Genomic DNA, 56,006 nt, shown 5'->3' with positions numbered 1-56,006 from the left:
CCATAGCAGCCTCCTTCGGGCACTTTCATGTACTTAGGTTGGAGAGTAGCGCGCGCCCGAACGGACGCGCGCGGATCGATCAAAGATCGTGATGCAAGTACTTCGGTTGTTTCGGCAAGCGCAGGCTGAACAGGAAAGCGATGGCCATCATGACCGTCACGTACCAGTAGAAGTTGTTCTCCATGCCCATATTTTTCAGGCTCAGTGCAACGTATTCAGCCGAGCCGCCGAAAACCGCGTTGGCCACCGCATACGCCAGGCCAACGCCCAGTGCGCGGATGTGTGGCGGGAACATTTCGGCTTTCACCAGACCACTGATCGAGGTGTAGAAGCTGACGATCGCCAGTGCAAGGGTGATCAGTATGAACGCCACGAACGGGTTGCTGGTGGTCTTCAGGGTCATCAGGATCGGTACGGTGCAAATCGTGCCCAGTGCGCCGAACCACATCATGGAACTACGACGGCCGATCTTGTCGGCGATCATGCCGAACAATGGCTGCATGCACATATAAACGAACAGCGCGCCGGTCATGATGTAACTGGCGGTCTTGGCATCCATCCCGCTGGTGTTCACCAGGTACTTCTGCATGTACGTGGTAAAGGTGTAGAAAATCAGCGAACCGCCGGCGGTGTAACCCAGTACGGTGATGAACGCTGCTTTGTTGTCACGGAACAATGCCGCCATGCTGCCAGCGTCTTTGTTTTTGCGCATTTCGGCGCTGGTGGTTTCTTTCAGCGAACGACGCAGGAACAGCGAAATCACCGCCGCGATGGCGCCCACCACAAACGGAATCCGCCAGCCGTAGGCTTTCAGTTCGTCAGTGCTCAGGAATTGCTGCAGGATGACCACTGTCAGCACAGCCAGCAATTGGCCGCCGATCAGGGTCACGTACTGGAATGAACCGAAGAAACCACGCTGGCCCTTGAGTGCAATTTCACTCATGTAGGTCGCGGTGGTGCCGTACTCGCCGCCCACAGACAGGCCCTGGAACAGACGTGCGACCAGCAGCAACGCTGGCGCCCAGGCGCCAATTGAGTGATAGGTCGGTAGACAGGCGATGAGCAATGAGCCACCGCACATCATCAATACCGAGATCATCATCGAGTTTTTACGGCCATGTTTGTCGGCCACACGACCGAATAACCAGCCACCGATAGGACGCATCAAGAAGCCGGCAGCAAATACACCTGCGGTGTTGAGCAGTTGTACGGTCGGATCATCTGACGGAAAGAAAGCAGGCGCGAAATAGATCGCACAGAAGGCATAGACGTAAAAGTCGAACCATTCGACGAGGTTACCGGACGAGGCACCTACGATCGCTAAAATCCGCTTGCTGCGTTCTTCCCCGGTGTAATGCGCCGACTCGGGTATGGCAGTGTTTGTTGTTGTCATTAGTTGCTCACTCTGAGGGGGGAACTACCCCCCATTCTAGTCATATTCTGTTACTGACCTACGCGACTAAAGCACAATCATCCAGAAGAAAGTTCACCTGTCGTGGAGGCAAACCTTGTCCCGGATGTGTGCAAGCTCTTTAGTTAAACGCGTTCGATCGCCAGCGCCAGTCCTTGGCCAACGCCTACACACATGGTTGCCAGACCTTTACGGCCACCGGTTTTTTCCAGTTGATGCAACGCCGTCAACACCAGACGCGTGCCGCTCATGCCCAGCGGGTGACCCAAGGCAATCGCGCCACCGTTCGGATTGACCTGCGGCGCGTCATCGGCGATACCCAGGCCGCGCAACACGGCAAGGCCCTGGCTGGCGAAGGCCTCGTTCAATTCGATCACGTCGAAATCAGTAACCGCCAGCCCCAGACGCTCGACCAGTTTGCGCACAGCCGGTACTGGACCGATGCCCATGACCCGTGGCGCAACGGCCGCACTGGCCATGCCCAGCACCCGGGCACGCGCAGTCAAACCGTGTTTTTTCACGGCTTCGGCCGACGCCAGAATCATCGCCGCCGCACCGTCATTGACCCCGGAGGCATTGCCGGCAGTCACGGTTTTGTTTACTCCGTTGACCGGTTTGAGTTTGCTCAATGTTTCCAGGCTGGTGTCGGCCCGTGGGTGCTCATCCTGTGAAACGATGGTCTCGCCTTTTTTATGAACCACACGTACCGGCACGATTTCTTCAGCGAAGAAGCCCGCTGCCTGAGCCGCCGCCGCACGCTGCTGGCTACGCAGGGCGAACGCGTCCTGATCGGCGCGGGAGACCTGGTAGTCGTCAGCCACGTTATCGCCGGTTTCCGGCATCGCATCGACGCCGTACTGGGCTTTCATCAGCGGGTTGATGAAGCGCCAGCCGATGGTGGTGTCTTCCAGTTTCATGTTGCGCGAGAACGCGGCGTCGGCCTTGCCCATGACGAAGGGCGCGCGGGACATCGATTCAACGCCACCCGCAATAGCTAACTCAATTTCGCCGCTGGCGATGGCGCGGAACGCAGTGCCCACCGCATCCATGCCCGAAGCGCAGAGACGGTTGAGGGTCACGCCCGGAATGCTTTCCGGCAAGCCGGCCAACAATGCAGCCATGCGTGCCACGTTACGGTTGTCTTCGCCGGCCTGGTTGGCGCAGCCGAAGAACACTTCTTCGACGTCGTTCCAGTTCACCGACGGATTGCGTTCGATCAGCGCCTTGATCGGCAAGGCCGCCAGGTCATCGGCGCGCACGGTGGACAAGCCACCGCCGAAGCGGCCAATCGGGGTACGAATCGCGTCACAGATAAAGACGTCACGCATCATGCTTCTCCTGGCGCCTGGCCGTGAGCAGCCGCGGTACGCGCTTCCAGATCACGCAGGGCGGTCAATTCAATTTCAGTCGGTTCTGCAGAGTGCACGAGGTTTTCGGCAAAGCGCACGTCCCAACCGGTGGCAGCGATCACTTGCTCGCGGGTGACACCCGGATGCAGGGTGGTGACCACGAATTCGTGGGTGTCGGCTTCCGGCTCCATGATGCACAGGTCCGTAATAATGCCCACTGGACCGGCGCCTGGCAGGCCCAGACGCTTGCGCGAGTCGCCGCCTTCGCCATGACCGACCGAGGTAATGAAGTCGAGCTTATTGACGAACGATCGCGCCGATTGCTTGAGGATGATCAGCACTTGCTTCGCCGAACCGGCGATTTCCGGTGCGCCACCCGCGCCCGGCAAACGGACTTTCGGGTTGTGGTAATCGCCGACCACAGTGGTGTTGATGTTGCCGAAACGGTCGACCTGAGCCGCGCCGAGGAAACCCACGTCGACCCGGCCACCTTGCAGCCAGTAACGGAAGATTTCGCTGGTCGCGACCACGGTGTCGGCGGTTTCCGCCAGCTCACCGTCACCAATCGACAGCGGCAGAACACTCGGCTTGGCGCCAATCGGGCCTGATTCGTAGATCAGCACCACGTCTGGCGAGGAGGTCAGGCGCGCCAGGTTGGCCGCCTTGGACGGCAGGCCGATACCGACGAAGCAAACCGAACCGTTCTTCAAACGACGGGCCGCAGCAACCGTCATCATTTCATTGGTGGTGTAAGTCATTACTTAGCCTCCGACGTGCTGGCCAACCGGGCTTTGAATTCGTTGAAGTCCGCAGTGCCGTGGATGTATTCGGCAATCCATGCGGTGAAGCTTTCGCGGTCACGGGCAATCGCGTCCCAGGCCTGATAGAAACGGTTGTCGCGCTCGTAGTAACCATGGGCGTAGGACGGATGCGCACCGCCCGGTACCAGGCACACGGCGCTCAAGGCCCAGGTCGGCAGCACGCAGGCGTTCATCGGCGCGTTGAGGTCGTCGACGATCTCTTCAACCGTGACAATGCAACGCTTGGCGGCCAGCGCGGCTTCTTTTTGCACGCCGAGGATGCCCCACAACAGCACGTTACCTTTACGGTCGGCCTTCTGGGCGTGGATCACCGTGACGTCCGGACGCACGGCCGGAACAGCTGCCAACACTTCGCCAGTGAAGGGGCAAGTCACGGTTTTGATCAGCGGGTTGACCTTCGGCAGATCGGAACCGGCGTAGGCACGCAGCACCGCGAATGGCAGGCCGGAGGCACCGGCGACGTAGGCGTTGGCCAGGTCGGCATGACTGTGTTCTTCGATTTCAAGCGGCTGTGGCCACTTTTTCTCGACCGCATCCCGCAGACGATGCAGGGAGCCGACGCCAGGATTGCCGCCCCAGGAGAAAATCAGTTTCTTCGCACAACCGGCACCGATCAGTTGGTCGTAGATCAGGTCGGGCGTCATACGGACCAGTGTCAGGTCTTTCTTGCCCTGACGAATGATTTCGTGACCAGCGGCGGTGGGAATCAGATGAGTGAAGCCTTCCAGCGCAACGGTGTCGCCATCGTTGACGAATTGCTTCACGGCATCATGGAGAGAAATAATTTCAGCCATGGAGGTGCTCCCAATCTCGACATCACAATCGATTAATAGCGCCACGTTCGGCGCTGGACTGCGAATCAAGATATGCCTGAGAGACCGGCCAAACAATCCGATAATCGACTAAGTGTTCGTTAATCGCACAAATAATGGCTAAAGGGTGATTCAAGTAAACAGCTGAGTACTCAGATCCTGGCTGGCATCGAGCATGATCGGCAGAAAACGCTGCTCCAGTTCGTTACGCGAAACCCGCGCCGCGCTGGTGCTGACGTTCAGCGCAGCCAACACCTGGCCCGAAGCGTCGTACACCGGCACCGCAATTGAACGCAGCCCTTGTTCCAACTCCTGATCAACGATGCACCAGCCCTGCTGACGAACTTGCTGCAAACACTCCAGCAGCGCTTCGGCAGTGGACAGCGTACGACTGGTCTTGGGCTGCAAATCGACGTGTTCGAGGTATTCATGCAGCGATACGTCGTCCAGCGCCGCCAAAAGGATCCTACCCATGGACGTGCAATAGGCCGGCAAGCGACCGCCCACGGACAGGTCCACCGAAATCAAACGCTGAGTGGTCGCTGAACGGGCGATATAAAGGATGTCTTCTCCTTCAAGCGTGGCCATGTTGCAGGCTTCGTGCAGCTGATCGCTCATGCGGTCCAGATACGGCTGGGCCGAAATCGCCAAGGGTGTTGACGACAGATAGGCATGGCCGAGCGTCAACACTTTAGGCAGCAACGAGTAAGTGCGGCCGTCGCTGGTGGCATAGCCGAGCTTGATCAAGGTATGCAGGCAACGGCGCACCGCCGCGCGAGGTATTTCCGTACGGTGACTGATCTGGGCAATCGTCAAATGACGCTTGCGCTCCTGAAACGCATGAATTACCGCCAACCCTCGGGCTAACGAGGTCATGAAATCCGGATCACCGGTCAGGGCCTGGATACGCTTGGCCGGCGACGCCACGATCGGCGGGGCCAACGAGGTAAATGAGTTGCGCAGTTGATCGTTCATCCCTAACACCGCCTATCGTCGCCCCTTAGGACTGGATCCATAGCTAATTCGCCCTCGTTTTGACGAGTGCGATTACGCCAATTTGGGCGATTATCGAACCAATGGCCGATAATCGCAATTGACCCGTCGCTCATATCCTTATACCTTTCACCCGCCACTAAAAGTGGCTTCTTGGAATTACTGGTCAGGTACCCACGAGAAGTCCCTCGGCACGGCCTTGCCCTTGAGGCGAGGCCGTTTTCTTTCCGCGCCATTCGCGACCGCGAAAAGCTGCTCCTTCATTTATCAAGGAACGACCGCTGCGTTACTCTTCGCCTCCCCTTTCTCAACCACTTCGCTGAACGCCACGTAAACCGGGGCCTATACTGACTCAGCCTAATGCGCGGCAATTGACCTGAACAATGGCCCGTGCTTGATATGGAAGTTCCATTGATATTGCGTCGCGGAAAAAAACTTCAGAACATTCGTACAAAAACAGTATCGATAGAAGACTTGCCGTAACAAACGCGAACATAAAGTTGACGCCACTGACATCTTGGAGATAGTGTTAGTCACTCGACCGGCTATAATGCCTCGAAGAGATTGAGGCCCAACGCGCTAAGCGTGGATCCAATCTCATGAAGTCTTCACTGAATCAGCGCAAGGCTTCTACGCAAGCGGATGGAATGTCGAGCTATTGTCAGCATCGCGCTTGCAATCCGTAACTGTTGCTACGACAGCTGTTTTTTCTGGTGCCCGTAGCCGCGTGCAGCAAGCAAGTGTTTGCATACCCCCGTGCCTGAACGGTGAACGCTGTTTAATCAGCTGACCCATTGCGCATAGTCGTACGAACACTTTCAGGGCTCTGCGTTTTCACCAGAATTAATCTCGACTTATTAGGTAACATCGTGACGAAAGATGAACTGCGCGCGGAACTAGAGCGCCAGGAACAACGTTACAAGGAAGTATACGGCGGGGAAGTCACCACCTACGCCGCGCAACCAGAGCCAGAACGCAAGCCTTGGCGTAAAAGAGCCAGCCTTCTCGATCAGGCTTTCCAGCAAGAACTGCAAAAGATGGAAAAAGACCTCAAGGAAGAACAAGAACCTTGATGGCGGCTGACTGAAAAACAGTCACGGCAGACTATTGCGTTTTGTTTCGGCTGGCGCAGAAGCCCGTGCTGCCAAGGGTAGAGCATGGACGAACGAAGGCATGCCGCACGGGCAACCTGGGGCTGCAGTGGCTGTGTCTGGTCAATTTATTAAAGAATTGTTACCGATTGGCTGCAAAGGCATCGAATTTTAGGGTTTTCTGGCATAATCGCGCCCCCTTATGACCGGGTCAGAAAACCTTCATGATCGATTTATTCAGCGGACTGGATGCCTGGGTAGTAGTAAGCCTGGTGCTTGCTCTGGCGTTTGTCCTCACGTTCGAGTTCATCAATGGCTTTCATGACACAGCTAACGCAGTAGCGACTGTCATCTACACCAAAGCCATGCCGCCACAGTTGGCCGTGCTTCTTTCCGGCGTCTTCAACTTCCTCGGCGTGCTGCTGGGTGGCGTCGGCGTTGCCTATGCCATTGTTCACTTGCTGCCGGTCGAACTGCTGATCAACGTCAATACCGGACATGGCCTGGCCATGGTGTTTTCGCTGCTTGCAGCGGCGATCACCTGGAACCTGGGGACCTGGTATTTCGGGATACCTGCTTCCAGCTCGCACACCTTGATCGGTTCGATCCTGGGCGTCGGCCTGGCCAACGCGCTGATCAACAACATCCCGTTGGCCGATGGCGTCAACTGGCAGAAAGCGATCGATATCGGCTCATCCCTGGTGTTCTCGCCGGTGGTCGGCTTTGTCGTGTCCGCTTTGCTGCTGCTGGGCCTCAAGTGGTGGCGTCCGCTGTCGAAGATGCACAAGACCCCCGACCAGCGCCGCCAGCTTGATGATAAGAAACACCCGCCATTCTGGAATCGCCTGGTACTGGTGATTTCGGCCATGGCCGTCAGCTTCGTGCATGGTTCCAACGATGGCCAGAAAGGCATCGGCCTGATCATGCTGGTGTTGATCGGCATCGTTCCGGCGCAATTCGTTCTCGACCTGAGCAGCACCACATACCAGATCGAACGTACTCGCGATGCAACCTTGCACCTGAACCAGTTCTACCAGCGCAACAACGACACCCTCGGCGAGTTTCTGGCCCTGGGCAAAGCGAAGGACAACGACCTGCCAGAGCGTTTCAGTTGCAACCCTGAACAGACCGAGCCGACCATTAATGCGCTGCTGCGCACCCTCAATGGCGTAGCGGATTACCACTCGTTGTCACCTGAAAGCCGCATCGAAGTGCGTCGTTACCTGCTTTGCCTTGATGACACGGCGAAAAAGGTCAGCAAGTTGCCAGCACTGGGCGCTCGCGAGAAAGCCGACCTCGACAAGCTGCGCAAAGACCTGACCACCACCACCGAATACGCGCCGTTCTGGGTGATCTTCGCCGTGGCGCTGGCGCTGGGCCTTGGCACAATGATCGGCTGGAAGCGTGTGGTACTGACCATTGGCGAGAAAATCGGCAAGCAGGGCATGACTTACGCTCAGGGCATGTCGGCGCAGATCACCACCACGCTGGCGATCGGTCTGGCTAACGTCTGGGCTCTACCGGTGTCAACCACGCACATCCTGTCTTCCGGCGTTGCCGGGACCATGATTGCCAACAAAAGCGGTCTGCAAGGCGGGACCGTGCGCAATATTCTGCTGGCCTGGGTACTGACCCTGCCAGCGACCGTTGCCCTGTCGGCCGGGTTGTTCTGGTTGGCGTCCAAAGCATTGGCTTGATTGCAGACCCGACATGTAGGAGCCGGGCCTGCCGGCGATAGCGATTTATCTGATACACCGCTATCGCGGGCAAGCCCGGCTCCTACAAGTATCTAATCACCTACCGCTTCTTCCCACCCAACAACGACCCCAGCAACCTTGCACCAACTCCCTCTCCTATCTGGTTGGCCGCCTGACGCACCGCCGTCTTCATCGCCTGCCCCGCCAGACTTCCAAGAAATCCCCCCAAGCCCTGGCGTTACCCCTGCATCACTGAAGGTCTCCGGGAGCGACGCGCTGAGTGACCAAAGACCTGAATCCAACGACACCAGTTGTGCACCGAACATCTATTCTTGTCAGTGGTCAACGTAAAGGAGGACGAGTAAACGGAGGAACTTTTACCGTGCATATCGCTGACATGACGATGTTCTACGCCCCTGCCAGCGGTGGCGTGCGTACTTATCTGGATGCCAAACACCGACGCTTGGGACGATACCCAGGGGTTCGTCACAGTCTGCTGATTCCGGGCGCCAGCTACAGCCACAAGGACGGTATCTATAAAGTCCCGGCGCCGGCGCTGCCGTTCGGCAACGGTTATCGGTTTCCGTTGCGTCTCGCCCCTTGGCGAAACGTGCTGCAAGACTTGCAGCCCGATCTGATTGAAGTCGGCGATCCCTATCTAACTGCGTGGGCTGCACTCGATGCACGCCGTCAATTGGATGTGCCGGTGATTGGCTTCTATCACTCGGACTTGCCGTTATTAGTCAGTAATCGCATCGGCAACTGGGCGGAAACCAACGTCGAAGCCTATATCAGCAAGTTGTACAGCAACTTTGATCGCGTCCTGGCCCCGAGTACGACGATGGCAAATAAGTTGATCGGACTGGGCGTAGAGAACGTGCACGTGCAACCCTTGGGCGTGGACCTGGTGACCTTCACCCCGACGGTGCGCGATCCCGGGTTGAAGGCGGAAATGGGCCTGGCCGAAGACACCCGACTGCTGATCTTCGCCGGACGCGGCTCGCGCGAGAAGAATTTACCGGTCCTGCTCGATTGCATGCGGCAACTGGGCGACAGCTACCACTTGCTGCTGGTTGGCTCGCATATGCCTGCGATGACTCCCGACAACGTGTCAGTAATTGATCATTTTCTACCCGCCCGTGAAGTGGCCCGGCTGCTGGCCAGTAGTGACGCCTTGCTGCACGGTGGCGATCAGGAAACCTTCGGCCTGGTCATTCTGGAAGCCATGGCTTGCGGTATCCCCGTGGTGGCCGTGGCGGCCGGGGCCTTTACCGAGATCGTGCCCCAAACCTGCGGCTTGCTGTGCGAGCCAAACAATCCACAGGCGATGGCCAGCGCCGTGCGCGAACTGTTTAGCCATGACCGCGAATTGAAAGGCAGCCAGGCGCGGCGCTATGTCGAACAGCACTATGCGTGGGATACCGTCGTCGCCGGGCTGCTCGGGCATTATCAGGCCGTGCTCGGCACGCGCCTGCCGGTGCTTGCTCATGGCTGAGGGCGAGCGTAGCGTGCTACTGGTGCTGCACGACGTAGCACCGGAAACCTGGGCCGACTATCAGCCCTTTGTCGAGGCGGTAGACGCCTTGGGCAATGTCCCCATGACCTGGCTGGTGGTGCCCGACTTCCACAAGCGCAACCCGCTGGCGCGCGACCGACAATTCCAGCAGTTGCTGACGAAGCGTCTGGCCCGTGGTGACGAATTGGCGCTGCACGGCTACTACCATTGCGACGACAGCCCACCACCACGCACGCCGAAGGACTACTTCATGCGGCGAGTTTTCACGTGGGAGGGTGAGTTTTATACCCTCGACCATGCGCAAGCCTTGGCACGTCTGCACGCCGGGATAGAACTGTTTCAGCGTCTTGGCTGGCCGCTCCACGGCTTCGTCGCACCGGCGTGGTTGATGAGCCAAGGCACGCGACAAGCGCTGGGTGAATTGCCGCTACGCTATACCAGTGACGCACAGCACCTGTATCGACTGCCGGACTTCACCGCGATCCAGGCACCGGGCATCGTCTGGAGCGCACGCAGCGCCTGGCGACGCGGGATGTCGAAAATCGTCAGCGATCATCTGCAGCACAAATATCAGACAGCACCGACCTTGCGCCTGGGCGTGCATCCGGTGGATATGCGCCACGAATTTTCCCGCCGCTACTGGCTACAAACCCTGATGCGACTCATGGAAAACGGCCGCACCCCCATGACCAAAATCCACTGGCTGCAAACCACCCGCCTGGCACTGAGGTCGGCCGCATGAAACGCCTCGCTTGGCTACTGGCCGCTTTGTTCGCGGCCATCCTGATTCCATTGGCGTTGGGCGGTAGCGAGCTGTTTCAACGCCTGCGTAGCTTTCCCCTGCAGTTGTTGTTGGCCATGCTCGGCATGATCGTCCTGTGCTGGTGCCTCAATGCGCTGCGCTTACGCCTGTTGCTGGGCGACAGCCTGAACGGAATCAGCCCGCTGAAAAGCCTTGGGATTGTCATGTCCACCGAGTTTGCGATCTGCGCCACGCCTGCCGGCAGTGGCGGTCCGCTGACACTGATGGCGCTGCTGGCGCGCAACGGCGTGCGCCCAGCCAAAGGCAGCGCGGTGTTTGCCACCGACCAGCTCAGCGACCTGCTGTTCTTTCTGTTCGCGCTGCTGGGTATTTTGCTGTACGCGCTGTTCCACAACCTCAGTCAGAAACTGGAGTCGATGCTCGGCGTCAGTGCATTGCTGATGCTGGGCGGACTGTGCCTGGGGCTCGGCTGTGCTCGTTATCATCGGCAGGTGATCACGTTCAACGGCTACCTGCTCAAGCGTCTCAACACCCAGGCAATCACTCGCCGGCGGTGGGCACGCAAGCTCCTGCATTTTCGCGACGCGCTCATCGACACGCTGAAGATGCCTCGCCGAAAAATGCTGCTGGTGATGTTGCTGACCTGCAGCCACTGGGCTTTGCGATACAGCGTGATGTACCTGGCGCTACGAGGGTTAGGCGCAGACGTGCAATGGGCCTGGACGTTTCTGATTCAGATGGTGTCCCTAAGCGCGGGACAATTCAGTCTGCTGCCTGGCGGCGCAGGGGCCGCAGAGCTGACGTCGGCCGCGTTGCTGGCGCCCATGGTTGGAAAGTCCACCGCAGCGGCGACCATTCTGATCTGGCGGGTAGTGACGTATTACTTCTACTTGCTCGCCGGCGGCCCGGTGTTTTTGCTGATGCTTGGGCGACCGTTACTGAACAAATTGATGCGCGTGCGCGAGGCCTGACTATTTTTCAGGCGCGTCCTGCTTCGGCTCATTCTGCAGTTGCTGCCACAGGTCGGCAGCGCCTTCGAATTCGGTGCCGTCCTCCGGGCTGAGCGCTTCCGGGTCATAACGGCTGAGACAACCCTCGCCCAAGGTGGCGGGTGCGGTGGAGGTGGCTTTGTCGAGTGGATCGGTCATGGGGATCTCCATTTGGACATCTCATGCAGATTGAGTGGGAGCCAACTTGTTGGCTCCCACATTAAACTTGCTGCCTGAAAGACTAGTCGAACACCACGGTCTTGTTGTCGTGCACCAACACGCGATCTTCCAGGTGGGCGCGCAAACCACGCGCCAGGACCATTTTTTCCACGTCACGACCGAAGCGCACCATGTTTTCAATGCTGTCGCGGTGGCTGACACGCACCACGTCCTGCTCGATGATCGGACCGGCGTCGAGCTCTTCAGTCACGTAATGGCAGGTCGCGCCGATCAGCTTCACACCGCGCAGCGATGCCTGATGGTATGGCTTGGCGCCGACGAACGAAGGCAGGAAGCTGTGGTGGATGTTGATCACTTGATGCGCGTATTCACGGCACAGTTGCGGCGGCAGAATCTGCATGTAGCGCGCCAGTACCACCACGTCGGCCTGGTGGTGGCTGACCAGACGCGAGACCTCGGCGAACGCCGGCTGTTTGTCCTTTGGATCCACCGGCACATGGTAATAAGGAATGTTGTGCCATTCGACCATGCTGCGCAGGTCTTCATGGTTGGAAATTACACAAGCGATTTCACAGTCCAGCTCATCGGTATGCCAGCGGTGCAACAAGTCTGCGAGGCAGTGTGATTCGCGGCTGGCCATCAGCACCACACGCTTCTTCTGTGCCGAATCGGTAATGCGCCAGTCCATGCCAAACTCTTCGGCAATTGGTGTAAAGGCCTCGCGGAACGCGTCGAGTTCGAGCGGCAAGGTATCGGCCCGAATCTCGTGGCGCATAAAGAACCAGCCACTGAGGTTGTCCGAGTGATGGCTCGCTTCGGTAATCCATCCGTTATAGGAGGCCAGAAAGTTACTGACTTTAGCAACGATGCCGACCCGGTCCGGGCAAGCAATCACCAGACGAAAAGTGCGCATGGGGGGAAAACTCCAGAACTTCGCAAAGGCTGTCATTCTAGCGATGTCGCAGCAAAACTGCAGTATTCCTCTGGCCTTGATTGGAACCGTTCGGGCGCCCCATCGCTCCGTTCACCTGATCGCACCGAATTTCTTTTGCTGGGTTCACACTGTCAATCGTGCAGCGCCAAGCTTAAAGCGCCTGTTAGACACAGGTCCTTTAAGGGCTGCAGGCATTATTTAGTTTTCCCCCGCCAGTAGCCGGCTGGCGTTGTATAAATAAATGCTCTAAAACTTTTCTTTAATGTTTACTTGATCAAAGTGTCTGACTATTATTGGCTCACTGTCTCCCTGTCCACCTCACAACATTAGGTAGTCCTCATGTCCCTGATCAACGAATACCGCGCTACAGAAGAAGCCATCAAAGAACTGCAAGCCCGTTTGAAGAACCTGTCCCAAGACGACAAACTGCAAACTGAGCTGGAATTCGAAGGCAAACTGCGCACCCTGATGGGCGAATATGCCAAATCGCTGCGTGACATCATTGCACTGCTCGACCCAGAGTCGAAAGTTAAAGCACCACGTGGCGGCGCCGTGAAAACTACCGGCACCAAGCGCGCTCGCAAGGTCAAGCAATACAAAAACCCGCACAACGGCGAAGTCATTGAAACCAAAGGCGGCAACCACAAGACTCTGAAAGAGTGGAAAGCCAAGTGGGGCGGTGACGTGGTTGAAGGCTGGGCAACTCTGCTGGGCTAAGCAAGACCGCGTCGTCCACACTGACGACCCAAAAAAACGCCAGCTTGCTGGCGTTTTTTATTGCCGGATGTTTTTACCACAGTAGTTGGCTCACGTCCGGCACAGCACTCAAAGACCGAATCGCCCCCGCAGCTGCTCAGCATAGTCCTGCCACTGGCTCAACACCTTGAGCTGGGCGGGCGTAGCACTAAGGGACGATTTAACAAGGGCCTCGGTAAAACTTTGTAACGTATTAGGCGCCCCGTTCCGCGCGTCTGACAAACGCTGCTGACAGAATGCATACCAACGTTGTTGCTCCTCGGCCGTCAAGGTCTCGGCAAAGTTCCGTGCACGATATCGAAACAGTAATTCAGGCAACCGAGGGTCATCGAAAGGCCATTCGTCATGGGCCAATTGTTCTGGCTCCGACGTCCGTACTTGCTCACAAAGCCGCCGATCGCGATCCCCGAGAAACCCGTCATATAATTGCTGCTCAGGATCTTCGCTGGGGGTGAAGTCTTCACGGCCGTAAACGGCCTTCAATTTATCCCGCCAAAGTTCCTGCCCGTTGATTAGGCGCTGAGCGCAATTTTGGTAACTCGCCATGTCCAACTGCAAACGTTGCCGGTCTTCCGCACGCAGCACTTTAAGCGGTGCGACCACCGGGCAGCGGTTTATATGCAGCAATTTAAGCGGCACCGGCAGTTCGCCTACAGCCATATCCTCGCGACGGGTATATAAACGTTGACGCAACGTGTCAGCATTTTCCTCAAGCAATGGCGAAGGATCCTGGTGCAGGTCGCAGACTATCAACGCATTACGATTCTGCGGGTGCCAGGCCAGCGGCAATACCACCCCTATATAGTTGCGCGCGGCAGAAAACCGTCCAGAGATGTGCACCAGCGGTTGCAGCAACTGAATCTGCTCCTGCACCTTTTGTTTGCTACGCAACTCATATAAATAGTCGTACAGTTTTGGCTGTTTCTCACGAATCAGACGCGCCAGGGCAATAGTCGCTCGCACATCGGATAACGCATCATGCGCCTGGCCATGATCGATTCCGTTGGCCGCCGTTAACCGTTCCAACTTCAGCGTGACCCGCCCCTCTTCCTCCGGCCAGACGATGCCTTCCGGGCGCAGCGCAAAACAGGTGCGCACTACATCGATCAAATCCCAGCGACTGTTGCCGCCCTGCCACTCCCGTGCGTAAGGATCAAAGAAGTTTCGGTACAAGCTGTAACGCGTGACTTCATCGTCAAAACGCAAGGTGTTGTAACCTGCGCCGCACGTACCGGGCGCTGACAGTTCAGCATGGACGCGAGTCATGAAGTCGGCTTCGCTCAGTCCGTGATCCGTCAGCCGCTGGGGAGTAATGCCGGTAATCAGGCACGCCGCCGGGTGCGGAAGAATATCCTCGCTCGGCTGGCAATATAGATTGATCGGAGCAGCAATCTCGTTGAGCTCGGCGTCGGTACGGATACCCGCGACCTGAAGCGCACGATCGTTGCGCGGATTGATACCGGTTGTTTCGTAGTCGTACCAGAAGATGCTGGAGGTCACGGGTTATTCCTGAACAGTGGACTGGCAAAGTGTAGGGGCTGAATGCATCAATTGGCCAATCGCTGATGAGTCAGGTTGCTTCACTGGCCGGTGCTGGCTAGCATCAACCCACCATCAACAGTCTCTGGAGATGCACCCCTCAATAATGTCCCCTCTTCCAGCTACGCCAAGGATTGCAGCGCCACTGGATACCCGTGCCCGAATTGAAACCCCGGAAGGGATCGACTTGATGCTGCGCCCCGCCGGGCTGGTGCCGCGCTCGCTGGCATTCGGTTTCGACCTGCTGGTTCGCGGGGTGATCCTGGCCAGCCTGTTCTTTTTTCTCAGCCTGTTCGACAAGTTCGGCATGGGGCTGAGCGCTCTTGTATTGTTCCTCGGCACCTGGTGGTATCAGGTCCTGTTCGAGGTACTGAATCAAGGCCGTACTCCCGGCAAACAGATCATGGGCCTGAGGGTGGTACACGATGACGGCACACCGATTGGCTGGACCGCCTCCCTGACCCGCAACCTCCTGCGTTTCGTCGACATGCTGCCATTCGGCTACGGCCTGGGCGCCGTCAGCTGCCTGCAACATCCACTGTTCAAGCGCCTGGGGGACGTGGCCGCCGGCTCGCTGGTGATCTATACCGACAAACCCATAGAGCGCCCCCAGCTGCCCAACGCCAGCGCCGCTGATGCCACCGTTCGCCTTGACACTGGAGGAGCAACGCGCCGTGCTGAGCTTTGCCGAACGGCAATCCAGCTTGTCCGTCGAGCGCAAGCAGGAGCTGGCGGCGATTCTCGCGCAACCCTTGCAGGTCGCGCCTGATCAGGCCGTGGCGCAACTCAACGGTATCGCCCGCAGCCTATGGGGGTCGACATGAAACAGAGCCAGTTCGAGCGCCTTCACCAAGCCGACTGGCAACGCTTCGAGACGTTGCTGGAAGCGCTCGAACACGGCAAGCGTAAAACCCCGGCCAGCGAAACCTTTGCTGCTGACTATCGACGCATCTGCCAGCATTTGGCGCTGGCTCAGGAACGCGGCTATAGCAGCCTGCTGATCGATCCATTGCAACAATTGGCGATGCGCGGCCATCAACAGTTTTATCGCCATCGCAGCCAATTGACCGCGCAGGTGCTGGCGTTCATCCTCGCCGGTTTCCCCAGACTGGTACGGGCACAATGGCGCTTTGTGCTGGTCTCGGCCCTGCTGTTTTTTGGCAGCCTGATCGGCATGGGGCTGCTGGTGTATTTTTTTCCGGATCTGGTCTACAGCGTCGTCACTCCGGAGCAGGTCACCGAAATGGAGGGCATGTACGATCCCGCTGCTCACCGCCTGGGCCAGGCCGCCGCGCGAGGCGCCAATGAAGACTGGATGATGTTCGGCTACTACATCATGAATAACATCGGCATCGCTTTTCAGACCTTCGCCAGTGGTTTGCTGTTTGGTTTGGGCAGCCTGTTCTTTCTGTTCTTCAACGGTCTGATGATCGGTGCCGTGGCCGGGCATTTGAGTGGCGTGGGCTTTGGCCAGACCTTTTGGTCGTTTGCCATCGGCCATGGCGCGTTCGAACTGACGGCTATCGCGCTGGCGGGTGCCGCCGGGCTGAAACTCGGCTGGTCATTGCTCGCGCCCGGCCCATTGCCCCGCAGCGAAGCCTTGCGCCTGGCGGCGAAAACCAGTGTGCAACTGATTTGCGGGGTCATGCTGTTTTTGCTGATCGCAGCCTTTATCGAGGCGTATTGGTCGTCAATGAATACCCTACAAGCGCAGACCAAATACCTGGTCGGCGCCGGTTTGTGGGCATTGGTCGTCCTGTACCTGACCCTTGCCGGACGGACTCGCCATGCGCCTGACTGACGCCAGCGTCGCGATTCGCCCACGCACGCCCTGGGAAGCCATCGACCTCGGCGTGCTGTTGGCCCGGGAACATCGCACCTTGCTCATGAGCAGTTGGGCGATCGTCACGCTGCCGATCTTTGCCCTGATCACTCTGGCCTTCTGGGACTACCCGACCCTCGCCATTTTGCTGTTCTGGTGGCTGAAACCGGCGTACGAACGCTTGCCGTTACTGATCCTCTCGCAAGCATTGTTCGGCTCGACACCCAGCCTCAAGCAAGCGCTGCTGGATTGGCCGCACACGCTGAAATCGCAGTTGCTGGCCAGCCTGACCTGGCGCCGCTTCAGCCTCAGTCGCAGCTTCAAACTGCCCGTGCAGCAGCTTGAGCAACTGTCCGGCCCGGCACGCCAACAGCGAATTGCCGTGCTCAGCCAAAGCAGCCTGAGCGCCGCCCGTTGGTTGACCTCCGTCGGCAACTCGCTGGAAATGACACTGTGGCTTGGGCTGATGGTGCTGTTCTATTTAATGATTCCGCAGCAAGTGGAGTTGAACTGGAGCTGGGCTCGGCTGCTCGATATAGAAAATGACTTGAACTGGCTGGAGCACCTGAGCAATGCCTTTTATGCCCTGGTATTGATCTTCTGGGAGCCCATTTATGTGGCCTGTGGTTTCACCCTGTACCTGAATCGACGTACCGCGCTGGAAGCCTGGGATATCGAGTTGGTGCTGCGTAGCCTTCGCCAGCGGTTGATCGGCAGTGCTTATGTGCTGTTGCTCGGCCTGGGCCTGGCCTTCTCGACCTTCACCCCGTCCGCCTGGGCCGCTGAAGACAGTTATAGCTGTCCGCTGCCGGAAGCGCAGGTAAGGTCCGACCATATCCCCGCCGGCCCCGACAGCCCGCGCCTGACGCATCAAAAACTGACCAGCAAGACCGCCCGCGACGCCATCAAGGCCGAGTTGTCGCAAGCGCCGTTCAAAAACACCGAGACCGTCAGCGGCTGGCGCCTGACCCAAGACAAGATCAAGCCCGCGAAAATAGCGGACCCGGCGCACTGGCTGGTGCGCCTGCTTAACGCCTTGAGCCAGACCGCGAACATTTTTGCGCACACGCTTTCGGTGCTGTTGTGGACGGCAGCGATCCTCGCGGTCGGCACCTTGATCTGGCGTTACCGCGCCTGGCTCGCCACCTTCGTCAGCCGACGCCGAACCGAGCCGCCGACTCAACAAGAGCTGCCGCAGCACCTGTTCGGCTTGCAAGTCAGCGCCGAGAGTCTGCCCGACGACGTGGCCGGGGCCGCCGAACAATTGTGGTCGAGCCATCCCCGCGAAGCCTTGGGTTTGCTCTATCGCGCGCTGTTGAGCCGCCTGCTGCTGGACTACCAGTTGCCGCTGAAAAGCGCCGATACCGAAGGCGAAGTACTGCAACAGGTCGCGCAGCTGCAATCGCATCCCCTGATGCAGTTCAGCCAAAACCTCACCACCCACTGGCAAAATCTGGCATACGGCCACCGCTTGCCGGGACCGCAGTTGCAGCAAGAGTTGTGTCAGGGCTGGCGCCAGTTGTTCGACTCAGGGTCGACGCCATGAACCGGCGCCATCTGCCGCTAATCGGCCTGTTGTTGGCGATCGTCCTCGGCGTGGGCTACTACCTCGGCACCCACCTGGAACGCTACAGCGAAGTCGTCGATCTTGGGCCATCGCCCGAAGCGCGGAGCAATCCGTATCTGGCGGCCGAGCACTTCCTGCGTCAACATTCGACGCCGGTGCAGGTCACCGACGTGATCCAGAACCTGCCCGATCCACGCATGGACCCGCAGACCCTGTTGTTGCTCGCCAGTCGTCAAAACATGACGCCGCGGCAGGTCGAGCGTCTGCTGGATTGGACTCGCTCCGGTGGCCATTTATTGTTCGTTGCCGAGCAACTGTGGGATGCGGACAAAGGCCGCAGCGGCGATTTATTGCTGGACCGCGTACAGATTCATCAACGCCTGAGTGCCGAACTGCAGGACGAAGGCAATCCCGCCACCGCGCCCAAGCCTCGGAACGGTGCGCCACTGACGCCGCTGGCGCCCACTGATTTTCCGCAGTTGACCAAGCTTTACCTGGAAAACGAAGACGACCCGGCGTACTTCAGTTTCGACACCCGCTTTCATCTGGAAGACCCCAAAGATCTGGCGCAGGCCTGGGCCAACAGCGACCTGGCAACGCACATGATGCAACTGGCCTATGGCGACGGGCTGATCACGGTGCTGACCGACAGCGACCTGTGGAAAAACCGCGCCATCGGCCGGTACGACAATGCGTGGCTGTTGTGGTATCTGACCCAGGACAGCGCGGTCACCTTGCTGCTGCAAACCGAACACGACGACCTGTTCAGTCTGCTGCTGCGTTATTTCCCGGAAGCCCTGGCCACGCTGGCGCTGTTGATTTCCCTGCTGTTGTGGCATGTCGGCATGCGCCAGGGGCCGTTGCTGGCCCCTGCGCCGAGAGCGCGTCGGCAACTGGCTGAACACCTGCGTGCCAGCGCCGACTTTCTGTTGCGGCGCAACGGCCAACAAGCCCTGTTGCGAGCGCTGCAACAGGACATCTTGCGCCGCGCCCGCCAGCGTCATCCCGGCTTTGAACAGTTGGTCGTCGCAGACCAGTGGCAAGTGCTGTCACGGTTGACGCGCCAGCCCACCAGTGCCATCAGCCAAGCCCTGCGCACTCGGCCAAAACAGCGCCTGTCCAGCAGCGATTTCACCCGCCAGGTTGCCCACCTGCAAACCCTCAGGAATGCCCTATGAGCGAACACCCGACGGACCCGCAAAACACCACCGTAGCCAGCCCTGCGCCCAGCAATCAGGCGCAGCAACGGCAACGCGCCAGTCAGTTGGCACAGGCCCTGCGTCACGAATTGCAGTTGGTGGTCATCGGCCAGAACGCGGTCATCGACGACGTGTTGACCGCCTTGATCGCGGGCGGCCACGTGCTGCTCGAAGGCGTGCCGGGGCTGGGTAAAACCTTGTTGGTGCGGGCCCTCGCCCGCTGCTTTGGCGGTGAGTTCGCGCGCATCCAGTTCACCCCCGACCTGATGCCCAGCGACGTCACCGGCCACGCGGTGTACGACATGCACACCGAGCAATTCAAGCTACGCAAGGGACCGCTGTTCACCAACCTGCTGTTGGCGGACGAAATCAACCGGGCACCGGCGAAAACCCAGGCGGCGTTACTGGAGGCCATGCAAGAACGGCAGGTCACCCTCGAAGGCCGCCCGTTGCCGATTGCTCAGCCGTTCATGGTGCTGGCCACGCAAAACCCCATCGAGCAGGAAGGCACGTACCCTTTGCCCGAAGCCGAACTCGATCGTTTCATGCTCAAGCTGCGCATGGATTATCCCGATGCGGCCGACGAGCTGAGCATGGTGCGTCAGGTCACTCGCTCGACCAAGGCCGACATGCTCGACGTGCACCCGCCCCGCACGATCCTGCAGGCCAAGGACGTGCTGGTGTTACAACGGATCGCCAGCGAATTGCCACTGGACGAGCAGGTGCTGGATTACGCCGTGCGCCTGGCCCGCACCACCCGCAGTTGGCCGGGCCTGACGTTGGGCGCCGGGCCACGCGCATCGATTGCACTGGTTCGCGGCGCACGCGCACGGGCGTTGATTCGTGGCGGCGACTTCGTCATCCCGGACGACATCAAAAGCTGCGCCCTGGCGGTATTGCGGCATCGGGTCCGGCTTTCGCCTGAACTGGATATAGAAGGTATGTCGGTTGATCAGGTGCTCAAGCAACTGCTTGATCAGGTGCCGGCGCCGCGCCTATGAAGCAGGCGCTAAAGCCTTCTCGCCTGTTGCTCGGCTGGCTCGGTGGCTTGACTGCCGTCGCGCTGGTTGTCGGCACTCTAGGCACGTTGGGCGTCGACCTGCCGACAAAACTCTCGGCGGTGTGCTGGGGTTTGTTGCTGGCGCTGATCGTCCTCAGCCTGCTGGACGCCGTGAAGCTGATTCGCCTGCCATCGCCACAGGTGCAACGTCAGCTGCCGGGCAGCCTGGCGCTGGGACGCTGGGGCGAAGTACGCATCAGCCTTGCCCACGACCTTGACCGGCCGTTGACACTGCAGGTGTTTGATCACGTCCCCAATGGCCTGTCGTTCGAACATCTGCCGCAACAGATCACCGTAGAGCCCGGCGAACAAGGCCAGTTCGGTTATCGCCTGCGACCCTTGAGTCGTGGGCATTTTCAATTCGAACAGTGTGAAGTCGGCCTCCCCAGCACCTTGCGTCTGTGGACCTCGCGCCGCTACCTGCCGCTGCTCGATGCTACCCGCGTTTACCCGGACTTCGCTCATCTGTACGGTGGGCAATTGCTGGCGGTGGATAACTGGCTCAGCCAGATGGGCGTGCGTCAACGCCAGCGTCGGGGCATGGGCCTGGAGTTTCATCAGCTACGGGAGTTTCGCGAGGGCGACAGCCTGCGGCAGATTGACTGGAAAGCCACCGCCCGGCAACGCACCCCCATCGCCCGCGAGTATGAAGATGAACGCGATCAGCAACTGGTGTTCATGCTCGATTGTGGTCGGCGAATGCGCAGCCAGGACGGCGATCTGGCGCATTTCGACCATGCACTGAACGCCTGTCTTCTGCTTAGCTACGTTGCCTTGCGCCAGGGGGATGCGGTGGGCATCACCACCTTTGCCGGCGAGCAGGACCACTATCTGGCGCCAGTCAAAGGTCCCGGCCAGTTGAAGGTGCTGCTCAACCATGTCTACGACCTGAAAAGCACACAACGCGCTGCCGACTACAGCGTCGCGGTGCAACAGTTACTGACGCGACAGCAACGTCGGGCGCTGGTGGTGCTGGTCACCAACCTGCGGGACGAAGACGATGAACAGCTACTCGGCGCGGTGAAGCAGTTGAGCCGCCTGCATCGGGTCCTGGTGGTCAGTCTGCGCGAGGAGCTGCTCGACCAGGTTCGACAGACACCCGTGCAGACCTGGCAGGACGCACTCACTTACTGCGGCACGGTCGACTACCTCAACGCCCGCGCCACACTGCACGAACGCCTGATCGCCCACGGAATCCCGGTATTGGACGCGCGTCCCGGCGAACTCGGTGCCGAGTTGGTCAGTCGTTATCTGGGTTGGAAAAAGGCAGGCACGCTGTGAGGGCGAAAGCTTAAAGCAGGCAATCCAGTGCCTGCTTTAAACCGATTCAGTGCTCAGGCCGAGGCTTCCTGGGGATGAAAGCTGAAATACGACTTCAACACATGGACCAGATGCATGTATTCGTAGGGCGTGTTTTGCAGCATGAACCCAGAATCGAAATGCCCTGGGGTCTCATCTTCATGACACCAGAGACAGGCGGCATTGATATCGATGATTTTCTGACTGCCATTCTCGCCCGGGGTCTTCAAACGCAATTCAAAATCAGCGCCGACCAGAATCGGCAATTCGCTGATCAACATCAAACCGTGTTCTGAAACATTGCCCAGGTAACCCATCGGTCTATCCGTGTACCGATTGAAAACCTGTAAAAAGTAAGGCAACTGGTGACGCTCGATTCGTCGCTCGATAAGCATGTCTGACGGTCGCTATGCAATGAACCATTAAGCATGGTCGCGCTAGTGCCTTCTGAATTCGTACCTGCGTTGGCCATGCATCGCCGGTACCAACTCTCCTTTGATGCCACGCGCGATCGAGCACTTCCTGGCGTCCCCTGACAAGCGGAGCCTGAGGTGTTCGCTTGCGCGACTACCGGCCGGTCCCTGGCTGCCATGCGACTGTACGTCCGTACTGCTCCTTACCCCAAAGACTAGACCAAAGCTGGCTTACAGCCACTTAGCAACACAGCAAATCTATTCAAATGAGTGTAACTACAAGGGCGCAGGGCTCGGATGGGCCGATCCGCCGCCGTTCAAATGTCCCAATTGTTGCAACGTTTCCAGACGTGCACGCGCTCGAAACGCGTATTCGCTGGTCGGATACTGGGACATGATGAACTGATAGGTCTGCGCAGCGTCCACGTACAGGTCCTGACGCTCCAGGCATTGACCGCGCAACATCGATACTTCCGGCTGGACGAATCGACGCTCACGGCTTTCGCGATCAACCTGGGATAACTCCAGCATTACGCTATCGCAATTTCCCGCCGCATACGAGCGGTAAGCGCTGTTCAAGTGCTCGTCCATCGACCAACGGGTGCAGCCGACGACACTGGCCATTACGGCCAAAACGATCAAAATTCGCATGGGTATCTCCTGTGCTCTGAAGTGTATCGTCCCCGCTATGGATTTCTTCAGGTTGTTTTTTGCCCAGTGACCTCTCGTGCAGGTAGTGCAAAGGAACAATGACTACAGGACAAGAGAGTAGTAGCCTCACGCTGCGCTTCAATTAAGGAGTTTGTGCATGACCGTTCGTCGTACCAAAATCGTCGCCACACTTGGCCCTGCCAGTAATTCGCCGGAAGTTATCGAGAAGCTGATTCTCGCCGGGCTGGACGTTGCCCGCCTGAACTTCTCCCACGGCACGCCCGACGAGCACAAGGCTCGTGCAAAGCTGATCCGCGAAATCGCCGCGAAAAACGGTCGTTTCGTTGCGCTGCTGGGTGACCTGCAAGGTCCGAAAATTCGTATCGCCAAATTCGCCAACAAGAAGATCGAGCTGAAAGTCGGTGACAAGTTCACCTTCTCCACCAGCCATCCTCTGACTGAAGGCACCCAGGAAGTCGTCGGTATCGACTACCCGGATCTGGTCAAGGACTGCGGCGTAGGCGACGAGCTGTTGCTCGACGACGGCCGCGTGGTCATGCGCGTCGACACCTCTACCGACGATGCTCTGCATTGCACGGTATTGATCGGCGGTCCGCTGTCTGACCATAAAGGCATCAACCGCCGTGGCGGTGGTCTGACGGCTCCGGCCCTGACCGAGAAAGACAAGCAAGACATCAAGCTGGCTGCTGAGATGGACCTGGATTACCTGGCCGTTTCCTTCCCGCGCGATGCCGCTGATATGGAATACGCCCGTAAGCTGCGTGACGAGTCCGGCGGTACTGCCTGGCTGGTGGCGAAGATCGAACGCGCCGAAGCCGTGGCCGACGACGAAACCCTCGATGCCCTGATCCGCGCCAGTGACGCAGTGATGGTCGCTCGTGGCGACCTCGGCGTGGAAATCGGTGACGCGGAACTGGTCGGTATCCAGAAAAAAATCATCCTGCACGCACGTCGCCACAACAAAGCGGTGATCGTAGCGACGCAGATGATGGAGTCGATGATCCAGAACCCGATGCCGACTCGCGCCGAAGTGTCCGACGTGGCCAACGCCGTGCTCGACTACACCGACGCTGTGATGCTCTCGGCTGAAAGTGCTGCGGGTTCGTACCCGATCGAGGCTGTCGAAGCCATGGCGCGGATTTGCATCGGCGCTGAAAAGCACCCGACCAGCAAAACCTCCAGCCATCGCATTGGCAAAACCTTCGAACGTTGCGACGAAAGCATCGCGCTGGCCGCCATGTACACGGCCAACCACTTCCCCGGTGTGAAAGCGATCATCGCCCTCACCGAAAGTGGCTACACGCCGTTGATCATGTCGCGCATCCGTTCTTCGGTGCCGATCTACGCGTTCTCCCCGCACCGCGACACCCAGGCTCGCGCCGCGATGTTCCGTGGTGTGTACACCATCCCGTTTGACCCGGCGGCACTGCCAGTCGGCCAGGTCAGCCAGGCAGCCGTGGACGAACTGGTCAAGCGTGGCCTGGTTCAACAAGGCGACTGGGTGATCCTGACCAAGGGTGATAGCTATCACACCATTGGCGGCACCAACGGCATGAAGATCCTGCACGTCGGCGACCCAATCGTGTAACACCGCCCCGGCAGTATCAAAAAAGCCCCGCAGTGCGAACTGTGGGGCTTTTTCATTTTTCAGGTGACCGTTAATTTGTAGGAGCGGGCTTTTGCCTGCGATCCAATTGATGCGGTGGGTCGGTTATACCGCCAATCGCGGGCAAGCCCGCGCCTACAATGCTCAGCGTTTGCTAATGAACCCCGACAGCGCTGCTATCGCTTCCGGCGAGCGCAGGCGTTCGGCGAAGAGTTCGCCTTCGTGCTGGATGACTTTCAATAACGCCTCACGCTCGGGCGCTCTCATTAATTGCTTGCTGATACGCACGGCATCGACGGCGAGGTTGTCCAGGCGGGCAGCCACTTCGCGGGCCTTATCGAGTGCGGCCTGACCACTGTCCACCGAAGCAGTCGCCAGACCCCAGGCGGCGGCTTGTTCGCCGCTGAAGGACTCACCCAGCAACAGCAACTCCGACGCTTTCGCATGGCCGATCAAGCGCGGCAGGATCAGGCTGGAGCCGAACTCCGGGCACAGTCCCAGATTGACGAAGGGCATCTTCAGTCGCGCATCGCGGCTGACGTAGACGAAATCGCAGTGCAGCAATAAGGTCGTGCCAATCCCCACCGCTGGCCCGGCGACGGCGGCAATGACTGGTTTGCTGCAGTTGAACAAACCGCGCATGAAGCGAAACACAGGGTTATCGAGGCCGCTGAGCGGTTGCTCGAGGAAGTCGGCGATGTCGTTGCCGCTGGTGAAGCACTCGTTGCCACCCGTCAGCAGCACCGCACGGATGCTCGAATCCTCATCAGCGCGTTCGAACGCCACGGCCAAGCGTTCATACATGGCCAGGGTCAGGGCATTCTTTTTCTCGGGACGATCCACACGCAGCGTCAGCAGGCTGCCTTCGCGTTCGATCACTACGGATTCAGACATGAGGCTCTCGCTTGGAAATCAGCGTTCAGCTACGGCCGAGAAACACATCGGCCAGCAGTTGACTGCGCGGTAGACCAGCGAGATAGAGGCGCTTGGCAAAGTGCTCGACGCTGGCAGGGTGCCCGCAGAGTAAGGCTATGGTTTGCCGGGAAACAAGCCGCAGTTCAGCCAAAGCTGCCGCCAAGTGTGCCGCGTCGACTAATTGAATTTGTACCTGCGAATGCTGCGCAGCCAGCTCCGCCAAGGGTTGCGCCAGATAATGTTCGCTATTGTCATGGGCCACATGAATGACCCGGATCGCGCCTTGGTGATCCTGACGCAACGCCTCGCGCAGCACGCCCCACAACGGCCCCAACCCGGTCCCGGCCGCCAGCAGCCACAAGGGCCGGTTGTGCCAGTCGGGATCGTAATGCAAGGCGCCGCCGCGCAGTTCGCCGAGGCGGATCGGGTCGCCGGCCTTGAGCAAGCGTGCAGCGTCACTGAAGGCGCCAGGGTGTCGGCAGTCGAGATGGAATTCGAGAAACCGATCTTCGTCCGGCAGACTGGCCAGCGAATACGGTCGCGCAATTGCCCCCGTCCAGAGCACCAGATGTTGCCCTGCACGATAACGCAGCGCACGCTCCGGGATCAGGCGCAAACGCAGGACGGTCGGACTCAACCACTGGCAACTCTCGACCGTCGCCGGCAAGCCATCGCGCAGCGGATCGAAGATTTCCACGCTCAGATCATCGACTACCTGACACTGGCAGGACAGCCGCCAGCCCTGCTGGCGCTTGCTCGCGTCCAGCGCTTCAGGCTGTGCATCCATCGGTTCGCCACTGACACACCGCACCAGACAGGCATGGCAACTGCCCGCCCGGCAACTGTAGGGCACGGCGATTCCGGCGCTATTGAGGGCATCGAGCAGATTGCTGGAAGCAGCGACCGACCATTGCCGGTCGCCAACGCGAAGATCAGGCATCGACGTTTTCCCACGCCGCCGCACAGCGATTGCGGCCGCTGCGTTTGGCGCGGTACAGCGCCTGGTCCGCACGTTGCAGGGCTTCATCAAGATCGTCGCCCACTTCCAACAACGTCATGCCCGCCGACAGGCTCAAGTCCGCCACCGACAACCCGACCAATTGCACATGGGTGAACGCCTCGCGCAGCCGTTCGCAACAGCTGGTCAAGTGCGCGGAGGTGCATTGCGGGATCAACAGCACGAACTCTTCGCCGCCGTAGCGCGCCAGCACATCGCCTTCGCGCAGACAGGCTGTAGCAACGGCGGCAAACGCCTGCAACACCTGATCCCCGGCGGCGTGGCCATGGGCATCGTTGATGCGTTTGAAGTGATCCAGGTCGATCAGCGCCAGCCCGTGGGTGAAGGTATCGTCCATCGCCTCCAACTCGCGGGAGGCCATGCGCAGAAAGTGCCGGCGGTTGAACAAACCGGTCAATTCGTCAGTGGCCACCAGATCTTCCAGCTGCCGCATCATCCCGCGCAGGGTGTCCTGGTGCGCTTGCAAGGCAAAGCGACGCTGACGCATGCGCTGTTGCGAGTGCTGCACGTAACGCGCATACAGGCACAACCAGACCAGCACGATAAACAGCGCCAGCACCTGCAGCGCCGCGAGCCCCGGATCGGCCAGCTCTTGATGAAAGGCTTCCCACAGGTTCAGGCCCGCGAAACTCAGGAACACAAAGGACACGCAGCGCACGAACACTTTGGCCTGTAAATGAAACAGGCCGAACAGCATGATCAGCACATACATGACCAGGAAGGTTCCGCGCGCGGCGTCCAGATTGGTCAGCAAATAGGTTTGCCAACCCAGCGCAATCAACACCTGCAGCTCGGTCAGGCTCGGGTCACGAAACTTGAGGTTGTAACCGCTGAGAAAAATCACCAGCAGCAGCACTTGGCTGGCAATCACCAGACCACTGGCGATCAGCGCCGTGTTCAGGGACGCGTGGTAGTAGCCCGTCAGAATCGCCACCCACGCGAGTGCCAGCACCAGCACATAGGTGCCAGCAGCCAGGAAAAAGCGTTTCAGTAACAATTTCTGTATGGCTTTATGGGTCACTTGTTGACTCACCGTGCTCAAAGGGACTCCTTCCCGAACCAGCACTAACGGCCTGCGTGGCTCAATTCCATCAGCTCGCATCAGCCTACTGCTCTGACCTGACACTCCAGCGTGTCATTCATGTTTTTCGGATACCGCCTGTGTCGCCGCCACTCCATGCCGCGCAAAGGTCTGAACCCGCCCTGTTTGATACGTCAATCGCGATCGATGCACCATAGCGGCCAGTAGCCACTTTAGTGCTACCACTCAAAAATGACTATTCAATTCGTATTCTTGCCTCCCTGCAAAAGCCTGCCAAACCTACGCAAAAAGAATGCCGGAGCACAGGTCGACTAAGGTTTGCGACCAAGCGGATGTGTCTGCGCCGGGCGCACGGTATACTGCCGCGCCTTTTTTGCGTCGGCGTTGTCAGCCGGCGCGCTTATTAAAGATGTTTTCAACGGACCACAGCGGTACTGTTGGAAACAGCTCAATCAATGTTCCCGTCCCGATAGAGGAGCGCGCTGCATGACCGTGATCAAGCAAGACGACCTGATACAGAGCGTTGCCGACGCCCTGCAGTTCATTTCCTACTACCACCCCGTAGATTTCATTCAAGCCATGCACGAAGCCTACCTTCGTGAAGAGTCGCCGGCTGCTCGCGATTCCATGGCCCAGATCCTGATCAACTCGCGCATGTGTGCGACCGGCCATCGGCCGATCTGCCAGGATACCGGTATCGTTACTGTATTCGTTCGCGTGGGCATGGACGTACGCTGGGACGGCGCCACCATGAGTCTGGACGACATGATCAACGAAGGCGTGCGTCGCGCCTACAACCTGCCGGAAAACGTGCTGCGTGCTTCGATCCTGGCCGACCCGGCCGGTGCGCGTAAAAACACTAAAGACAACACCCCGGCGGTCATCCACTACTCCATCGTTCCCGGCAACACCGTTTCAGTGGACGTCGCGGCCAAAGGCGGCGGCTCGGAAAACAAATCGAAGATGGCGATGCTCAACCCGTCCGACTCGATCGTTGACTGGGTGCTGAAAACCGTTCCGACCATGGGCGCTGGCTGGTGCCCGCCTGGCATGCTCGGCATCGGCATCGGCGGCACGGCTGAAAAAGCGGCCGTGATGGCCAAAGAAGTGTTGATGGAATCCATCGACATTCACGAGCTGATCAAGCGCGGCCCGTCCAACCGTATTGAAGAGTTGCGCCTGGAGCTGTTCGAGAAGGTCAACCAGTTGGGCATCGGCGCTCAAGGCCTTGGCGGCCTGACCACCGTGCTCGACGTGAAGATCATGGACTACCCGACCCACGCCGCTTCGTTGCCGGTGTGCATGATCCCGAACTGTGCCGCAACTCGTCATACGCACTTCGTGCTCGATGGCAGCGGCCCGGTCGCCCAGGAAGCGCCGCCGCTGGACGCTTACCCGGACATCGTCTGGGAAGCGGGCCCGTCTGCGCGCCGTGTCAACCTCGACACCCTGACCCCGGAAGAAGTAGAGAGCTGGAAGCCGGGCGAAACCCTGCTGCTCAACGGCAAGATGCTCACCGGTCGCGACGCTGCGCACAAACGCATGGTCGAGATGCTGGACCGTGGCGAAGAACTGCCCGTGGACCTCAAGGGTCGCTTCATCTACTACGTCGGCCCGGTTGATCCGGTGCGCGACGAAGTGGTTGGCCCTGCCGGCCCGACCACGGCGACGCGGATGGACAAGTTCACCCGTCAGATCCTCGATCAGACCGGCCTGCTGGGCATGATCGGTAAATCCGAGCGTGGCCCGGTCGCCATCGAAGCGATCAAGGACCACAAAGCCGTGTACTTGATGGTCGTCGGCGGCGCTGCGTACCTGGTGGCACAAGCCATCAAGAAATCACGCGTCGTGGCCTTCCCGGAAATGGGCATGGAAGCGATCTACGAGTTCGACGTCACCGACATGCCGGCCACTGTTGCCGTGGATACCAAAGGCGAATCGGTCCATACCACCGGTCCTGCGATCTGGCAGAAGAAGATCAGTGAGAGTCTGGCGGTGGAAGTGCAGTAAGTAACGCCCCACAAAAAACCCGATCATTTGATCGGGTTTTTTTATGCCTGGCACTTTATTTCGCCGCCGCCCGCACCACACTCAACTCAGGCGCCGCCCCCCGGCGCTGACTCAAATACCGCGTGCAACTCACGCGCAGGAACGAGGCGAAATTCACTACTTCGCCATTGAAGCCCATGACTTCTTCGTACAGTTTGGTAATCAGCTGATTGGTGGTCATGCCGTCGTTGCGGGCGATTTCGGCGAGGATGTCCCAAAACTGGTTTTCCAGACGCAAAGTGGTGACCACGCCGCAGATTCGCAGCGAACGGGAGCGCGACTCGTAGAGGATGGGGTCGGCTTTAACGTAGAGTTCGCACATGGGCGTGATCTCCTGAGTCAGGGTTGTTTGTGCTGGCCTTCTCGCGAACAAGTTCGCTCCTACAGTTGTAATGCGAACCTCTGTAGGAGCGAACTTGTTCGCGAGACGCCAGCCCAGCCACCTCTTGGTTAAAGAATAATCTCGGTCCCGAGCACTTTCAGAAACGCATTCAACCAGTTCGAATGCGCCGGCCAGGCGGGCGCGGTGACCAGGTTGCGATGGGTGTGCGCGTCGGTCACCGGGATGTCCATGAACGTCCCCCCAGCCAGCCGCACTTCCGGCGCGCAGGCCGGATAAGCACTGCACTCACGGCCTTCGAGAACCCCGGCCGCCGCCAGCAATTGCGCACCATGGCACACCGAGGCAATCGGTTTATTGGCTTTGTCGAACGCGCGCACCCACTCAAGTACGGTGTCGTTCAAGCGCAGGTATTCCGGCGCACGACCACCGGGTATCACCAATGCGTCGTAGTCCTCAGCCTTGACCTTGTCAAAATCGAAGTTGAGCCCAAAGTTGTGCCCCGGCTTTTCGCTGTAGGTCTGGTCGCCTTCAAAATCGTGGATCGCGGTGCGGACCGACTGTCCGCTTTTCTTGCCCGGGCAGACCGCGTGCACGGTGTGCCCGATCATTTGCAGCGCCTGGAACGGCACCATGACTTCGTAATCTTCGACGTAATCGCCAACCAGCATCAGAATTTTCTTTGCGGCCATCGGGTTCTCTCCTTGGATTACTCGGCAGTAAGACTTTCAAATTACGACCGATGTGCAGCACTCGGGTAATAGGCTGCTACTACGGTCGAGTGGGCAGCGTAGGACTTTTCTGACATATTCTCCGCCCGAAGCCTACAACAATAGTCCCTGATCCCAGGCCCCGAGCGATCCCTGCCACGGTTTTCCGTCAAGCGGTTGCGGCCCAAGGCTTACAGGGAATTGGAGACCGTCCTACATGCGTCAACTGCCCTCGCTGAATATGCTCAGGGTGTTCGAGGAAGTGGCGCGCCACCGCAGCTTCAGCCGTGCCGCCGAATCATTGAATGTCACTCAGGGTGCTGTCAGTCGTCAGATCAAACAGCTGGAGGACTACCTCGGCGTCGCGCTGTTCGTGCGCACCCCACGCGGTCTGTCCCTCACTGAAAGTGGCAGCGCGTTGTCACCGCAACTGGGCGAAGCCTTCGACCACATTGAGCGCGCCCTGCAAGGCGTTCGCGTGACCAACCTGCGCCAGCGCTTGCGCATTCTCGCGCCGCCGACCTGGGCCACCCGCTGGCTGTCGCCGAACCTGCGGGTATTCTGCGAGCGTTACCCGGACATCAGCCTGAGCGTGAACAATCAGGTCAGCCCCGATGGCATGGGTGAGATCGACTGCCATATCCGCTTCGGCCTGGCCGCCGCGCAGCATGGCGACAGCCATTTGCTGACCATGGAACGGCACATTGCCGTGGCCAGCCCCGAGCTGTTCAGCAACGGCAAACCACCTGAACTCGGACAGTACCCGCTGCTGCACATCCTGCACGAAGGCAAACGGCTGAAGATTTGGGAGAACTGGCTGGAGGTGATGAACATCAGCGGTGTCGATGCCGAGCGCGGCCTTGAATTCAGTACGCTGGATCAGGTGATCCACACGGCATTGGCCGGGGGTGGCCTGGCGGTGATCGACCGGCAGATGATCGAGCGCGAACTGGCGAATGGCAGCCTGGTGCCGATCACTCCCGCAGAAGTGGTCGGCCCGTATGGCTATTGGCTGGACATTCCTACCGACAAGCTCGGCCTGTCCAAGGTCGAGCTGTTCAGGGGATGGTTGGATCAGCAGTTGTTGAGCCCTGGCAAAAGCACCTGACTCACGCCCGCGCAGTCACCCCGACCTCGACGGCTGGCTCTTCAGCTTCGACGGTGCACGCCTCGGTCAACGACAGGGATTTGGTTTCCGGTGCCCAGGCGTAGGACAACGCCGCGCCAATCGCCAGAATGCCCGCCAGAATCGCGATGGTCGAGTTAAGACCGATGCCCGCTACGCTCATCGGCAGCAGGAAGGTGCTAACCGCCGAACCAAGCCGACTCACCGCGGTAGCCAAGCCAATACCACTGGCGCGCACTTCGGTAGGGAAGCTTTCAGCCGGGAACACTCCCACCAGGTTGCTCACCGCCGACAACACCAGGGTGAACAAGCCGAACACCAACACCATCAAGAACGCCGAGCTGTTGGGCAGCGCTGCAAGGACGAACAAAGCCACAGCGAGGATGATGAACGAGTTGATCAAGAAACCACGGCGGGTGAACTTGATCGTGCACCAAATGCCGATCAGCGCGCCGATGATCAACAGCATGTTGAGCATGAACTCCGTACCGAAACCATCGGCCAGGCCCATCTTCTCCAGGATCGACGGGAGGAAGGTGTAGATCGCGAAATACGGCATCACGATGCAAACGAAGAACAGGCAGTTGAATGCCGTGCGCTTGCGATATTCGCGGCTAAACAACACGCTGTAGCCGCCACCTTTTTTCGCCGAAGGTTGCTCATCCAGCACCACGTTGGCGCCAAGATGTTTACGCACAATGGCCCGCGCCTCTTCAACACGGCCATGATTGAGCAGCCAACGCGGTGACTCAGGGGTGCCAATGCGCGCGATGAGGATCAGGAACGCCGGCACTGCCGACGAAGCCAGCATCCAGCGCCAGGCGTCGTCACCCAGGCTAAGCATTGCCGTGCCGACAAAGGTCGAAGCCACGTAACCGACAGTCCAGATCACACTGAATGAACCGAGCAATACGCCCCGATGTTTGCGTGGCGAGAACTCCGCCAGCATCGCGTGACCGACACTGAAGTCGCCGCCCAGGCCGATGCCGATCAGCACCCGACAGAGGAACAACTGCATGGCGGTCTGCGCATAGAACTGCATGACGGATGCAAGAGTGATCAGGATAAAGCTGACCAGGAAGATTTTCTGCCGGCCGACGATGTCGGAAATCCGGCCAAAGAACAGGCTGCCAAAGAACAGGCCAATCAACGCCGAGCTACCGATCAGGCCTTGCCAGAACGGGTCGAGGTGCATTTGCGGGCTGAGCAGCGTAAAGGCGATACCGATCAGGCCCAGGATGTAGCCGTCGGTGAAGTGCGCACCGAAGGTCAGTGCGGCAATTTTGATGTGGAAGCGACCGATGGGCAGATCGTCGATCTTGATAGGTTGTGCGGACATGATCTTCTCCATTTTTTATTCTTGATAGGAGTGACGAGCCGGGTGTCGCCTTCGCTTCCCTGAGAAGGCGACGTTTTACGTGTTGCGGGCCTGGACAGACCCGCACTGCATCAGTTGGCCGACAGTCCGCCCATCAACAGGTATTTGATTTCCAGATAATCCTCTATCCCGTACTTCGAGCCTTCACGGCCCTGACCGGATTCCTTGATCCCGCCAAACGGCGCGACTTCGGTAGAGATAATCCCTTCGTTGATCCCGACGATGCCAGCTTCCAGGCCTTCGGCCATGCGCCAGACACGGCCGATATCGCGGCTGTAGAAATAGGCCGACAAACCAAACGGTGTGTCATTGGCCTTGCGCAAGACTTCAGCTTCATCCTTGAAGCGGAAGCAGGCAGCGACCGGGCCGAAGGTTTCTTCGTGGGCGATCAGCATGTCGCTGCGCGCTTCGGTCAAAACGGTCGGCTCGAAAAAGGTGCCACCCAGCGCGTGACGCTGGCCACCGCAGAGGACTTTCGCGCCCTTCTCCAGTGCATCGCTGACGTGGGCTTCGACCTTGGTTAGGGCCGCCGCGTTGATCAACGGGCCTTGCTCGGTCTCGCCTTCCAGGGCATTGCCAACGCGCATGGCGCGCACGGCGACGGCGAGTTTTTCAGTGAAGGCTTCGAACACGCCGTCCTGAATGAAGAAGCGGTTGACGCAGACGCAGGTCTGACCGGTGTTGCGGAACTTCGAGGCCATGGCGCCTTTTACCGCGGCGTCCAGATCGGCATCATCGAAGACGATAAACGGCGCGTTGCCGCCCAGCTCCAACGAGACTTTTTTCAGGGTGTCCGAGGCCTGACGCATCAGCAATTTGCCGACCCGGGTCGAGCCGGTGAACGACAACTTACGCACGATGCTCGACGCTTGCAGCGCGCCGCCAATCGCCACGGCATCGCCGGACACCACGTTGAACACACCGGCTGGAATCCCGGCCTGCTCGGCCAATACCGCCAGGGCAAAGGACGACAACGGCGTCTCTTCGGACGGTTTGAGAATCATGGTGCAACCGGCTGCCAGCGCAGGGCCGACTTTTCGGGTGACCATCGCCAACGGGAAGTTCCACGGCGTGATGGCTGCGACGACGCCCACCGGCTCCTTGATCACGATGATCCGCGAATCCGCTTTAGGCGATGGAATCACATCGCCATAAACGCGCTTGGCTTCTTCGCCAAACCACTCCAGAAAGCTCGCTGCGTAGGCCACTTCGCCTTTGGCTTCAGCGAGCGGTTTACCTTGCTCGCGGCACAGCAAGGTCGCGAGTTCGTTCTGATGAACCATCATCAAATCGGCCCAACGACGCAGACGAATCGCACGTTCCTTGGCGATCAGTGCACGCCAGGCCGGCAACGCTTTGTTGGCTGCGGCGATGGCCAGATCAGTCTCTTCAGCGCCGCCCTTTTGTACGTCGGCGACCAACTCGCCGGTCGCCGGGTTGAGCACTGGATAGGTCGGGCCACCGCTCAGCCACTGGCCGTCGATGTAGTGACCGGTTTTCAGGAAAACACTCATGCTACTGCCCCTTTCAGGCTGAACGCTTCGCGCGCCGGACGAGCAACTCGCAGGATACGTTTGCCAGAGGTGTAATCGTTGATCACGTCGCACGGTGTGTAATTGCGTTCCAGCTCGTAGCGCTCTTCGTCATCCAATGGCGCTTCCAGTGCCGCCAGGGCGCTGTCGAATTGCTCGGTGGTGTCGGCGCCGACCAACATGCAATCCACGCCTGGGTGATGCAGAACCCAGGATTGCGCGACTTGGGCGTTGGACACACCACGGGCCTGCGCAACGCGCTGCACCGAGTGCGAGATGTCGAAGCTGGCGTCGTCGCTGTACATCTGTTGGGTGAAGAAGTCGGTCTGGTTGCGCGTCGATTGCGCCTCGCCGGTCAACAGGCCACGGGCCAGTGGACTGAACACCGAAACGCCGATGCCTTGATCGCGGCAGAACGGAATCATCTCGCGCTCTTCTTCGCGGTAGGCGCAGTTCAGCTGCAACTGCATGTTGATCGGCTTGACCCAACCATTGCGCTCGCAGGCCATGAGGATTTTTGCCAACTGACCAGTGAGCATGGTCGACACGCCGATGTAGCGCGCTTTGCCGGATCGCACAATGTCGTTCATCGCGCACATCACTTCTTCGACCGGGGTGTTTACGTCGTAGAAGTGCAGCATGTAGATGTCGACGTAATCCATGCCCAGACGCTTCAGCGACGCATCAATGCTGTCCATGATGTGCTTGCGCGAATGACCGCTGGCGTTGATGCCATCACGGGTGCCGTAACCGACCTTGGTGGCGACTACGATGTCTTCGCGACGTGCCAGACGCTTGAGGATGCGACCGACGACTTCTTCGCCAACGCCAGCGGAATAGAAGTCCGCCAGGTCGATGAAATTAACCCCGCTTTCCAGCGCGTGCTTGACGATCGGCTCACTCTTTTTCTCGTCGAAAATCCACGGTTTCCAGTCTGGCGTGCCCATGTTCATGGTGCCCAGGCAGAGGCGGGAAACTTGCAGGCCCGATTGGCCCAAACGAATGTATTTCATGGGAGCGGCCTCAGGCTTTAGGGGTGTAGAAAGGGTTGGCGATGCGGTTGACCACATCGGCCAATTGCGCACGTTCTGGCTTGCCGGTCAGGGCGGCGCGGATAGCAGTTCGGCAAGCGTTGTAGTTGTTCAGGTACACGGCGTCGAGGTCGTCGCAGGAAGGGTTGACCCAGTTTGCGGTGATGATGGCCCACTCGTCTTCGGCTTCAGCCGGCAGGGTGCCGTCGAGCAGTGCTTCGGTGACCGCCTTGGCGATACCGGCCTGCGAGGCGCCCCAGGTGGCGTTGCCGTGCATGTCGCTGCCGATCGCAGCCTTGTTCACGTACAGGGTCATCGGCTTGACCGGAATGTTCGGCGCAGCGATGACCATGAATGGGCAGTGACCCTGGCTTGGCGATGCCAGGCTGTTGGCAAACGCCTGGCCCACAGGACCATTGCGTGGGCCCATCATGATATTGATATGCGCGGCGTTCACGCCTGGGCCTTCAAAACCTTCGCCGATGTACAGATTGAGGGTCTTCATAGAGGAAATCCTTGCGGGCAGTAAAAGAGGGATTGCGGGAACGTCAGGCAAACACCGGCGACACAGCAGGGGTGCTGTGGACAGGTGTCGAATTCGAAAGAGGGAGCTGGGGCAGGCAGGTAATACACATGATCGCTATCGCTCGTTGTTTTTATAGATGAGCTTGGGTTGGCGACTTTTTATCACCGACCCTGAGAGCGACCGTAACCATTAAAAGTCATGGGGGTATGAGGTCAGGTAATACCCAATGAACGGATCATCTGTAGGAGCTGCCGAAGGCTGCGATCGACTGCGCAGCAGGCGCCGAGCTTGATAGCAATGAAGGCCGTGACGGCCTTATCGCAGCTACAGAGGCTAGGTGTCTGTTACTTGCCCCACGATCCAACCCGCCACTTTTTCTGAAGTCGCCGGCTCGTATCTTTAGAAAACGTCCTACGTTATGGCTCGTTGTGTTGTATGACTTGGATTCCAAGGTTGTAGGGTGTTTCTTATTTTTTTCGGCGATGTTTTACGCGGCTTTTTCGCTGGTAGGGTCTGGGTATTCCAACCTAGAAGCCCGAACCATGACGCAGTGTTTCAAAGACCACGAGTGCGATAACGAGAACCTCAACGAGAACACCATCCCCATTTCCGAGTGCAAAACCGAGATCGTGGAACGCGACGGAGTCATGACGAAAGTGACGATAGTCCCGGTCCTGACCTGCGAATGTATCTGGCACTATTTTCAACGCGAAGCGGAAGAGATCGTCGCCCCAGGCGGCGTGCTGATTGCCGATCCCCTTGAACGCAACCGCGCGATCAATGCTGCCTACGCGAGGTTGTGGCTGCATGACGAACGGTTCCAGTGGGCAGGATTGGCGGCTTTCGCGTCGAAGCAGGTGGGGTGCGGGTTGTTGCATGCAACAAAGACCATTAATGCGATTCAAGCCGAAGAAAAGGCACTACAAAAACTTCAAGACAAAAGGTGGGCGCTGATCACGCCCGGCAAAAAGCACGAGGCGGAACAAGCCTTGCGCGATTATCAGCAGGCCGCTGCCGCCAACCCCGTTGTGCCTTGGAATCTTCGTGCAGGCCTCGAGTCGGCGGCGATCGAGATAGTGGCTGTGCAGGATGACCTTCGCTACGTGCACGACATGATGGCCTTGGGTAATACCTCGTTGTTCCTCGACGTGTTTCCGTTGCATGCGTTTTATGCGAAGAGGGGACTTAAGGAGTTGAAGCAGTGTTTGAAGTCACGACAGACGATCTACGATCACCCAAAGTTGCCAGTGCTGTGGCCGATAGGGCAAGAAAGGGTCCGTTTCGGTAGGCCACACGAAGAAATCCTGCAAGCCTTCGAGGCCATCGAAGCAGGTGACATTGCTAAAAGCGTGGTGCATCTGGCATGGCATGAGCAACAGAACATCCTGCAGCCCTCGATGTACGAGGACAGCAAGTTGGTGAGGTTGCTACGTAGCAATCACATCTCCTATGTCATCAACTTTCCGTCTGGTTTGGCGCAAGCCATTGAGCTGACCCTCGCCAGTCAATGTCAGCGTATCGAAGATGGCCGCACCATCGGTTTTGATAGTAGTGTTTCGGCTAATCTGGCAGATCTCGATCAACGCATGCCTTTCGTAATCAAGGCGGCGACGCGCTTTCACAAGATGCTGCACGACGAAAATCGCAGTCTGCTGGAGCAATCGATCAAGGACATTGCCGACGGCCGAGGGGCGCAATGAATCCCGTCCCTCTAGTTGCTCGGCGTCGTTGGCTCTTGCGCGTAGTGGTCGCGCTTATTGCAGTGAACGCGACCTATCTCATGGTGCAAGTGCTGTGGGACGAGCCGGAAATCGCTCTGGAAATGGGCGGAACCTACGAAGATATGAGTTCGCAGTCAACAGCACGTTTCAGCCCGCTTATTCGGGGGCACATTTGGTTTGGAGTTCCGAAAACCGATGCACGATTGCGCTTTATTGATACCCAATATGGATTTGTCACCCCAGCGGCCAGATTTTTCACCGTTAATTTCGATGACAACATCATCGATGGCATCCGCATATCTCCACAGGTAGAACCGTTGTTACTGGAGGGCGCTTTAAAGGTGGTACTGGACTTGCAGGATCAGTGGCGTTCCGGGGGTTGGGCTGTTTTGTATCCGAAGGATAATCCACCCTTCGCGGACACACCCGAATGGCGCGCGAGAATACGCGACGCAAATAATGGTGAAATCACCTACTGGCAAGCTGGATACAAGTATCAGATCTTGTTGGGTATGAGTCGATTCAAGGATAGCAAGCGCCCTCAAGAAGAACGCTACTTGATCACTCTTGGCCTCGGTAAACCTTGGTTGACCAGCCATGCCGAATAAGGACTTCCTAAAAGCTATCGACCAAGGGCCGGTGGTTGAAATGAATCCCGGCCCTATCATTACGCGGCGTCGTTGGCTCATGCGTGTAATGGTCGCACTTATTGCAACGAGCGCGACTTATCTTGTAATGCAGGTGCTGCGGGATGAACCGGAAATCGCTCTGGAAATGGGCGGAACCTACGAAGACATGCTCTTGCAATCGACGGCTCACTTCAGCCCGCTTATTCCAGGGCACATCTGGTTTAGAGTTCCGAAAACCGATGCACGATTGCGCTTTATTGATACCCAATATGGATTTATCACTCCAGCGGCTCGATTCTTTACAGTGTCGTTTAACGACAACGTGATTACCAATATTCGTATGTCGCCGCAAATAGAGCCGCTCCTGCTAGATGATGTATTAAAAGTTGTTCTCGATTTGCAGGATCAATGGAGAGCGAATGGGTGGACGGTCATGTACCCGAGAGACAATCCACCCTTCGCAGATACTCCTGAGTGGCGTGCCAAATTGCGCGATGTGAACAAGGGAGGGATAACCTTTTGGCAGGCCGGCGATAAATACCAGGTTTTCTTGGATATGGGCCGATTCAGGGATAGCAAACGTCCCAACGAAGAGCGCTACTTGATAACCCTTGCGCTTGCAAAACCCTGGTTACCAACCCAAGTGGAATAACCCAGCGCTCGGATCACCCACGCCGCCCCAACACATTCACCACCAGCCGATCAATCCAGCCCCACAGCCGCTGTTGCACTCGTCGCCAGACTGGACGCGCTTGCCAGTCGGCGAGGCTGACCGAGGTGCTGAGGGCGAAGTCTTTTTCGAAGCTGGCAACGACGTCGCGGGTCAAGCCGGAATCAAGCGCTTCGAGGTTGGCTTCGAGGTTGAAGCGCAGGTTCCAGTGGTCGAAGTTGCAGGAGCCGATGCTGACCCAGTCATCGATCAGCACCATTTTCAGGTGCAGGAAACACGGCTGGTATTCGAAGATTTCCACGCCGGCCTTGAGCAGGCGCGGGTAGTAGCGATGGCCGGCATAGCGTACCGAGGGGTGGTCGGTGCGGGGGCCGGTGAGCAGCAGGCGAACGTCGACGCCGCGCGCAACCGCACGCCGTAGTGAGCGACGCACGGACCAAGTGGGTAAGAAATAAGGCGTCGCCAGCCAAATACGTTGCTGGGCGCTGTTCAGGCCGCGCACCAGCGAGCGCAAAATGTCTCGGTGTTGCTGCGCATCGGCGTAGGCCACGCGGCCATATCCCTCGCCGGCTATCGGTGCCTTGGGCAATCGTGGCAGGCCGAAGTTGTGTGCCGGGCGCCACGCAGTGGGCCGTTCGTTGGCGTGGAATTGGCGGTCGAACAGCGCCTGCCAGTCGATGACCAACGGCCCGCTGATTTCCACCATGACTTCGTGCCAGTCGCTGGTATTGTTTTGCGGATGCCAGAATTCGTCAGTCACGCCGGTGCCGCCGACCACCGCCAGTTGCTTGTCCACCAGCAGCAGTTTGCGATGATCGCGGTACAGATTGCGCACGCCGCGACGCCAGTGCACGCGGTTGTAGAAACGCAGGATCACGCCAGCGTCGGTCAGGCGCTTGCGCAGGCTCAAGGTAAACGCCTGCGCCCCGTAATCATCGAACAGGCAGCGCACGATCACCCCGCGCTGGGCCGCGTTGACCAGCGCCTGCACCACCACGTCGGCACAGGCGCCCGCCTCCACCAGATACAGCTCCAACTCAATCTGCTGCTGCGCCTGTTCGATGGCCGCGATCATCCGTGGGAAGAACGCCGGCCCATCGATCAGCAGTTTGAACTGGCTATCGGCGCGCCACGGAAAGATCGTCCCGCGCATGTCAGCTCAACAACTGCGGCGGACAACGTTTGACCCAGTGCGTGAGTTGTTCATGGGCGTAAGCCAGCTGCAGCACCGCCCAATCAGCTTGCGCCGGGCCGATGATCTGCAGGCCCATGGACAAACCGGCCGGGTTGAAGCCCACCGGAATACTCATGGCCGGCAAGCCCGCCAGTGTCGCGCCGACCACCACTTCCATCCAGCGGTGATAGGTGTCCATCGGGCGCCCGGCGATCGAGGTCGGCCAGTGTTGTTCGGCATCGAACGCAAACACCTGGGCGCTGGGCAGCAACAGGTAGTCGTAGCGCTCGAACAGCTTGCTCAGGGCGCGGTACCAGTCACTGCGATCCACAGACGCCTGGAACACCTGTTCGCCGGTCAGGTGCAAACCGCCTTCGACTTCCCATTGCGCTTCCGGCTTGAGCAGATTGCGCAACTCAGGGTTGGCGTAGGCCTTGCCGAGGTTGCCGTGGATCAGCCAGTGACGATGCACCAGCCAACTGCGCCAGAGTTTTTCCAGCGGAAAATCCGGCTGGCAGGTTTCGACCACACAACCGAGTTGGGTGAAATCCTGCAGCGCCGATTCACACAGCGCCAGCACGCCGTCTTCCATCGGCAGGTAGCCGTTGTAGTCGCCAAGCCACCCCAATCGCACGCCCTTAAAGTCCCGTTGCAACGAGCCGTTGAACAACGACGGATCACTGCGCAGCGACAACGGCGCACGCGCGTCGAAGCCGGCCTGGGTGCTCAACAAATGTGCAACGTCGGCCACGGTACGACCCATTGGCCCCTCTGTGGATAACTGCTGCACGAATAATTCCGGCGCTGGGCCGTGGGGCACGCGGCCTTGGGAGGGTCGCAAACCGAAGACGTTGTTGAACCCCGCCGGGTTGCGCAATGAACCCATCATGTCGCTGCCGTCAGCCACCGGCAGCATGCGCGTCGCCAGCGCCACCGCTGCCCCGCCGCTACTGCCACCGGCCACTCGGCTCAGGTCGTAGGCGTTGCGCGTGGTGCCGAACAGGGTGTTGTAGCTCTGCGAACCGAGGCCGAACTCCGGGACGTTGGTCTTGCCGATAATGATTGCACCGCTGGCCCGCACACAAGCGACGGAAATGGCGTCGTGCTCGGGGATTTGCTCGGCAAACAGCGGCGAGCCCAGGGTCGTGCGCAAGCCGGCGGTGGCGGCCAGGTCCTTGATCGCTTGCGGCATGCCGTGCATCCAGCCTCGGGATTGACCTTGCGCCAACTGCTCGTCGCATTGGTCAGCCTCGGCCAGTAACTGCTCGGTTGGGCGCAGGGAGACGATGGCGTTGACCTGAGGGTTGATGCGCTCGATATGGCTCAGGTAAGCCTGCATGACTTCGCGGCAACTGACGTGGCGGGTGTGGATAAGGCGAGACAATTCCAGCGCGTCAGCGTTGACGATGTCGTTGCCGGTTACTGCTAGTTTCATGGTTGCTTCACCCTGAGAAAATTTGGGCCATACACATACCTGTAGGAGCTGCCGCAGGCTGCGATCCAACGGCAGGAAGGCCGTTCCGGCCTTATCGCAGCCTGCGGCAGCTCCTACAGGTGTCTTGCGAATTCTAGGGCTCCAACTGACAGCCCTGCCGCTGACCTTTCCACGCCGCGCTGCTGGTGCGGCCCATGCCGCTGGCGGTCACGCGCCTGGCGGCTGCATCATCACTCAAGGCGCTCGGTACCCATTGTTTTACATAACCGGCACAGTACTCAGCCGGGTTGTCCATCACGTAGCGACACGAGCAATACTCCTTCGCCGTATAGGCACTGATGATGCTCGGAAACGCCTGCAATGCAACTCGATTTTGCCAACCGAGAAGGCCGATCACGACCAATACCAGCAGCAACAGACTGCTGAAAGGCCGGCGTCGAATAAACGTTCTACGTTCGCTCATTGCGCGCCCTCCCCGGCAAATGCGGCCAGCGCTCGCTGCAGCAATTGGTCATGGCTGTAGCTGCTGTCGCGATCATCGGCATAACGCACGATCACCAATTTCGCGCTGGGTATCACATACAGCGCTTGCCCCCAATGCCCGAGAGCAGCGAAGGCATCTACCGGCGCATCGGGCCAGGGTCGTGTGCTCAAATCAGACTCGTCGGCAGGCAGACGGTTCAACCACCACTGCGCACCGGGCACTTCATTGATGCGTTTACTTCGGTTGTGGGCGAAGGGCGTCAGGTTGAAATCGACCCACGCCTTGGGCAACAACTGCCGGTCTTGCCAGCGGCCGCCGCGCTGCATCAATAGGCCGATGCGCGCCAGATCGCGCGCGGTCATGTACGCGTAGGAGGACCCGACGAACGTGCCTGTCGGATCGGTTTCCCACACGGCGCTGCGAATGCCCAATGGCTCGAACAACGCGGTCCACGGATAGTCCGCATACGCTTTGTCGCCAACCATGGTTTTCAGTGAGGCCGACAACAGGTTGCTGTCGCCGCTGGAGTAACGGTAGGACGTCCCCGGCGCGCTGGCGACTCCGTGCTCACTGGTGAATTTGGCCATGTCGTCATGGCCTCGGGTGTAAAGCATGGCCACCACCGACGAGTTGAGCGGCGCGTATTCGTAATCTTCCTGCCAGTCCAGGCCCGACGCCCAATACATCAAGTCGCCAATACGAATATCAGGATGGGCCTTGAGCGGCGGATAAAACTTCGTCGCAGAATCCTTAAGCTGGAATCGTCCTTCGGCAAATGCGACGCCCAGTACGCTGGCCATAATGCTTTTGCTCACCGACCAGGTCAGGTGCGGTGTGTTGACCTTGGTCACGCCAGCATAGCGCTCGTAGACCAACTGCCCGTCGCGGATGACCAACAAGGCATCAGTGCGGATGCCCTTGCGTGTGTTGTCATCTCGAGTCGGGAAGGCGTAGTCCTCCAGCGCCTTTAGCGCGGGTTTTTTTGCTGCGGGTGCGCTGGGCCACTCAGCGCCAGGCCAGACCTCCGCCATTGCCGATTGGGCACCCAGCCCGAGAGCCGCCATCAGACACAAGCGCTGGAAAAACCGAGGATTCATAGGGCGATCTCAGAAGAAGACTGCACAACCCTAGCAGAGTCCTCCGCCCCACTGTAGGAGCTGGCTTGCCAGCGATCCGCTTGACGCGTGGTGTCTGACACTCCGCCATCGCGGGCATGCCCGCTCCTACAAAGGGTGGCTTTGCCCCGTGTCACACAAGCATCACCAAAGCTTAATGGTGGTGACATCGCGTCTACCTAGCCTGCGTTTGTAGCCAATGCGCATGAACAGACAGTAGACCGGCCGCATTCCCAGGCTGGCTCACGGAGACTCGCATGACCCAGATCGCCCGCACTTGCGACACCAGCGCCGAACGCCGTCTTCAAGCAGAACGCCTGATCGGTAGCCGCGCGCTGCTAGAAGCCCAGGCTTTGCGCTTCAGCGTATTCAGTGGCGAGTTCAACGCCAAGCTCAAAGGCGCTGAACTTGGCCTGGATATGGACGATTACGATGTGCACTGCTCGCACATTGGTGTACGCGACCTCAGCACCGGCCGTCTGGTGGCGACCACCCGCCTGCTGGACCACAAGGCTGCCAACACCCTGGGCCGCTTCTACAGCGAAGAAGAATTCAGCCTGCATGGCCTCAGCCATCTGAAAGGCCCGATCCTCGAACTGGGCCGCACCTGCGTCGACCCGGCTTACCGCAACGGCGGCACCATCGCCGTGTTGTGGAGCGAGCTGGCGGAGATTCTCAACGAAGGCAGCTACAGCTACCTGATGGGTTGCGCCAGCATTCCGATGCAAGACGGCGGTATCCAGGCCCACGCCATCATGCAACGTTTGCGCGAGCGTTATCTGTGCAACGAAAACCTGCGCGCCGAACCGAAAAATCCGCTGCCGGTGCTCGACCTGCCAAGCAACGTGATCTGCGAGATGCCGCCACTGCTCAAGGCTTACATGCGTTTGGGCGCGAAGATCTGCGGCGAGCCGTGCTGGGATGAAGACTTCCAGGTGGCCGATGTGTTCATCCTGCTCAAGCGCGACGACCTGTGCCCACGCTACGCTCGCCACTTCAAGGCAGCCGTGTGATGAGCCGGGTTCGCGGTTACGCGCGAGTCATCCGAGTGCTGTGGGTTATCGCCTTGGGCCTGACAATTGCTGGCGCATTCGGTTTGATGGAACGCTTTAAAATCGGCGACTCCATGGCCCGTCGGCAACGCTGGAGCCGCTGGTTCATGGCGCGCCTTACGGCTGCATTGCCGTTTCGCGTGACGGTCACCGGCGAGCTGCCGCGTGAACCAATGCTGTGGGTCAGCAACCATGTGTCATGGACTGACATCCCGCTGCTCGGCATGCTCTCGCCGCTGTCGTTCCTGTCCAAAGCCGAAGTGCGCACCTGGCCGGTGGCCGGTTGGCTGGCGTTGAAAGCCGGCACCTTGTTCATTCGTCGAGGCTCGGGCGACAGCCGTTTGATTCAGCGGCAGATGACCCAGCATTTACAGAAGCACGACGGCCTGATGATTTTCCCGGAAGGCACCACCTCCGACGGCCGCAGCCTGCGCACCTTCCACGGTCGCCTGCTGTCCAGCGCGATTGATGCCGGCGTGCCATTGCAACCGGTCGCCATTCGTTACCTGCGTGACGGCAAGCCCTGCCCTATCGCGCCGTTCATTGGCGATGACGATCTGCTGTCACACCTGCGCCGCTTGTTCGCCAACGAGCAGGGCGATGTGCACATCCAGTTGCTGAAACCGATCGTCAGCGAAAATCAGGAACGGGCGGCGTTGGCCTTTCAAGCGCAACAGGCGGTGCAACTGGCTTTGTTCGGCGAAGTCGCTCAGGTGCGGGAACCGCGTTCGGCCAGGGCGGCCTGAGCGAAGTCCTGCAGGATCGGATAGAACTCGGCAAAGTCTGCACTCAACGGCTGATACAGCGCCTGCAGCTCCTGCATGGCGCCGGCCAAACCTTCCGGCCGCGACAGGCGCCGGGAGATCCCGCCCAGCACTTGCTCCAGAATCTCGAACTCGCGGTACGACCCCAGCCAGTCATGGGCTGCCATGCGTGGCGCGATCATTGCCAGGCGCTCCGGTAACGCCGGTTCGGCCGCCAGCACGCGATAGACCTGCGCCGTAAACTCATCCAGCGGTTGTTGCGCGTACTGCGCCCAGTCCCGCGCCAGACAATGATCGAAAAACACATCCAGCACGATCCCGGCAAAACGCCGTCGTGGCGCGGGGAAACGTGCGATGGCGTCTTTGATCAGCGGGTGGGCGTCGGTGAAGGTGTCGATGCTGCGGTGTAGCTGGATGGCGGCTTCCAGTTCCGCAGGAAAGCGTCCCGGCAGCGGTCCTTTGACGAAATCGCCATACAGGCTGCCGAGCAATTGAGCCGGACGTTGACCGCCCAAATGGAGGTGTGCGAGGTAGTTCATGGCGCTGATCTTACGCCTATTCGCTGGCCGATCCTATATCGATATAACCCGATATACCGTTTTACGAGGTGGTTAGCTGATTTGTGTATTTGTATATCGCGAAATACAAATATATAGTTCGCTCCATCGCGATATACCGCTATATCGCTCTATTTCGCTTCCTTGCAGTCAACGATCTGAGAACGACATGCCTATCGACCTCGACGAAATAATAAAAGCCCTGGCCCATCCTGTGCGTCGCGAGATTCTCGTGTGGCTCAAGGATCCAACTGTTTGCTTCCCCGATCAGGACCACCCCATCGATTACGGCGTCTGCGCCGGGCAGATCGATCAACGGGCCGGACTGTCGCAATCGACCATTTCCGCGCATCTGGCGACGCTGCAACGCGCCGGATTGATCACCAGTAGAAAAGTCGGCCAGTGGCATTTCTTCAAGCGTAACGAAGAAGCCATTCAGGCGTTTCTGCAGGAAATGGCCAAGCAGCTTTAGTTTTACGCGCTCAGATTTCCCACCCCTCAAGGAGATGCCTCGTGCCTCTGTCGTTACTTATGCTGGCGCTCAGCGCCTTCGCCATCGGCACCACGGAATTCGTGATCATGGGCTTGCTGCCCAACGTCGCGGCGGACCTGGGGGTGTCGATTCCTGGCGCTGGCTGGCTGGTCACCGGTTACGCACTGGGCGTGGCCATCGGTGCGCCCTTCATGGCCATGGTCACCGCCAAATTGCCGCGCAAGGCCGCGCTGGTTGCGCTGATGGTGATCTTCATCATCGGTAACCTGCTGTGCGCCCTGGCCAGTGATTACAACGTACTGATGTTTGCCCGGATCGTTACCGCCCTGTGTCACGGCGCGTTCTTCGGTATCGGCTCGGTGGTTGCGGCGGGACTGGTTGCACCGAACCGCCGTGCTTCAGCGGTGGCAATGATGTTCACCGGCCTGACCCTGGCCAACGTCCTCGGCGTTCCGATGGGCACGGCACTGGGTCAATACGCCGGCTGGCGCTCGACCTTCTTCGCAGTAACCGTGATCGGCGTGATTTCGCTGATTGGCCTGCTGCGTTTCCTGCCGGTCAAACACGACGAAGAAAAGCTCGATATGCGTGCCGAACTGGCCGCCCTCAAAGGCGCCGGGATCTGGTTGTCGCTGAGCATGACCGTGATGTTCTCCGCCTCTGTATTCGCCCTGTTTACCTACGTCGCCCCATTGCTCGGTGAAGTCACTGGTGTCACGCCACGTGGCGTGACCTGGACCCTGCTGCTGATCGGCCTGGGTTTGACCCTTGGCAACGTCATCGGCGGCAAGCTGGCGGACCGCAACATGGCCCTGACTCTGATTGGTGCGTTCATCGTGATGGCCGTGGTGTCTACGGTGCTTACCTGGACCAGCGTTGCGCTGATCCCGACCGAAATCACCCTGTTCCTCTGGGCCACCGCCGCGTTCGCCGCCGTACCAGCCCTGCAAGTGAACGTGATGACCTTCGGCAAGGCTGCTCCAAACCTGATTTCCACCCTGAACATCGGCGCGTTCAACGTCGGTAACGCACTGGGTGCCTGGGTCGGTGGCAGCGTCATCGCCAACGGCTTCGGCCTGACTGCCGTGCCACTGGCCGCCGCCGTGCTGGCCGTGATCGCCCTGTTGCTAACCCTGATTACCTTTCGCCAGTCGGCCACCGTCGAACTGGCTGCCGCTACCAACTGATCAACTCAATTAGAGGGTTTCACCCAATGACCACTATTTTTGATCCCATTACCCTGGGCGATCTGCAACTGCCTAACCGCGTCATCATGGCTCCGTTGACCCGTTGCCGCGCTGACGAAGGCCGTGTTCCTAACGCACTGATGGCTGAGTACTACGTGCAACGGGCCACCGCCGGGCTGATCATCAGCGAAGCGACTTCGGTCACGCCGATGGGCGTTGGTTACCCGGACACCCCGGGTATCTGGTCCGACGATCAGGTTCGCGGCTGGAGCAACATCACCAAGGCCGTTCACGCTGCCGGTGGCCGCATCGTTCTGCAACTGTGGCACGTAGGCCGTGTTTCCCACACCTCGTACCTGAATGGCGAAGCACCCGTAGCACCTAGCGCTATCGCCGCTGGTGGTCATGTGAGCCTGGTTCGCCCACTGGCCGAATACCCGGTGCCGCGCGCACTGGAACTGGCAGAAATCGCTGATGTGGTCGACGCTTATCGTCAAGGCGCGGAAAACGCCAAGGCTGCCGGTTTTGATGGTGTTGAAGTGCATGGCGCCAACGGTTACCTGCTCGATCAGTTCCTGCAAACCAGCACCAACCAACGTACCGACGCCTACGGCGGCTCACTGGAAAACCGTGCACGTCTGTTGCTGGAAGTGACCGACGCAGTGGTTGAAGTCTGGGGCGCTGGCCGGGTCGGCATGCACCTCTCGCCGCGCGCTGACGCGCATGACATGGGCGACAGCAACCTGTCCGAAACTTTCACTTACGTCGCACGTGAGCTGGGCAAACGCGGTATCGCCTTCATCTGCGCCCGTGAAAAAGAAGCCGACGACAGCCTCGGCCCACAACTGAAACAAGCGTTTGGCGGCCAGTACATCGCCAACGAACGATTCACCAAAGACACTGCCAACGAATGGCTGTCGAGCGGCAAGGCTGATGCGGTGGCGTTCGGCGTGCCGTACATCGCCAACCCGGATTTGCTGGAGCGCCTGCGCGACGACGCACCGCTGAACACGCCGATTCCGGAAACCTTCTACGCCAAAGGCGCGCAGGGCTACATCGACTATCCGCGCCTGTAATCCATCGTCAGCTGAACTAAAAAAGCCCCGGCTCGCGAGAGTCGGGGCTTTTTCATGTGTGGCAAACATCAACCCCCGTAGGAGCTGGTTTTCGATTTGTCACTGCTTCGCATTAATCTGCTGTTGCAGGTTCTGCACCTGGCTTTGCAGGGTGTTGATGTTGCGAGTCATCTGGCTACGGAAGGCATCGAATTCGGCGGTGTTGGTGCCTCCGCCCTGCGCTGCAACCGGCGCCGGGCGATTGTCCTGTTCGCTTTTGAGCACCACCAGCTCTTGCTCCAGACGGTCGATGGCAATGTTGGGATTGCCCTGTTTCTTCAACACTGCCAAATCGGCGGTCAGGTTTTTCAACTGCTGATCCACTTGCGCCTGAACGGCTTGATTTGCCTGGTTCGCCTTGGCGTCAGACTGCGCGGCTTTCAACGTTGACACCTCAGTGCTCAGGCTTTTCACCTGCTCTTGCAACTGGCTGTTAGCCGCCTGCAATTGCGTGTTGGCGCCCTGCAACTGGGTGGTCTGCGCCGACATCTGGTCAAGACGCTTATCGAGGCCGGTTTGTTGACCTGCGACGCCTTCCTGCTGCTTGTCTTGATCGGCCAGTTTGCTTTCCAGCTTCTGGATCTGCAATTTCAAGGCTTCGCTGCCGGTGGTAGCCACAGATTCCGTGGCGACCACCTTGCCGGAAATATCTTGCAGACGCCCGGCCGCATCTTCACTGATCCGCGCAAAGCTTTCCTGAGTCGCCACCAGTTGCTGGCCCATCAGTGAGATTTGCTGAAAGCTCCACCAGGCCAGGCCAGCGAAGGCAATGAACAAAGCCCCGACCAACGCCCAGATTGGCCCGGTGTTGACCCGTTTTACCTTGACGCCGCGCGCAAGGGCAGCGCGTTCGCGCCCGGTACCGGCTGGAACAAAATCATCATCGTCGTCTTTGGCCGACAGAGGCGGCACATCATCGAAGTCGTCGTGAGGCTCTTTACGCATGGTTCAACCTTTAAGGGGCCACAGAATAAGGAAAAGGGAAGCAGTATAACGATTCAAGCCACCGACTAAATTGCTTCGAAATTCATTGTTGCGCCTTCCACCAGCCACAAAACTCGTCCAATGCCGTCCACAGACTGACACGCGGCTGATAGTCGAGATAATGCCTTGCGCGAGAGATATCCAACGTGAAATCTTTGCTCATCACCTGCATCCCCAGGCGTGACAGCGTCGGTTCCGGTCGCCCCGGCCACAGCAGGCACGCGCCTTCATTCAGCGCCGCCGCGCTGTAGCACAGGCCGAAGGGGCGATAGCGGGTGACTTGCGGCATGTCCATCTGCCGCATCACGTAATTCACCACATCCCACAGCGGGACCGGCGCTCCGTTGCTGATGTTGTAGGCCTTGCCCAGCGCCGAACCCGCCGCCAGCAAGCTGCTGAGAATCGCCTCGTTGAGGTTCTGCATGCTGGTGAAATCGACCTTGTTCAGGCCATTGCCAATGATCGACAGACGCTTCTTGCGCTGCATGGTCAGCAAGCGCGGGAAAATGCTGGTGTCGCCAGCACCAGTGACAAAACGCGGGCGCAAGGCGATCACTTCCAGGCCGAACTCTTCGGCGCCGAACACCTTCTGCTCCGCCAGGTACTTGGTGGCCGCGTAATGGTTGTGGAAACGTTTGGGAACCTGTTCTTCTTTGATATCGAGATGGGAACGACCGTCGAAATAAATCGACGGCGAGGACAGATGCACCAACCGACGTACCTGTTGTTTCAGGCAGCCTTCGACGATGTTTTCCGTCACCTGCACATTGCCCAACTGGAAATCCTGACGCCGCCCCCAAGTCCCCACCGCGCCGGCGCAATGCACCACGGCTTCGACGTCATGGCACAGGCGCTGCACCAGTTCCGGATCGGACAAATCACCCTGTATGAATTCCGCACCACGGCGCACCAGGTGTTCGACGCCCTCGGCCCGACGACCGTTGACGCGCACGCTCAAGCCCTGTTCGAGGGCGAAGCGCGCAAAGCGCCCGCCGATGAAGCCGCTTGCGCCGGTGACCAGAATCTTCATTTACCGCTCCGTTTACTGTGTGTTCGTTTTGTGTGGCGTGTCGCTCGAAATCAATGACGCTCATTCAACCGCCAGCGGCACCAGCCATTCGCCTGCGCGTTTGACCAGGTAATCGGTCAACTGCGTCAGCAACTGCCCGCCATTACGCCAATGATGCCAGTACAGCGGCACATCGATGGGCCGATCGGGCAGTAACTCCACCAGCAGGCCGCGCCGTATCTGCTCGCGAACCTGTAACTCCGGCACCAGCCCCCAGCCGAGCCCAGCCTCGGTCAAACGCAAAAAACCTTCGGAAGACGGGCACAAATGATGCTCGAAACCGCCCTCCACTCCCAACGAGGCCAGGTAACGATGCTGGAGGAAATCATCGGGACCGAATACCAGCGCCGGCGAACGGGCCAATTGTGCAACGCTCACGCCGCCTGCGAAGTGACGGGCGATAAAACCGGGGCTGGCCAACGCACGATAGCGCATGGCGCCCAACAGCACGCAGCGCGCCCCGGCCACCGGACGTTCCGTGCCGCAGACACAACCCGCCACTTCCCCGGCGCGCATGCGCTTGAGGCCGACGTCCTGATCTTCGACCACCAGGTCCAGCAATAGGTGCTGCTCGGCGCAAAAATCCCCCACCGCCGCCGCCCACCAGGTGGCCAGGCTGTCGGCATTGAGCGCGATACGCAGGCGTTCGGGCATGCCTTCTTCATCGAGCGCCGGCACCTGGCTTTGCAGATCCCGCTCAAGCAAACGGACCTGTTGCACGTGGTTCAACAGGCGTCGACCAATTTCCGTGGGGCTGGGCGGGGTGGCGCGAATCAACACCGGCTGGCCGATTCGCGCTTCCAGCAGTTTGATCCGTTGCGAAACCGCCGACTGGGATAACCCCAATACCTGGGCAGCGCGTTCGAAACCGGCCTGTTCGATCACGGCCGCCAACGCGGAAAGCAATTTATAGTCGAACATCAGTTTCTCTAATGAGCGATCAGTAATATTGGTTTTTCTTATACAACCAAGCATCGCACAATCGCCACACAAACTGCATCGATCAAGGAACACACCATGGCTGGCGAAACGTCTCTCGCAACCCTACTGCGCAGCATGAGCCCGGAATTGAATGACGGGGAGTACGTGTTTTGCAGCGTAGCCGACGCAAACCTGCTGCAAGGCGTCGAGGTGTTGGGCAGCTTTCGTGAGCGTGAAGGCCTGACAGTGATAGTCGAGCGCCAACAGGCTGAAGCCCTGGGACTGACCTTCGACTACGTCGCGGCCTGGATCACTTTGAACGTGCACTCCGCGCTGGAGGCGGTGGGTTTGACGGCCGCTTTCGCCACCGCCCTTGGGCAGGCGGGCATCAGTTGCAACGTGATCGCTGGCTTCTATCACGATCATTTGTTTGTCGGCAAAGATGACGCGGGTAAAGCGCTGTCGGTACTGCGGCAATTGGCTGCCAACGCTTAGAAGGAATAACCGCTCATGTGGCAAAGCTATCTTAACGGTCTGCTGGTGGCGGCGGGGCTGATCATGGCCATCGGCACGCAGAACGCGTTTGTCCTGGCGCAAGGCCTGCGTCGTGAGCACCATGTGCCGGTGGCCTTGCTGTGCATCGTGTGTGATGCGCTGTTGGTGGCCGCCGGGGTGTTTGGCCTGGCGAATCTGTTGGCGCAGAACCCTACCTTGTTAGCCGTTACCCGCTGGGGCGGCGCGGCGTTTTTGCTGTGGTATGGCAGTCAGGCGCTTCGTCGTGCGTGTTCGCGGCAGAGCTTGCAGCAGGGTGAAAACACCGGCGTGCGCTCACGGCGCGCAGTGTTGTTGAGTGCGTTGGCGGTGACCCTGCTCAACCCGCATGTGTATCTGGATACGGTGCTGTTGATCGGCTCCCTCGGCGCGCAACAAACCGTGCCCAGTGCCTACGTGGTCGGCGCCGCCAGTGCCTCGCTGCTGTGGTTCAGCGCCCTGGCAATCGGCGCCGCGTGGCTCGCCCCCTGGCTGGCCAGACCGGCCACCTGGCGACTGCTGGATCTGCTGGTGGCGGTGATGATGTTCAGTGTGGCGGTGCAGTTGATCGTGACGTGACACAATTTTCAAGGAGCTGCCGGAGGCTACGATAAGGTCAGCATGACCTTCAAAACATCCAGGTCTGGCGACCGGTACCTGGTCGATCGCAGCCTGCGGCAGTTCCTACAATGAAAGCGCGATATCAGGATCGATCTGCCAATCAATAAATACCATTACCCTCCCCACAATGCTCTGGAACCTCTATCCCACACAGTTGTTGCGTGGTTATGCCGCAGGCCCGGTGCTATGATCCAGCCCCTGCGTCGCCAAGAGTACAAACTCCCCCGACGCATGTAGATGTCTGGCCGCCCGTGATCGGCCTTGCGCTCACCGCAACTGACCTGATTAGGAGATTAACCATGGCTTTCGAATTGCCAGCGCTGCCTTACGCACACGATGCTTTGGCCCCGCACATTTCCAAAGAAACGCTGGAATATCACCACGACAAGCACCACAACACCTATGTCGTGAACCTGAACAACCTGGTGCCAGGCACCGAGTTCGAAGGCAAAACCCTGGAAGAGATCATCAAATCCTCTTCGGGCGGCATCTTCAACAACGCCGCTCAGGTCTGGAACCACACGTTCTACTGGAACTGCCTGGCGCCAAACGCTGGCGGCGCGCCTACCGGTGCTCTGGCTGACGCGATCAACTCCGCGTTCGGTTCCTTTGACAAGTTCAAAGAAGAGTTCAGCAAAACCTCGATCGGCACCTTCGGTTCCGGCTGGGGCTGGCTGGTGAAAAAGGCTGACGGTTCCCTGGCTCTGGCCAGCACCATTGGCGCCGGCAACCCGCTGACCAGCGGCGACCTGCCACTGCTGACCTGCGATGTGTGGGAACACGCTTACTACATCGACTACCGCAACCTGCGTCCGAAGTACGTCGAAGCGTTCTGGAACCTGGTCAACTGGAAATTCGTTGCAGAGCAGTTCGAAGGCAAAGCCTTTACCGCTTAAGTTTGTTAAAAGCAGCGCTCCAGACAAAAAACCCGGCAATGCCGGGTTTTTTTTCGTCTAGAGATCGTGGTTCCCCTATTGTCACCGGGCAATAGCGGACTAATATCAGTTTCTTTACGATTTTGCAGAATGGCTCTCAAGTTACACGGGTATCGGACCGACACATAAAGATAGCCTGACCCCTTTTTTTTGAAACGACTGCAGACAACGGACACGCATTACCGACACTTCGGCGGGTATGCCCCTTTGACGAGCCGCTTGTGTTTGCCAATACTCGTAGACGGTCGCACGCTCCCAGCACGGATAAGGAATACCCAATTGAAGCTGGAACTCAAAAACAGCTTGTCGGTGAAGTTGTTGCGCGTGGTGCTACTTTCCGCATTGATCGTTGGCGTGGTACTGAGTTGCGCGCAGATCGTCTTTGACGCCTACAAAACCCGAGAAGCCGTGGCCACCGATGCCGGCCGTATTCTCGACATGTTCCGCGACCCATCGACCCAGGCGGTCTATAGCCTTGACCGCGAAATGGGTATGCAGGTCATTGAGGGTCTGTTTCAGGACCATGCCGTGCGCATGGCGTCCATTGGCCATCCTGGCGAAACCATGCTCGCGGAGAAATCCCGAGAACTGCAGCCTGCCCCGACCCGCTGGCTGACCGACCTGATCCTCGGCCAGGAGCGTAGCTTCACCACCCAACTGGTCGGTCGCGGCCCCTATAGCGAATATTACGGTGACCTGCGCATCACCCTCGACACCGCTACCTATGGCGAAAGCTTCATCGTCAGTTCGGTGATCATCTTCATTTCCGGTGTACTGCGCGCGCTGGCCATGGGCCTGGTGCTGTACCTGGTCTACCACTGGCTGCTGACCAAGCCGCTGTCGAGAATCATCGAACACCTGACCCAGATCAATCCGGATCGCCCCAGCGAGCACCAACTGCCGATTCTCAAAGGTCACGAGAAGAACGAACTGGGCATCTGGGTCAATACCGCCAACCAGTTACTGGCCTCGATCGAGCGCAACACCCACCTGCGTCACGAGGCCGAGAACAGCCTGTTGCGCATGGCGCAGTACGATTTCCTCACCGGCCTGCCCAATCGTCAGCAACTGCAACAACAACTGGACAAAATCCTGGTCGACGCCGGCCGCCTGCAACGTCGGGTTGCCGTGCTGTGTGTCGGCCTGGACGACTTCAAAGGCATCAACGAGCAATTCAGCTATCAGGCTGGCGATCAGCTGCTGTTGGCGCTGGCCGACCGTCTGCGCGGTCACAGCGGCCGCCTGGGTGCCCTCGCCCGTTTGGGTGGCGATCAGTTCGCACTGGTGCAGGCTGATATCGAGCAGCCTTACGAAGCCGCCGAACTGGCGCAGAACATCCTCGACGATCTGGAAGCACCGTTCGCTCTCGAAAATCAGGAAATCCGCCTGAGGGCCACCATTGGTATCACCCTGTTCCCGGAAGATGGCGACAGCACCGAGAAGCTGCTGCAAAAAGCCGAACAGACCATGACCCTGGCCAAGTCTCGTTCGCGTAACCGCTATCAGTTCTACATCGCCAGCGTCGACAGCGAAATGCGTCGTCGTCGCGAGCTGGAAAAAGACCTGCGCGAAGCCCTGACACGCAACCAGTTGTACCTGGTCTATCAACCACAGATCAGCTATCGCGACCACCGTGTGGTCGGCGTTGAAGCGCTGATCCGCTGGCAACATCCGGAACACGGCCTGGTGCCGCCGGATTTGTTCATTCCGCTGGCGGAACAGAACGGCACGATCATCGCGATTGGCGAGTGGGTACTGGATCAGGCGTGTCGGCAGCTACGCGAATGGCACGATCAGGGTTTCAGCGACCTGCGCATGGCGGTCAACCTGTCCACCGTGCAGTTACACCACGCCGAGCTGCCGCGGGTGGTCAACAACCTGCTGCAAATCTACCGCTTGCCGCCGCGCAGCCTGGAACTGGAAGTCACCGAAACCGGCCTGATGGAAGACATCAGCACCGCCGCCCAGCATCTGCTGAGCCTGCGTCGCTCAGGCGCGCTGATCGCCATTGATGACTTCGGCACCGGCTACTCGTCATTGAGTTACCTGAAAAGCTTGCCGCTGGACAAGATCAAGATCGACAAGAGTTTCGTCCAGGACCTGATCGACGATGACGACGACGCCACCATCGTGCGCGCCATCATCCAGTTGGGTAAAAGTCTCGGCATGCAGGTCATCGCCGAAGGCGTGGAGACCGCCGAGCAAGAGGCGTACATCATTTCCGAAGGCTGTCATGAAGGCCAGGGCTACCACTACAGCAAACCACTGCCAGCCCGTGAACTGCTGGCCTACTTGAAGCAGGCCCAGCGCTCTAACGCGGCGATTCTGTAACCCGGAACGCCGCTGTTCCCTCCTCCCTGCGACATCATTGATTACATTTCGACATCTTATGT

At 59.0% G+C, this 56,006-nt stretch carries 54 protein-coding genes and 1 pseudogene (1 of these 55 only partly in view); 27 read left to right on the top strand and 28 right to left on the bottom strand.

What is annotated here, in order from left to right; all coding sequences use genetic code 11:
- The 6 genes from pcaD to pcaR form a co-directional block, all read right to left on the bottom strand.
- Positions 1-4, bottom strand: the 5' end (the start) of a protein-coding gene (pcaD, locus tag ACF0H7_RS04195) for a 3-oxoadipate enol-lactonase (RefSeq protein ID WP_397451540.1). 794 nt of this gene lie to the left of the window's left edge; only the first 4 of its 798 coding nucleotides appear in the window; its start codon is at positions 2-4; its stop codon lies beyond the left edge, outside the window.
- A gap of 75 nt (positions 5-79) precedes the next feature.
- Positions 80-1,393 carry an MFS family transporter gene (locus tag ACF0H7_RS04190; RefSeq protein WP_397451539.1) on the bottom strand — a complete coding sequence of 438 codons (1,314 nt, stop codon included), beginning with the start codon at positions 1,391-1,393 and terminating at the stop codon, positions 80-82.
- A 143-nt stretch (positions 1,394-1,536) separates the two neighbouring features.
- Entirely contained in the window at positions 1,537-2,742 is a 1,206-nt protein-coding gene (gene pcaF, locus ACF0H7_RS04185) for a 3-oxoadipyl-CoA thiolase (protein WP_397451538.1), read from the bottom strand.
- Entirely contained in the window at positions 2,739-3,518 is a 780-nt protein-coding gene (locus ACF0H7_RS04180; protein WP_397451537.1) for a CoA-transferase subunit beta, read from the bottom strand. The genes pcaF and ACF0H7_RS04180 overlap by 4 nt, the downstream gene beginning before the upstream one ends.
- Positions 3,518-4,375 (bottom strand): CoA transferase subunit A, encoded by an 858-nt coding sequence (locus ACF0H7_RS04175; RefSeq protein ID WP_397451536.1) that lies wholly within the window; start codon positions 4,373-4,375, stop codon positions 3,518-3,520. Before ACF0H7_RS04175 ends, ACF0H7_RS04180 begins: the two co-directional genes overlap by 1 nt.
- 150 nt (positions 4,376-4,525) lie before the next feature.
- Positions 4,526-5,368 carry a pca regulon transcriptional regulator PcaR gene (gene pcaR / locus ACF0H7_RS04170; RefSeq protein ID WP_397451535.1) on the bottom strand — a complete coding sequence of 281 codons (843 nt, stop codon included), beginning with the start codon at positions 5,366-5,368 and terminating at the stop codon, positions 4,526-4,528.
- 887 nt (positions 5,369-6,255) lie between these two features.
- On the opposite strand from pcaR, the gene ACF0H7_RS04165 reads away from it, so the two are divergent.
- The 5 genes from ACF0H7_RS04165 to ACF0H7_RS04145 all read left to right on the top strand — a co-directional run bounded on the left by ACF0H7_RS04165 (position 6,256) and on the right by ACF0H7_RS04145 (position 11,424).
- Complete coding sequence (locus ACF0H7_RS04165; protein WP_397451534.1) at positions 6,256-6,459, top strand: hypothetical protein; 204 nt, start codon at positions 6,256-6,258, stop codon at positions 6,457-6,459.
- Positions 6,460-6,701: 242 nt separating this feature from the next.
- Positions 6,702-8,174 carry an inorganic phosphate transporter gene (locus tag ACF0H7_RS04160; RefSeq protein ID WP_397451533.1) on the top strand — a complete coding sequence of 491 codons (1,473 nt, stop codon included), beginning with the start codon at positions 6,702-6,704 and terminating at the stop codon, positions 8,172-8,174.
- Positions 8,175-8,556: 382 nt separating this feature from the next.
- A complete protein-coding gene (locus ACF0H7_RS04155) occupies positions 8,557-9,669 on the top strand; it encodes a glycosyltransferase family 4 protein (RefSeq protein WP_397451532.1) in 1,113 nt (370 codons plus the stop codon).
- Positions 9,662-10,432: a DUF2334 domain-containing protein gene (locus tag ACF0H7_RS04150; RefSeq protein ID WP_397451531.1), complete on the top strand. Its 771-nt coding sequence runs from the start codon at positions 9,662-9,664 to the stop codon at positions 10,430-10,432. The genes ACF0H7_RS04155 and ACF0H7_RS04150 overlap by 8 nt, the downstream gene beginning before the upstream one ends.
- Entirely contained in the window at positions 10,429-11,424 is a 996-nt protein-coding gene (locus tag ACF0H7_RS04145) for a lysylphosphatidylglycerol synthase transmembrane domain-containing protein (RefSeq protein ID WP_397451530.1), read from the top strand. The genes ACF0H7_RS04150 and ACF0H7_RS04145 overlap by 4 nt, the downstream gene beginning before the upstream one ends.
- On the opposite strand, the gene ACF0H7_RS04140 is transcribed toward ACF0H7_RS04145, so the two are convergent.
- Both ACF0H7_RS04140 and purU read right to left on the bottom strand, forming a co-directional pair.
- A complete protein-coding gene (locus tag ACF0H7_RS04140) occupies positions 11,425-11,601 on the bottom strand; it encodes a hypothetical protein (RefSeq protein ID WP_397451529.1) in 177 nt (58 codons plus the stop codon).
- An 82-nt stretch (positions 11,602-11,683) separates the two neighbouring features.
- The gene (purU, locus tag ACF0H7_RS04135) at positions 11,684-12,535 is read right to left on the bottom strand and encodes a formyltetrahydrofolate deformylase (protein ID WP_397451528.1); all 852 of its coding nucleotides are present in this window, start codon (positions 12,533-12,535) and stop codon (positions 11,684-11,686) included.
- 360 nt (positions 12,536-12,895) lie between these two features.
- Here purU and mvaT point away from each other — a divergent pair, with 360 nt between their 5' ends.
- Positions 12,896-13,273, top strand: coding sequence for a histone-like nucleoid-structuring protein MvaT (mvaT, locus tag ACF0H7_RS04130; RefSeq protein WP_397451527.1), 378 nt, complete (start codon positions 12,896-12,898; stop codon positions 13,271-13,273).
- A 108-nt stretch (positions 13,274-13,381) separates the two neighbouring features.
- On the opposite strand, the gene sbcB is transcribed toward mvaT, so the two are convergent.
- Entirely contained in the window at positions 13,382-14,812 is a 1,431-nt protein-coding gene (gene sbcB / locus ACF0H7_RS04125; RefSeq protein ID WP_397451526.1) for an exodeoxyribonuclease I, read from the bottom strand.
- Between the two features lie 145 nt (positions 14,813-14,957).
- On the opposite strand from sbcB, the pseudogene ACF0H7_RS04120 reads away from it, so the two are divergent.
- The 6 genes and pseudogenes from ACF0H7_RS04120 (at position 14,958) to ACF0H7_RS04095 (ending at position 21,780) form a co-directional block, all read left to right on the top strand.
- Positions 14,958-15,675, top strand: a pseudogene (locus tag ACF0H7_RS04120) (RDD family protein).
- A complete protein-coding gene (locus tag ACF0H7_RS04115) occupies positions 15,672-16,652 on the top strand; it encodes a stage II sporulation protein M (protein WP_397451525.1) in 981 nt (326 codons plus the stop codon). Before ACF0H7_RS04120 ends, ACF0H7_RS04115 begins: the two are co-directional and overlap by 4 nt.
- A complete protein-coding gene (locus tag ACF0H7_RS04110) occupies positions 16,639-18,219 on the top strand; it encodes a DUF4129 domain-containing protein (RefSeq protein WP_397451524.1) in 1,581 nt (526 codons plus the stop codon). Before ACF0H7_RS04115 ends, ACF0H7_RS04110 begins: the two co-directional genes overlap by 14 nt.
- The gene (locus tag ACF0H7_RS04105) at positions 18,216-19,418 is read left to right on the top strand and encodes a DUF4350 domain-containing protein (RefSeq protein ID WP_397451523.1); all 1,203 of its coding nucleotides are present in this window, start codon (positions 18,216-18,218) and stop codon (positions 19,416-19,418) included. The genes ACF0H7_RS04110 and ACF0H7_RS04105 overlap by 4 nt, the downstream gene beginning before the upstream one ends.
- Positions 19,415-20,440 (top strand): AAA family ATPase, encoded by a 1,026-nt coding sequence (locus tag ACF0H7_RS04100; protein ID WP_397451522.1) that lies wholly within the window; start codon positions 19,415-19,417, stop codon positions 20,438-20,440. The genes ACF0H7_RS04105 and ACF0H7_RS04100 overlap by 4 nt, the downstream gene beginning before the upstream one ends.
- Positions 20,437-21,780: a DUF58 domain-containing protein gene (locus ACF0H7_RS04095; RefSeq protein WP_397451521.1), complete on the top strand. Its 1,344-nt coding sequence runs from the start codon at positions 20,437-20,439 to the stop codon at positions 21,778-21,780. Before ACF0H7_RS04100 ends, ACF0H7_RS04095 begins: the two co-directional genes overlap by 4 nt.
- A 53-nt stretch (positions 21,781-21,833) precedes the next feature.
- On the opposite strand, the gene ACF0H7_RS04090 is transcribed toward ACF0H7_RS04095, so the two are convergent.
- Together ACF0H7_RS04090 and ACF0H7_RS04085 are read right to left on the bottom strand one after the other, a co-directional pair.
- Positions 21,834-22,193: a PilZ domain-containing protein gene (locus tag ACF0H7_RS04090; RefSeq protein ID WP_397451520.1), complete on the bottom strand. Its 360-nt coding sequence runs from the start codon at positions 22,191-22,193 to the stop codon at positions 21,834-21,836.
- A 294-nt stretch (positions 22,194-22,487) separates the two neighbouring features.
- Positions 22,488-22,862 carry a tol-pal system YbgF family protein gene (locus tag ACF0H7_RS04085; RefSeq protein WP_397451519.1) on the bottom strand — a complete coding sequence of 125 codons (375 nt, stop codon included), beginning with the start codon at positions 22,860-22,862 and terminating at the stop codon, positions 22,488-22,490.
- 157 nt (positions 22,863-23,019) lie between these two features.
- Here ACF0H7_RS04085 and pyk point away from each other — a divergent pair, with 157 nt between their 5' ends.
- Positions 23,020-24,471 carry a pyruvate kinase gene (pyk, locus tag ACF0H7_RS04080; RefSeq protein ID WP_397451518.1) on the top strand — a complete coding sequence of 484 codons (1,452 nt, stop codon included), beginning with the start codon at positions 23,020-23,022 and terminating at the stop codon, positions 24,469-24,471.
- Positions 24,472-24,633: 162 nt separating this feature from the next.
- Here the strand turns inward: pyk and ACF0H7_RS04075 are convergent, their stop codons facing one another.
- The 3 genes from ACF0H7_RS04075 to ACF0H7_RS04065 are packed head-to-tail and all read right to left on the bottom strand — an operon-like array spanning position 24,634 to position 27,443.
- Positions 24,634-25,383, bottom strand: coding sequence for an enoyl-CoA hydratase (locus ACF0H7_RS04075; RefSeq protein WP_397451517.1), 750 nt, complete (start codon positions 25,381-25,383; stop codon positions 24,634-24,636).
- Between the two features lie 25 nt (positions 25,384-25,408).
- Positions 25,409-26,344, bottom strand: coding sequence for an iron-sulfur-binding ferredoxin reductase (locus tag ACF0H7_RS04070; protein ID WP_397451516.1), 936 nt, complete (start codon positions 26,342-26,344; stop codon positions 25,409-25,411).
- A complete protein-coding gene (locus ACF0H7_RS04065; protein ID WP_397453827.1) occupies positions 26,337-27,443 on the bottom strand; it encodes a diguanylate cyclase domain-containing protein in 1,107 nt (368 codons plus the stop codon). The genes ACF0H7_RS04070 and ACF0H7_RS04065 overlap by 8 nt, the downstream gene beginning before the upstream one ends.
- Before the next feature lie 507 nt (positions 27,444-27,950).
- Here ACF0H7_RS04065 and ACF0H7_RS04060 point away from each other — a divergent pair.
- The gene (locus tag ACF0H7_RS04060; protein ID WP_397451515.1) at positions 27,951-29,474 is read left to right on the top strand and encodes a fumarate hydratase; all 1,524 of its coding nucleotides are present in this window, start codon (positions 27,951-27,953) and stop codon (positions 29,472-29,474) included.
- Positions 29,475-29,529: 55 nt separating this feature from the next.
- Here ACF0H7_RS04060 and ACF0H7_RS04055 read toward each other — a convergent pair whose 3' ends face one another.
- Both ACF0H7_RS04055 and ACF0H7_RS04050 read right to left on the bottom strand, forming a co-directional pair.
- Positions 29,530-29,835: a ribbon-helix-helix domain-containing protein gene (locus ACF0H7_RS04055; RefSeq protein ID WP_397451514.1), complete on the bottom strand. Its 306-nt coding sequence runs from the start codon at positions 29,833-29,835 to the stop codon at positions 29,530-29,532.
- Between the two features lie 128 nt (positions 29,836-29,963).
- Positions 29,964-30,545, bottom strand: coding sequence for a DJ-1/PfpI family protein (locus ACF0H7_RS04050; protein ID WP_397451513.1), 582 nt, complete (start codon positions 30,543-30,545; stop codon positions 29,964-29,966).
- A gap of 235 nt (positions 30,546-30,780) precedes the next feature.
- Here ACF0H7_RS04050 and ACF0H7_RS04045 point away from each other — a divergent pair, with 235 nt between their 5' ends.
- Positions 30,781-31,671 (top strand): LysR substrate-binding domain-containing protein, encoded by an 891-nt coding sequence (locus ACF0H7_RS04045; protein WP_397451512.1) that lies wholly within the window; start codon positions 30,781-30,783, stop codon positions 31,669-31,671.
- A gap of 1 nt (position 31,672) precedes the next feature.
- Here the strand turns inward: ACF0H7_RS04045 and ACF0H7_RS04040 are convergent, their stop codons facing one another.
- The 4 genes from ACF0H7_RS04040 to fae form a co-directional block, all read right to left on the bottom strand.
- A complete protein-coding gene (locus ACF0H7_RS04040) occupies positions 31,673-33,028 on the bottom strand; it encodes an MFS transporter (protein WP_397451511.1) in 1,356 nt (451 codons plus the stop codon).
- Positions 33,029-33,138: 110 nt separating this feature from the next.
- The gene (locus tag ACF0H7_RS04035; RefSeq protein ID WP_397451510.1) at positions 33,139-34,581 is read right to left on the bottom strand and encodes an NAD-dependent succinate-semialdehyde dehydrogenase; all 1,443 of its coding nucleotides are present in this window, start codon (positions 34,579-34,581) and stop codon (positions 33,139-33,141) included.
- Complete coding sequence (locus tag ACF0H7_RS04030) at positions 34,578-35,612, bottom strand: aldo/keto reductase (protein ID WP_397451509.1); 1,035 nt, start codon at positions 35,610-35,612, stop codon at positions 34,578-34,580. Before ACF0H7_RS04030 ends, ACF0H7_RS04035 begins: the two co-directional genes overlap by 4 nt.
- A gap of 10 nt (positions 35,613-35,622) precedes the next feature.
- Positions 35,623-36,135 (bottom strand): formaldehyde-activating enzyme, encoded by a 513-nt coding sequence (fae, locus tag ACF0H7_RS04025; protein ID WP_397451508.1) that lies wholly within the window; start codon positions 36,133-36,135, stop codon positions 35,623-35,625.
- A gap of 563 nt (positions 36,136-36,698) precedes the next feature.
- Here fae and ACF0H7_RS04020 point away from each other — a divergent pair.
- The 3 genes from ACF0H7_RS04020 to ACF0H7_RS04010 all read left to right on the top strand — a co-directional run bounded on the left by ACF0H7_RS04020 (position 36,699) and on the right by ACF0H7_RS04010 (position 39,158).
- Positions 36,699-37,856: a DUF2515 family protein gene (locus ACF0H7_RS04020; protein WP_397451507.1), complete on the top strand. Its 1,158-nt coding sequence runs from the start codon at positions 36,699-36,701 to the stop codon at positions 37,854-37,856.
- Positions 37,853-38,485, top strand: coding sequence for a hypothetical protein (locus ACF0H7_RS04015; protein WP_397451506.1), 633 nt, complete (start codon positions 37,853-37,855; stop codon positions 38,483-38,485). Before ACF0H7_RS04020 ends, ACF0H7_RS04015 begins: the two co-directional genes overlap by 4 nt.
- A 79-nt stretch (positions 38,486-38,564) precedes the next feature.
- A complete protein-coding gene (locus tag ACF0H7_RS04010) occupies positions 38,565-39,158 on the top strand; it encodes a hypothetical protein (RefSeq protein WP_397453826.1) in 594 nt (197 codons plus the stop codon).
- Between the two features lie 13 nt (positions 39,159-39,171).
- On the opposite strand, the gene ACF0H7_RS04005 is transcribed toward ACF0H7_RS04010, so the two are convergent.
- The 4 genes from ACF0H7_RS04005 to ACF0H7_RS03990 form a co-directional block, all read right to left on the bottom strand.
- The gene (locus ACF0H7_RS04005; protein WP_397451505.1) at positions 39,172-40,329 is read right to left on the bottom strand and encodes a phosphatidylserine/phosphatidylglycerophosphate/cardiolipin synthase family protein; all 1,158 of its coding nucleotides are present in this window, start codon (positions 40,327-40,329) and stop codon (positions 39,172-39,174) included.
- 1 nt (position 40,330) lies between these two features.
- On the bottom strand, positions 40,331-41,785 hold the full coding sequence (locus ACF0H7_RS04000; RefSeq protein WP_397451504.1) for an amidase: 1,455 nt from the start codon (positions 41,783-41,785) through the stop codon (positions 40,331-40,333).
- Between the two features lie 133 nt (positions 41,786-41,918).
- Positions 41,919-42,248: an amidase gene (locus tag ACF0H7_RS03995; protein WP_397451503.1), complete on the bottom strand. Its 330-nt coding sequence runs from the start codon at positions 42,246-42,248 to the stop codon at positions 41,919-41,921.
- Entirely contained in the window at positions 42,245-43,366 is a 1,122-nt protein-coding gene (locus ACF0H7_RS03990; protein WP_397451502.1) for a serine hydrolase domain-containing protein, read from the bottom strand. Before ACF0H7_RS03990 ends, ACF0H7_RS03995 begins: the two co-directional genes overlap by 4 nt.
- A 275-nt stretch (positions 43,367-43,641) precedes the next feature.
- Here ACF0H7_RS03990 and olsB point away from each other — a divergent pair, with 275 nt between their 5' ends.
- Both olsB and ACF0H7_RS03980 read left to right on the top strand, forming a co-directional pair.
- Positions 43,642-44,397: an L-ornithine N(alpha)-acyltransferase gene (gene olsB / locus ACF0H7_RS03985; RefSeq protein WP_397451501.1), complete on the top strand. Its 756-nt coding sequence runs from the start codon at positions 43,642-43,644 to the stop codon at positions 44,395-44,397.
- Positions 44,397-45,182 (top strand): lysophospholipid acyltransferase family protein, encoded by a 786-nt coding sequence (locus ACF0H7_RS03980; protein WP_397451500.1) that lies wholly within the window; start codon positions 44,397-44,399, stop codon positions 45,180-45,182. The genes olsB and ACF0H7_RS03980 overlap by 1 nt, the downstream gene beginning before the upstream one ends.
- Here the strand turns inward: ACF0H7_RS03980 and ACF0H7_RS03975 are convergent.
- Complete coding sequence (locus ACF0H7_RS03975) at positions 45,146-45,739, bottom strand: ACP phosphodiesterase (protein WP_397451499.1); 594 nt, start codon at positions 45,737-45,739, stop codon at positions 45,146-45,148. The two genes, ACF0H7_RS03980 and ACF0H7_RS03975, sit on opposite strands and share 37 nt — an antisense overlap.
- A gap of 187 nt (positions 45,740-45,926) precedes the next feature.
- Between ACF0H7_RS03975 and ACF0H7_RS03970 the strand changes: the two genes are divergently transcribed.
- The 3 genes from ACF0H7_RS03970 to ACF0H7_RS03960 are packed head-to-tail and all read left to right on the top strand — an operon-like array spanning position 45,927 to position 48,513.
- Positions 45,927-46,229: an ArsR/SmtB family transcription factor gene (locus ACF0H7_RS03970; protein WP_397451498.1), complete on the top strand. Its 303-nt coding sequence runs from the start codon at positions 45,927-45,929 to the stop codon at positions 46,227-46,229.
- A 41-nt stretch (positions 46,230-46,270) separates the two neighbouring features.
- On the top strand, positions 46,271-47,437 hold the full coding sequence (locus tag ACF0H7_RS03965; RefSeq protein ID WP_397451497.1) for an MFS transporter: 1,167 nt from the start codon (positions 46,271-46,273) through the stop codon (positions 47,435-47,437).
- 26 nt (positions 47,438-47,463) lie between these two features.
- Entirely contained in the window at positions 47,464-48,513 is a 1,050-nt protein-coding gene (locus ACF0H7_RS03960; protein WP_397451496.1) for an alkene reductase, read from the top strand.
- A 99-nt stretch (positions 48,514-48,612) separates the two neighbouring features.
- Here ACF0H7_RS03960 and ACF0H7_RS03955 read toward each other — a convergent pair whose 3' ends face one another.
- The 3 genes from ACF0H7_RS03955 to ACF0H7_RS03945 all read right to left on the bottom strand — a co-directional run bounded on the left by ACF0H7_RS03955 (position 48,613) and on the right by ACF0H7_RS03945 (position 51,526).
- The gene (locus ACF0H7_RS03955) at positions 48,613-49,497 is read right to left on the bottom strand and encodes an ATPase (protein ID WP_397451495.1); all 885 of its coding nucleotides are present in this window, start codon (positions 49,495-49,497) and stop codon (positions 48,613-48,615) included.
- 82 nt (positions 49,498-49,579) lie between these two features.
- Entirely contained in the window at positions 49,580-50,566 is a 987-nt protein-coding gene (locus ACF0H7_RS03950) for an NAD-dependent epimerase/dehydratase family protein (protein WP_397451494.1), read from the bottom strand.
- A 60-nt stretch (positions 50,567-50,626) separates the two neighbouring features.
- Complete coding sequence (locus tag ACF0H7_RS03945; RefSeq protein WP_397451493.1) at positions 50,627-51,526, bottom strand: LysR family transcriptional regulator ArgP; 900 nt, start codon at positions 51,524-51,526, stop codon at positions 50,627-50,629.
- A gap of 96 nt (positions 51,527-51,622) precedes the next feature.
- Here ACF0H7_RS03945 and ACF0H7_RS03940 point away from each other — a divergent pair, with 96 nt between their 5' ends.
- The 4 genes from ACF0H7_RS03940 (at position 51,623) to ACF0H7_RS03925 (ending at position 55,944) form a co-directional block, all read left to right on the top strand.
- Positions 51,623-52,021 (top strand): ACT domain-containing protein, encoded by a 399-nt coding sequence (locus tag ACF0H7_RS03940; protein ID WP_397451492.1) that lies wholly within the window; start codon positions 51,623-51,625, stop codon positions 52,019-52,021.
- 15 nt (positions 52,022-52,036) lie between these two features.
- Complete coding sequence (locus ACF0H7_RS03935; RefSeq protein ID WP_397451491.1) at positions 52,037-52,636, top strand: LysE/ArgO family amino acid transporter; 600 nt, start codon at positions 52,037-52,039, stop codon at positions 52,634-52,636.
- Between the two features lie 341 nt (positions 52,637-52,977).
- Positions 52,978-53,574 (top strand): superoxide dismutase, encoded by a 597-nt coding sequence (locus ACF0H7_RS03930; protein WP_397451490.1) that lies wholly within the window; start codon positions 52,978-52,980, stop codon positions 53,572-53,574.
- Between the two features lie 318 nt (positions 53,575-53,892).
- Positions 53,893-55,944 (top strand): putative bifunctional diguanylate cyclase/phosphodiesterase, encoded by a 2,052-nt coding sequence (locus tag ACF0H7_RS03925; RefSeq protein WP_397451489.1) that lies wholly within the window; start codon positions 53,893-53,895, stop codon positions 55,942-55,944.
- The last annotated feature ends 62 nt before the right edge of the window (positions 55,945-56,006 follow it).

The organism is Pseudomonas sp. NA-150 (assembly GCF_044336365.1).
Lineage (GTDB): Bacteria > Pseudomonadota > Gammaproteobacteria > Pseudomonadales > Pseudomonadaceae > Aquipseudomonas.
Note: the sequence above shows the minus strand (reverse complement) of the source record. Positions and strands in the feature narration are given on the sequence as shown.

What these genes read in the sequence shown, in the direction of transcription:
- ACF0H7_RS04190 (WP_397451539.1), bottom strand. Translation starts at nt 1,393, where the DNA reads ATGACAACAACAAACACTGCCATACCCGAGTCGGCGCATTACACCGGG.
- pcaF (WP_397451538.1), bottom strand. Translation starts at nt 2,742, where the DNA reads ATGATGCGTGACGTCTTTATCTGTGACGCGATTCGTACCCCGATTGGC.
- ACF0H7_RS04180 (WP_397451537.1), bottom strand. Translation starts at nt 3,518, where the DNA reads ATGACTTACACCACCAATGAAATGATGACGGTTGCTGCGGCCCGTCGT.
- ACF0H7_RS04175 (WP_397451536.1), bottom strand. Translation starts at nt 4,375, where the DNA reads ATGGCTGAAATTATTTCTCTCCATGATGCCGTGAAGCAATTCGTCAAC.
- pcaR (WP_397451535.1), bottom strand. Translation starts at nt 5,368, where the DNA reads ATGAACGATCAACTGCGCAACTCATTTACCTCGTTGGCCCCGCCGATC.
- ACF0H7_RS04160 (WP_397451533.1), top strand. Translation starts at nt 6,702, where the DNA reads ATGATCGATTTATTCAGCGGACTGGATGCCTGGGTAGTAGTAAGCCTG.
- ACF0H7_RS04150 (WP_397451531.1), top strand. Translation starts at nt 9,662, where the DNA reads ATGGCTGAGGGCGAGCGTAGCGTGCTACTGGTGCTGCACGACGTAGCA.
- ACF0H7_RS04145 (WP_397451530.1), top strand. Translation starts at nt 10,429, where the DNA reads ATGAAACGCCTCGCTTGGCTACTGGCCGCTTTGTTCGCGGCCATCCTG.
- ACF0H7_RS04140 (WP_397451529.1), bottom strand. Translation starts at nt 11,601, where the DNA reads ATGACCGATCCACTCGACAAAGCCACCTCCACCGCACCCGCCACCTTG.
- purU (WP_397451528.1), bottom strand. Translation starts at nt 12,535, where the DNA reads ATGCGCACTTTTCGTCTGGTGATTGCTTGCCCGGACCGGGTCGGCATC.
- mvaT (WP_397451527.1), top strand. Translation starts at nt 12,896, where the DNA reads ATGTCCCTGATCAACGAATACCGCGCTACAGAAGAAGCCATCAAAGAA.
- ACF0H7_RS04115 (WP_397451525.1), top strand. Translation starts at nt 15,672, where the DNA reads ATGAAACAGAGCCAGTTCGAGCGCCTTCACCAAGCCGACTGGCAACGC.
- ACF0H7_RS04110 (WP_397451524.1), top strand. Translation starts at nt 16,639, where the DNA reads ATGCGCCTGACTGACGCCAGCGTCGCGATTCGCCCACGCACGCCCTGG.
- ACF0H7_RS04105 (WP_397451523.1), top strand. Translation starts at nt 18,216, where the DNA reads ATGAACCGGCGCCATCTGCCGCTAATCGGCCTGTTGTTGGCGATCGTC.
- ACF0H7_RS04100 (WP_397451522.1), top strand. Translation starts at nt 19,415, where the DNA reads ATGAGCGAACACCCGACGGACCCGCAAAACACCACCGTAGCCAGCCCT.
- ACF0H7_RS04095 (WP_397451521.1), top strand. Translation starts at nt 20,437, where the DNA reads ATGAAGCAGGCGCTAAAGCCTTCTCGCCTGTTGCTCGGCTGGCTCGGT.
- ACF0H7_RS04090 (WP_397451520.1), bottom strand. Translation starts at nt 22,193, where the DNA reads ATGCTTATCGAGCGACGAATCGAGCGTCACCAGTTGCCTTACTTTTTA.
- ACF0H7_RS04085 (WP_397451519.1), bottom strand. Translation starts at nt 22,862, where the DNA reads ATGCGAATTTTGATCGTTTTGGCCGTAATGGCCAGTGTCGTCGGCTGC.
- pyk (WP_397451518.1), top strand. Translation starts at nt 23,020, where the DNA reads ATGACCGTTCGTCGTACCAAAATCGTCGCCACACTTGGCCCTGCCAGT.
- ACF0H7_RS04075 (WP_397451517.1), bottom strand. Translation starts at nt 25,383, where the DNA reads ATGTCTGAATCCGTAGTGATCGAACGCGAAGGCAGCCTGCTGACGCTG.
- ACF0H7_RS04070 (WP_397451516.1), bottom strand. Translation starts at nt 26,344, where the DNA reads ATGCCTGATCTTCGCGTTGGCGACCGGCAATGGTCGGTCGCTGCTTCC.
- ACF0H7_RS04060 (WP_397451515.1), top strand. Translation starts at nt 27,951, where the DNA reads ATGACCGTGATCAAGCAAGACGACCTGATACAGAGCGTTGCCGACGCC.
- ACF0H7_RS04055 (WP_397451514.1), bottom strand. Translation starts at nt 29,835, where the DNA reads ATGTGCGAACTCTACGTTAAAGCCGACCCCATCCTCTACGAGTCGCGC.
- ACF0H7_RS04050 (WP_397451513.1), bottom strand. Translation starts at nt 30,545, where the DNA reads ATGGCCGCAAAGAAAATTCTGATGCTGGTTGGCGATTACGTCGAAGAT.
- ACF0H7_RS04045 (WP_397451512.1), top strand. Translation starts at nt 30,781, where the DNA reads ATGCGTCAACTGCCCTCGCTGAATATGCTCAGGGTGTTCGAGGAAGTG.
- ACF0H7_RS04040 (WP_397451511.1), bottom strand. Translation starts at nt 33,028, where the DNA reads ATGTCCGCACAACCTATCAAGATCGACGATCTGCCCATCGGTCGCTTC.
- ACF0H7_RS04035 (WP_397451510.1), bottom strand. Translation starts at nt 34,581, where the DNA reads ATGAGTGTTTTCCTGAAAACCGGTCACTACATCGACGGCCAGTGGCTG.
- ACF0H7_RS04030 (WP_397451509.1), bottom strand. Translation starts at nt 35,612, where the DNA reads ATGAAATACATTCGTTTGGGCCAATCGGGCCTGCAAGTTTCCCGCCTC.
- fae (WP_397451508.1), bottom strand. Translation starts at nt 36,135, where the DNA reads ATGAAGACCCTCAATCTGTACATCGGCGAAGGTTTTGAAGGCCCAGGC.
- ACF0H7_RS04020 (WP_397451507.1), top strand. Translation starts at nt 36,699, where the DNA reads ATGACGCAGTGTTTCAAAGACCACGAGTGCGATAACGAGAACCTCAAC.
- ACF0H7_RS04015 (WP_397451506.1), top strand. Translation starts at nt 37,853, where the DNA reads ATGAATCCCGTCCCTCTAGTTGCTCGGCGTCGTTGGCTCTTGCGCGTA.
- ACF0H7_RS04010 (WP_397453826.1), top strand. Translation starts at nt 38,565, where the DNA reads ATGCGTGTAATGGTCGCACTTATTGCAACGAGCGCGACTTATCTTGTA.
- ACF0H7_RS04005 (WP_397451505.1), bottom strand. Translation starts at nt 40,329, where the DNA reads ATGCGCGGGACGATCTTTCCGTGGCGCGCCGATAGCCAGTTCAAACTG.
- ACF0H7_RS04000 (WP_397451504.1), bottom strand. Translation starts at nt 41,785, where the DNA reads ATGAAACTAGCAGTAACCGGCAACGACATCGTCAACGCTGACGCGCTG.
- ACF0H7_RS03995 (WP_397451503.1), bottom strand. Translation starts at nt 42,248, where the DNA reads ATGAGCGAACGTAGAACGTTTATTCGACGCCGGCCTTTCAGCAGTCTG.
- ACF0H7_RS03990 (WP_397451502.1), bottom strand. Translation starts at nt 43,366, where the DNA reads ATGAATCCTCGGTTTTTCCAGCGCTTGTGTCTGATGGCGGCTCTCGGG.
- olsB (WP_397451501.1), top strand. Translation starts at nt 43,642, where the DNA reads ATGACCCAGATCGCCCGCACTTGCGACACCAGCGCCGAACGCCGTCTT.
- ACF0H7_RS03980 (WP_397451500.1), top strand. Translation starts at nt 44,397, where the DNA reads ATGAGCCGGGTTCGCGGTTACGCGCGAGTCATCCGAGTGCTGTGGGTT.
- ACF0H7_RS03975 (WP_397451499.1), bottom strand. Translation starts at nt 45,739, where the DNA reads ATGAACTACCTCGCACACCTCCATTTGGGCGGTCAACGTCCGGCTCAA.
- ACF0H7_RS03970 (WP_397451498.1), top strand. Translation starts at nt 45,927, where the DNA reads ATGCCTATCGACCTCGACGAAATAATAAAAGCCCTGGCCCATCCTGTG.
- ACF0H7_RS03960 (WP_397451496.1), top strand. Translation starts at nt 47,464, where the DNA reads ATGACCACTATTTTTGATCCCATTACCCTGGGCGATCTGCAACTGCCT.
- ACF0H7_RS03955 (WP_397451495.1), bottom strand. Translation starts at nt 49,497, where the DNA reads ATGCGTAAAGAGCCTCACGACGACTTCGATGATGTGCCGCCTCTGTCG.
- ACF0H7_RS03950 (WP_397451494.1), bottom strand. Translation starts at nt 50,566, where the DNA reads ATGAAGATTCTGGTCACCGGCGCAAGCGGCTTCATCGGCGGGCGCTTT.
- ACF0H7_RS03945 (WP_397451493.1), bottom strand. Translation starts at nt 51,526, where the DNA reads ATGTTCGACTATAAATTGCTTTCCGCGTTGGCGGCCGTGATCGAACAG.
- ACF0H7_RS03940 (WP_397451492.1), top strand. Translation starts at nt 51,623, where the DNA reads ATGGCTGGCGAAACGTCTCTCGCAACCCTACTGCGCAGCATGAGCCCG.
- ACF0H7_RS03935 (WP_397451491.1), top strand. Translation starts at nt 52,037, where the DNA reads ATGTGGCAAAGCTATCTTAACGGTCTGCTGGTGGCGGCGGGGCTGATC.
- ACF0H7_RS03930 (WP_397451490.1), top strand. Translation starts at nt 52,978, where the DNA reads ATGGCTTTCGAATTGCCAGCGCTGCCTTACGCACACGATGCTTTGGCC.